The following is a 57671-nucleotide window of genomic DNA, read 5'->3' as shown; positions in this document are numbered from 1 at the left end:
CCTCGGGGCCGACCTTGGACTTCACGTCGCTGATGACGGACAGGACGCCGGCGAAGGCGCCGAAGGCGCAGAGCACCGAGAGGATGAGCAGGATCACGCCGCGGCGCTGACGGGAGTTCATGGGCCGTACAACCTCACCGGGGATATCGATCGGGCGGGGGGTTCGGGGCGCGGGAGGGGCGGGCGGGAACGGGGTCCGGGGCGGGGTCAGCCGCCGGGACCGGCGGGAAGGGCGTTGCGGCGGGGGACGTCGGGGGCGGCGGGGGCCTGTTCGAGTTCGTACGGCCCGCTGTGCCGGCCGCCCTGTCTCCCCCGCGTGCCGTCGCGGACGCCGGTCCGGCCGTTCTGCTCCGTCGCGGGCGGCAGGGCCCGGCGGGCGCCCCGGTGGCGCAGTTCCTCGGCGGGCGGCCCGGCGGAGCAGAACACGCACCGGTCGCCGATGACGTCGATGCCGCACCAGTGGCAGGTGCTCTGCCGCACCGACGTCACGAGCTGGTAGAGGACCGACAGGTCGGGCAGGAAGGCGCAGAACTCGGTGACGCGTCCCGTCCCCCACCAGGCCGCGGAGTCGGCCGGGAGGGGGGTCTCCCGCATTCCCAGCACGTTCCAGGAGGGCGCGAGGGTGCCCGTGACCCAGTCGGCCGGCTGCTGTCCCCTGGCGACCAGCATCCAGGTGCCGAAGTCCGGCCCGCCGAGCGCCGCGTCGGTGCCGATCCGTACGAGCTGGGGCTGCGGATGGGCCAGTACGGCGAACTGGCTCCCGGGCACCCAGGACTTGGCGTGCGCCTTCAGCCCGACGGGGACCCGGTCGAGCCGGGCGACCGAGCCGAGCAGCGCGCCGGAGTGGATGTAGTGGGTGAGCAGCCGCCCCGCCGAGGCGAGGACGCCGGGGCTGAGGTCGCAGGAGGCGAGCTGCCGCAACTGGCGGACCAGTACGGACAGTCCCAGCGGCGGCAGGTCCGGCCGGAACAGGGCGATGCGGTCGCTCTCCAGGAGGGAGCGGACGGTGCGCAGCCGCCGCTCGACGGCGGGCGGGACCGCCTGCGAGCAGACGACGATGACGTGTCCGTGGTGGTCGACCAGGGTCTGGAGTTCGGCCAGCACCTGGTCGAGCGGGCGCTGTTCGACGTCCTGGAGCACGACCGCGGGCACGGTCCGTTCGTCCTGTGGCGGCAGTGCCATGTCGGCACTGGTCACGGCAATGGCAGTTGGCACGCGCGGCTCCCCGTCTCCCATGCCCGTCGGTCCACCGGTGTAACTCCGGCACACCCGGATGACTTCACTGCGTGACTTCCCGAGCACTGTATCCACGCGTCTATGACCGGAGAACAGCGTTTCTGTAGCTGTGGAACAACTTGTGATGCACAAGGTGCGTCAAAACGGGGCAGGTTGAGCATTTTCCGGCCGGGCGACGGAGGCCCCCGAGCGGCGAGCTTGGTTCGGACCTACCTCTTGACACCCTCAATTGGTCTGGACCACCTTTACCTCACCACTCTCCCCCGACTCCCCCACCGGAGGTCCCGATGGCACGCGTACGCAGACGGCTGGGCAGGCGGACGAGATTCTGGGCGGGGAGCGTCACCGCGGCGCTCGCCCTCTCCGTCACGGTGGTGGGGCAGGCGTCCGCCGCCGACGTCAACAACGCGAAGAACGCCGGCTTCGAGGCCGGGCTCGGCAACTGGACCTGTACGGCGGGCAGCGGCGCCGCCGTCTCCTCGCCGGTGCACGGCGGCGCGGCCGCGCTGAAGGCGACGCCCGCCGGGCAGGACAACGCGCGGTGCGCCCAGACGGTCGCCGTGCAGCCGAACTCCACGTACACGCTGGGCGCCTGGGTGCAGGGCGGGTACGCCTACCTGGGCGTCACGGGCACGGGCACGACGGACGTCTCGACGTGGACCCCGGACTCCTCCGCCTGGAAGCAGCTCTCGACGTCCTTCAGGACGGGCGCGTCGACGACCTCGGTGACGGTGTACACGCACGGCTGGTACGGGCAGCAGCCGTACTACGTCGACGACGTCTCGGTGTTCGGACCCGACGGGGGCGGCGGCGGTGACGGGCCCGTGGTGGTCCCGTCCGCCCCGGCCGCCCCGAGCGTGTCGGCCACGACCTCCTCCTCGGTCTCCCTCGCCTGGAACACGGTGTCCGGCGCGACGGGCTACAACGTCTACCGCGACGGTACGAAGGTGACGACGGTGACCGGCACGTCGGCGACCGTGACCGGGCTCGCCGCCTCGACGTCGTACTCCTTCCAGGTCACGGCGGTGAACTCGGCGGGCGAGTCGGCGAAGTCGGCGGCGGTGACGGGCCGCACGACGGAGCAGAGCGGGGGCCCCGGCGGCGGTGACCTCCCCGCGCACGCCGTCACCGGCTACTGGCAGAACTTCGACAACGGCGCGACCGTGCAGCGGATCTCCGACGTGCCGGACGCGTACGACATCATCGCGGTGGCCTTCGCCGACGCGACGACGGTGCCGGGCGCGGTGACGTTCAACCTGGCCTCGGCCGAGCTGAACGGCTACACCGTCGACCAGTTCAAGGCGGATGTCGCCGCCGAGCAGGCGGCCGGCAAGAAGGTGATCATCTCGGTCGGCGGCGAGAAGGGCACGGTGTCGGTCGCGGACACGGCCTCCGCGACGAACTTCGCGAACTCGGTCTATTCGCTGATGCAGACGTACGGTTTCGACGGCGTCGACATCGACCTGGAGAACGGGCTCAACCCGACGTACATGACGCAGGCCCTGCGGGCGCTGTCCGCGAAGGCGGGCCCGGACATGATCCTGACGATGGCGCCGCAGACCATCGACATGCAGTCGACGTCGGGTTCGTACTTCCAGACGGCGCTGAACGTGAAGGACATCCTGACCGTCGTCAACATGCAGTACTACAACAGCGGCTCGATGCTGGGCTGTGACGGCAAGGTCTACAGCCAGGGCTCGGTGGACTTCCTGACCGCGCTGGCCTGCATCCAGTTGCAGGGCGGCCTGGACGCGTCCCAGGTCGGCATCGGCGTACCGGCCTCGACGCGCGGCGCGGGCAGCGGTTACGTCGCTCCGGGCGTGGTGAACAACGCCCTCGACTGCCTGACGAAGCTGACGAACTGCGGTTCCTTCAAGCCGTCGAAGGCGTACCCGGCGCTGCGGGGTGCGATGACGTGGTCCACGAACTGGGACGCCACGGCGGGCAACGCGTGGTCCTCGGCGGTGGGGCCGCACGTCCACGCGCTGCCGTAGCCCTCACCGCTCCCCGGTCGGTTCCGCCCGTACAGAGATCGATGACACTTCCCCCCGAAGTGTCATCGATTTTCTGTGTGTGCCCTTCCTCCCGGCCGGATCTCGTCCACGCGGTCCATGCACGCACCACTCGTCATTGACCCGTGCATGCCATGCCGACACCATGTGCGCCACACCCGCACCACCGACCGGTCCGTCGCACTGAAACACCCCCCGGCTCCACACCCCAGGAGAATTCATGCGACTGCACATACGAGGCAGGAAGGGCACGCGCAGACACAGCGCGGCCCTCGCCGCGCTGCTCGCGCTCGCGCTGGCCGCACCCCTCACCGCCACCGTCACCGACGCCACGGCGACCGGCGCACAGGCGCAGGCGGAGTCCGCGGACGACGTACGGCAGTACGAGATCCACCAGCGGACGAACCCCGTCACCCGCACCGCCATCCAGGCGTCCGGCGTCACCGTCGACGAGGCCGACGAAGAGACCGTCGTCGTCTCCGGCCGCGCCGACCAGATCAAGAAGCTCCGCGGCCAGGGGTACGAGGTCACCCTCGTCGGCTCCGCGCCCGACCGCAGCTCCGCCGCCGACGACCTGCGGCTCTTCGACTTCCCGTCGGCCGACTCGCGCTACCACAACTACGCCGAGACGAACACGGAGATCGACCAGCGGATCGCCGCCTACCCCGGCATCATGAGCAAGCGCGTGATCGGGACGTCGTACAGCGGACGGAACATCGTCGCGATCAAGGTCAGCGACAACGTGGCCACGGACGAGTCCGAGCCCGAGGTGCTGTTCACCTTCCACCAGCACGCCCGCGAGCACCTCACCGTCGAGATGGCGCTGTACCTGCTCCGCGAACTCGGCGCCGGCTACGGCTCCGACTCCCGCGTCACGAACATGGTGAACAACCGCGAGATCTGGATCGTCCCCGACCTCAACCCGGACGGCGGCGAGTACGACATCGCCACCGGCTCGTACCGGTCGTGGCGGAAGAACCGGCAGCCCAACAGCGGCTCCTCGTACGTCGGGACGGACCTCAACCGCAACTGGGCCTACCAGTTCGGCTGCTGCGGCGGTTCCTCCGGCTCGCCGTCCTCCGAGACCTACCGCGGCACGTCCGCCGAGTCCGCCCCCGAGGTGAAGGTCGTCGCGAACTTCGTGCGCAGCCGCGTCGTCGGCGGCGAGCAGCAGATCACCGCCGGGATCGACTTCCACACATACAGCGAACTGGTCCTGTGGCCCTTCGGCTACACCTACTCCGACACCACGACCGGCATGACGGCCGACGACCGCAACGCCTTCGCCACGGTCGGCGGCAAGCTGGCGGCCAGCAACGGCTACACCGCCGAGCAGTCCAGCGACCTGTACATCACGGACGGTTCGATCGACGACTGGCTGTGGGGCAGCCAGAAGATCTTCGGCTACACCTTCGAGATGTACCCGACGTCCAGCAGTGCGGGCGGTTTCTACCCGCCCGACGAGGTGATCGAGCGCGAGACGTCCCGCAACCGCGACGCCGTGCTCCAGCTCCTGGAGAACGCCGACTGCATGTACCGGTCGATCGGCAAGGAGGCGCAGTACTGCTGAGCGGGGCTGTGCGTTTCGTATGAAACATTTCCCCCGTCCCGCCGCGTCAGGGAAGTGAGGACGGCAGGCACGGACAGGGGGACCGCATGTGGCAGCCACGACAGGGGCGCGCGGAAGGGTACGCGGAGTTCGCGTCCGCGCGGGCCGGGCAGCTGTACCGGTCCGCGTGCCTGCTGACGGCGGGCGACACACATCTGGCCGAGGATCTCGTACAGGAGACCCTCGGCCGGCTGTATGTCCGCTGGGGCCGGATGGCCCGGATCGACAACCCCGCCGGATACGCGCAGACCGTCCTCACCCGGGCGTTCCTCACCCACCAGCGCAGACGCAGCAGCGGCGAGCGGGCCACGGACGTCCTCCCGGAGCTGCCGGGCACCGGCGACGGTGACGCGCCGCTGCGGCTCACCCTGCTCGACGCGCTGTCCCGGCTGCCGCCCAAGGACCGGGCCGTCATCGTCCTGCGCTACTGGGAGGACCGCTCCGTCGAGGAGACCGCCGACGTGATGAACGTCAGCTCGGCGGCGGTGCGCACACGCTGCGTCCGGGCGCTGGGCAGACTGCGCGAGCTGCTCGGCGAGGACCTCTCGGAGTACGCCAGGCCCTGACCCCGGCGCCCGGAGCACCGCACCGTCCGGCCACCGCGCCGTCCGACCACTCACCTCTCACCTCACACCTTGCGGAAAGGGTGTTCGCCATGCCCGAGAACCAGCGTGACTCCTTCGAGGACCGGCTCGCCGACGCCCTGCGCGATGCCGGCGACGGCTTCGCGGCCGACCGGGCCGCCCTCGTCTCCGGTGGACGGGCGCGCGGGGAGCGGACCCGGGTGCGGCGCCGCGCCGGACTGGCCGGCGGGGTCGCCGGGGTCGCCCTGGTGGGGGTGGGCAGTGCGCTGCTGCTGCCGCGCGGGGGCACGGCGGAGGCCACCGGAACCGCCTCGGCCGCCTCCACCGGCACCCGGCCGGCCGCCTCCCCTTCCCCCTTCACCGGCAAGGCCATGTACTCGGCGCTGGAGGAGCTGCTCCCCGACGGGCGGCTCAGTGGCAGCGCACAGGACGACGAGCCGTACCTGAACGTCGTCTACGACGACGGTGACGGCGCCGCCGCCCTCGCCTTCGGCCTCGCCCGGACCGGTTCGGACGCCGGCCAGGTGACGGAGTGCCCGGACAAGACCTTCACCCCGTACGACGCCTGCTCCACCAGCCGGCTGCCGGACGGCTCCACGCTCCGGCTCTTCCAGGGCTACGAGTATCCGGACCGGCGCGAGGACACCCGGCTCTGGTCCGCCGACCTGGTCACGGCGGAGGGGCAGCACGTCAGCCTGTCCGAGTGGAACGCCCCGGCCGAGAAAGGCGCGGAGATCTCCCGCGAGGAGCCGCCGCTGTCCCCCGCCGAGCTGAAGGAGGTCGTCACGGCCGACGTGTGGCGCGGGATGATCGACTCCCTGCCCGGCGAGACCGACAAGCCGTCCGCCCCCGCATCGCCGGAGACCACCCCGTCCGACGCCCCCGGCGAGGGAGCCGGCGACACCCTCACCGCGCTGCTGCCGAAGGGGCTGGACGTGGTCGACCACGGCGACGACGGCTCGGGCGAGTTCGCGTACGTCATCGTCGACGACGGTCGCGGCCAGAGCCTCGTCCAGGTCAACGTGGAGCACGGCATGAACGACCCGGAGATCACCGAGCAGCTCTGGGGCGACGCCGAGACCCTGCCCGACGGCACGCTGCTCAGCACCCAGCAGGGCGCCGGGGACGACCGGGTCGCCGGGGCCGTGATGTGGACGGTCGACACCCTGCGCAAGGGCACCGACGGGTTCCGGGTGGTGATCAGCGCCTTCAACAACGGCGCCGCGCACGCCGAGCCGGAGCGCGAGACCCCCGCGCTGACCATGGACCAGCTCAAGGAGATGGCGCTGAGTGAGGAGTGGGAGAAGCTGCGGTAGAGGGATGACCGCGGGGGCAACCCGGGTGTGCCCTCGCGGTCCTTCACCCCGGCCGTACGGGCGCGTATACAGAACCGCGTAACGCCCCGTTCAGAAGGAATTTCCTTGCACGCCCGCGCTCACGATCACGATCACGACCAGGCGGCGCGGCCCCCGCGTACGCCGCTGCCGTCCACCGCCGTACGGCAGGAGGACGGGGCACGGCCCGGAGTCCTCGACCACCGGCACACCGCGGGCAACGCGGCCGTCACCGCCGCGCTGCGGCAGGGCGGGCACATGGTGCAGCGGGCCCCGGCGACCACGGCCGCCGCACCGGAGCCGTTCGTCCAGGGCAGCTTCCGGTTCACCAACCTCGACCGGACGAAGGCGCAGTACCAGGAGAAGGCGGCCCGCGTCCTCGACCTGCTCAACCGGCACAGCGCGATCAACGAGTTCGTCGGTACCCGTACCTGCCACATCACCCTGGAGAAGCGCACCGCCGACACACCCGCCGAGGTCAAGGACCGGGGCGCCGACGGTGTCTTCGTCACGCTCGCCGCCTACTACTTCGAGAAGTACGACGTCGGGTACGTCATGGGCATGCTCGCGCACGAGTTCTCGGTCCACCCGCTGGCCGACGCCCAGGGGATCGCGCAGGAGGAGAAGCATCTGCGCGGCATGCCCTGGCCCGTGCCGGGGCTGGAGGACCAGCAGCGCGGCGGCGAGATGCCGATGATGAACACGGTGGGCGCCAAGCAGCCCGATCACATCCTGGCCGTCATCCCCAGCGGGCCGCGCTACCAGATCTACCGCGACACCGCCCTGGAGATGGCCCGGCTGCTCGCCCAGGACGCCCGCACCCGCACCCCCGGGGCGAGTACCCAGGACGTCACCGATCTGCTCGACTGCTTCCTCATGGACGTCGCCTCCATCGCGGCCACCAACGACGACCGGATGCGCGCCCGGCCGCTGAAGTGGGGCAGCGGCGCGTTCCGCGCGGACATCGCGAAGGTCTACAACGCCTACAAGGAGCGGCTCTCCACCGATCTCGACGCGGAGAGCCCCCTGCGGCCGCTGCTGCCGAGGAACAAGGACGCCGACGCCGTCTACAGCGACTTCACCACCCTGATCGGCCGGGCCCTCGCCGGTGCCACCGGCGCGGACAGCATCCAGAGCTAGACCCGCCTGCGCGGGTCAGAAGAACTCCGCCCACGGCTGGTCCCAGATCTGCTTCACGCACAGGACCAGGAAGAGCAGGCCCGCGACGGCCAGCATGCCGTTGCTCAGCGCGCCGTTGCGCCACTCGCGGGGCGTGCGCGCGGAGTTGAGCAGCCAGATCAGGGTCAGGGCGAGGAACGGCATGAAGGCCGCGCCCAGCACGCCGTAGAGGATGACAAGGCGGAAGGGCTGGCCCTGGAAGAGCAGGACGATCGGCGGGAAGGTCAGCCAGAGGAGATAGCCGCGGAAGGCCCAGGAGCGTTCGCGGCGGCCCGAGGCCACGTCCTCGCCCCGGGTCTCGGTCCCGCCCCGCCGCCGGGCCACGAAGTCGGCGAACATCAGGCTGACGCCGTGCCAGACGCCGATGAGCGAGGTGAACGACGTGGCGAAGAAGCCGATCAGGAAGAACTTCGCCGTGGCCGAGCCGTACTCGTCCGCCAGGATGTCGCCGAGCTGGATCAGGCCCTTGTCACCGCTGGCGATGGCGACCTCGGCCGAGTGCAGCATCTCGGCGCCGACGAAGAGCATCGCGATGACGAAGATGCCGGTGGTGGCGTACGCGACCCGGTTGTCCAGCCGCATGACCTTCATCCAGCCGGTGTCCGTCCAGCCCTTGGCGTTGACCCAGTAGCCGTACGCGGCCAGCGTGATCGTGCCGCCGACGCCGCCGATCAGGCCGAGGGTGTTGAGGACGGAGTCCTTCTCGTCGGGCAGCACCGGGAGGAGGCCCGCGAAGGCGTCGCCCAGGTTGGGGGCGACCCGGATCGCCAGGTACACCGTCACCACGAACATGACGCCCACCAGGACCGTCATGACCTTCTCGAACACGGCGTACTTGTTGAACCAGACGAAGACGAGGCCGGCCACGCCGCAGGCGACGCCCCACCATTCGAGGTCCATCACGTCGGGGAAGAGCGCCTGGAGCGGCAGGGCGCTGGACGACATCGCCGCCGCGCCGTAGACGAAGCCCCAGATCACCGCGTAGACGGCGAAGAACCACGTGGTCCAGGGGCCGAGGCTCGCCCAGCCGTCGAAGAGGGTGCGGCCGGTGGACAGGTGCCACCGGCCCGCCGCCTCGGCCAGGGAGATCTTGACCAGGCAGCCGATGACGGCCGCCCAGAGCAGGGTGTAACCGAAGTTGGCGCCCGCGATCAGCGTGGCCACCAGGTCGCCGGCGCCGACCCCGGTCGCCGCCACGACGATGCCGGGGCCGATGTGGCGCCAACTGGACTTGCGGGTGGTGCCGGTGTCACTGAGGTTGCCCGTGAGGTCCGCCATGAGGGTCAAGAAAGCCCACGGCGGGCGGGGCGGCAAGAGGGCGTGCGCGGATCTTTACGCCATGTGCCTACTTGGCGTCGCCGGCCTTCTCCTCCGGCTCCGCCGTCTCCTCCTCCGGCTCCGCCGTCTTGTCCTCCGGCTCCGCCGTCTTCTCCTCGGTGTCGCCGTCCTCGAAGTACGCGTCCAGCACCGCGTCCAGTTCGGACTCCCACTCCGCGAACCGGCCGCGGGAGACCGCCTCGACCTCGACGTAGTACCAGCGGCGGTCGTGCGTGTGCACCGTGACGGTGAACCGCTTGCCGAAGCGCGCCGTCTCCGTCTCGACCGCGCCGATCTCGTCCCAGCGGAACTCGCACGCCTGGTCGTCCAGGGCGAGGCGGACGCCGCTGTGGTCGGCGACGACCTTGGCGCGCCGGTCGGCCGCCTCGAAGACGGGGCCGTCCTCCGGGGCCTCAGGGGCCTCCTCGGAAGCGTCCGCGGCGGCCTCCTCCGGGGATGCCTCGGCGCCGGACGCGCCGGGTGCCGGGGGCGGCTCCTCGTCGGCGTCCACAAAGCCGGGCTCCGCCTCCGCCGCCGGCTTCACGTCCTCCTTCTCGCCGGACCCGGGCGACGTGAGCCCGGGGATGAAGGCCGGGTCGAATCCGGCGCCTTCCAGGGGCTGGCTGCTCGATCCAATGCGCTGCTCCACGCGGGCAGTATGGTCGACGATCCTGTGCGGAGGACAGCCGGGCCCGGCATCGTTACCCCGACGATGCCGGGACGGACAGGCTTCTCAGACAAACAGACTCAGTACGGCCGCCACCGCGAACCCGCCGAGCGACAGCACGCTCTCCAGCACGGTCCACGACTTGAGCGTGTCCCGCTCGCTGATGCCGAAGTACTTGGCCACCATCCAGAAGCCGCCGTCGTTGACGTGCGAGGCGAAGATGGAGCCCGCCGAGATGGCCATGATGACCAGGGCGAGGAACGCCTGGGAGTGGTCGCCGTCGGCGAGCAGCGGGGTGACGATGCCCGCCGTCGTGACGATCGCCACGGTCGCCGAGCCCTGCGCCACCCGGAGCACGACCGAGATCAGGTAGGACAGCACGATCACCGGCAGGCCGATGCCGTTGAACGTGTCGGAGAGGGCCTGGGCGACGCCGCTGCCCTTGAGGACGGCGCCGAAGACGCCGCCCGCGCCGACCACCAGCAGGATGTTGCCGACCGGCTTGAGCGAGGACGTCGAGACCGACTCCAGGGACTTGCGGGACCAGCCGCGCCGGACGCCGAGCAGGTAGTAGGCGAGGAAGAGGGCGATGGTGAGGGCGACGAACGGGTTGCCGAAGAACTCGATCACCGAGCGGCCGGTGGAGGGGTCCAGGGCGATCGAGGAGAACGTCGCGGCGAGGATGAGGACCAGCGGGGTGCCGATGATGCCGAGGACCGTGCCGAGCGGCACCGGGTCCTCGCGCGGCGTGACACCGGCGGAGCGCTGCTCGGCGAGGACGGCCTCCTTGGCCTCCTCGGCGGCCTCGACCATGTCCTGGGGGACGGCGACGAAGAGGCGGCGGCCGATCCAGGCGGAGTAGGCCCAGGCGGCCAGCACGGCGGGGATGCCGCAGACGACGCCCATGAGGATGACCCAGCCGAGGTCGACGTGGAGGAGACCGGCGGCGGCGACCGGGCCGGGGTGCGGCGGCAGGAACGCGTGGGTCATGGAGAGCCCGGCCAGCAGCGGCAGACAGTAGAGCAGGACCGACTTGCCGCTCCGCTTGGCGGCGGCGTAGACGATCGGCGCGAGGACGAAGATGCCCACGTCGAAGAAGACCGGGATGCCGAAGATGAGGCCGGTGAGGCCCATGGCGAGGGGCGCGCGCTTCTCGCCGAAGAGGGACAGCAGCCGGGAGGCGAGCACCTGCGCGCCGCCGCTGACTTCGAGGATCGCGCCGAGCATGGTGCCCAGGCCGATGATGATGGCGACGTGTCCGAGGATGCCGCCCATGCCGGACTCGATGGTGGAGACGGCGTCGGACTTCTGGACGGTGCCGAAGAGTTCGGTGACCGACAGGCCGGCGAGCAGGCCGACGGCTATGGAGACGGCGAGCAGCGCGACAAACGGCTGGAGCCGGACCTTGATGATCAGGAAGAGCAGGAGGGCGATGCCGATCGCGGCGACGGTGAGCAGACCGGCCGTGCCGTCGATCAGGAGGAGCAGGCCGCCGGTGTGGGGCGGGGCTTCGGACATAGGGGGGTCCTCTGGTTTTTCTGGGGGAGTGCATACGGCTTTCGGGCAGGGAGCATCGCGGCACGGCGCTCCGGGCGGGGAGCGCCGTGCCGTGCGCGGAGAAGCGGGAGATACGGAGAGGGACGGTCAGCCCAGTACGGCGAGCGCGTCGATCTCGATGAGGAGGCCGGCGGGCAGGCCCACGTAGACGGTGGTGCGCGCGGCCGGGGGCTGGGTGAGGCCCTGTACCTCGAAGTACTCGTTGTAGATGGCGTTCATCTCGGCGAAGTGGTCGACGTCGGTGAGGTAGACGCGGATCATCATCGCGTCGTCCCAGCTCGCACCGCCCTCTTCGAGGATCGCCTGCACGTTGGCGAGGGTCTGCAGGGTCTGCTCACGCAGGGTGGGGCCGGCCGGGGTGGGGGCCTTGCCGTCCTCGTGCGGGAGGAAGCCGACCTGGCCGGCGACCTGGAGGATGTTGCCCTTGCGTACGCCGTGGCTGAACCTGGCCGGGGGCACGGTGTGGGTCTTGGGGGTGAGCGCGGTCTTCTCGGTCATGTGGTGACTTCCTTGACTGGGGTCCTGCCGGAGTACTCGCCGCTGATGGCGTCCGCCGTACGGCGCACCAGCGGGAGCAGGGTGAGGAGTTCGTCGGCGGTGACGACGACGTTCGGCGCGGAGACCGACATCGCGGCGACCACCCGGCCGCCGGCGTCCCTGACGGGTGCGGCGACGCAGTTGATGGACTCCTCGTGGCCGCCGAGGTCGGTGGCCCAGCCCTGTTCGCGCACCTTGGCCAGTTCCTTGAGGAAGGCGTCGGCGCCGGGTGTCGAACGGGCCGTGTACAGGGGGTAGTCGAGTTTCTCGGCGACGGCGCGGCGCTCGCTCTCGGGGAGGTCCGCGAGGAGCAGTTTGGCGACGGCCGCGACGGTGATGGCGACGGGTTTGCCGATCCGCGAGTACATGCGGACCGGGTAGCGGCTCTCCACCTTGTCGATGTAGAGGACCTCGTCCTCCTCGTAGACGGCGAGGTGGACGGTGTGGCCGCAGTTCTCGTTGAGGCGTACGAGGTGGGGGTGGGCGATCTCGCGGACGTCCAGGTTCTCCATCGCCTCCTGGGCGAGGGCGATGAGCCGGGCGCCGAGGCGGTAGCGCTGGTCGGACTGGCGGTAGACGAAGCCGTGTTCGTGGAGGGTGCGCAGCAGGCGCAGGGCCGTGGACTTGTGGACGCCGAGGGCGTCGGCGACCCGGCCGAGGTCGGCGGGGCCCTCGGCGAGCAGCGGCAGGATGCTGAGCGCGCGGTCGACGGTCTGGCTCATGGGGTGCGTACCTCCTCGTCGGCCCCTCGGACGTCCTGTGTCCAGCCGGGGCCGAGTCGCAGTCTCCCCCACGCGGCGTCGTCGAGGGCGGCGAGGCGGTCGGCGTGGTGCCGGGCGGGCGGTGCGGCGAGGTCGCCGGGGATGGTGAGGGCGGCGGCGGCCGCGAGGTGGCCGTGGCGGAGCCGGTCGCGGAGCGGGAGTCCGCGCAGGGTGGCGGAGAGGAACCCGGCGGCGAAGGCGTCACCGGCGCCGACGGCGGCGACGACGTCGACGCGGGGGGCGGGTTCGCGGGTGGCGTGCGGTCCGTGGAAGGCGGTGGCGCCGGCGGCGCCCTGCTTGACGACGAGCAGTTCGGGTTCGGGCAGGGCCGCCCGGACGGCGTCGGGACCGTCCAGGCCCCATGCCTCGTCGTCGCCGACGAAGACGATGTCCGCCCGGCGTGCCAGTTCCAGCAGTACCCGGGGGCCGTCGGCCGGGTCACGCCACAGGCCGGGCCGGTGGTTGACGTCGAAGGAGATCAGCGGGCGGCCGGGGCGGGGCGCGGTCAGGTGCCGCAGGAGTTCCAGGCAGTCGGCGGAGAGCGCGGCCGTGATGCCGGAGAGGTGCAGGACGCGTCCGGCGTCCACCGCCGCCAGGTCCACCGTCCCCGTGGACATCGCGGACGCGGCGGAGCCTGCGCGGTAGTACGCCACCTCGTGGGCGTCGGTGGCGCGGTCCCCGGCGGTGCGGAAGTACACGCCGGTCGGCCGGGCGGGGTCCCGGCGTACGGCACCGGTGTCGACGCCGTAGCCGCCGATGGTCTCCACCAGGTGGTCGCCGAAGCCGTCGGTGCCGACGCGGCTGACCCAGCGGACGGTGTGTCCGGCGGCGGCGAGCGCGCAGGCGACGTTGGACTCGGCGCCGCCGATGGCCCGGTCGAAGGAGGGGACGTCGGCGAGGCGGCCGGGGCGGGAGGGCAGGAAGGTGACCATGGACTCGCCGAGGGTGACGACGTCCACGACGTCGGGGGTGGTGGCAAGAGATCCGTCGGCGGTCACGATGAGGTGGGCTCCTGTTCCTCTCGCGGGCGGCGGCTTTTCGTTGACCCCGCGTTCGCCGAGATGTTAGACAGCAGTGAGCGACATACGCAACGGCTGTTGCAGAGAATGCAACATGCCTGACCAGGGAGGCTCCATGGCCCTCGACACCGGTATCGAAGCCCTCGCCCAGCTGGCCGAGGACCCTGTCGACCACCGTTTCAAGGGCCTCCCGCCGGACGCGTACGGACTGACCGTCGCCGAACTGGCCGGTCAGCGCCGCAACCTCTTCACCGGCGGCTTCACCACCCCCGTACTGGCCCTGTCCGCCGAGCGCCTCGCGCACAACCTCGCGCTGATGGAGACGTACTCGGCGCGGCACGGACTGGCCTTCGCGCCGCACGGCAAGACCTCGATGGCCCCGCGGCTCTTCCACCGGCAGATCGAGCACGGCGCGTGGGGCATCACCCTGGCCGTCCCGCACCAGGTGCGGGTCGCCCGCGCCTTCGGCATCCGGCGGATCTTCCTCGCCAACGAACTCGTCGACGCCGCCGCCCTGCGCTGGATCGCCGCCGAGCAGGCCGCCGACCCGGAGTTCCGTCTGATCACCTACGTCGACTCGGTGCGCGGCGCGGAGCTGATGGACGCGGCGCTGACGGAGGCGGGCGCCACCCGGCCGCTGGACGTCGTCGTGGAGCTGGCGGCGGGCGAGGGCGCCCGGACCGGCGTACGCACCGAGGCGGAGTGCGCGGCGGTCGCCGACGCGGTCGCCGCCGCCGGGTCGCTGCGGCTGGTGGGCGTCGCCGGCTACGAGGGCGAGGTGCCGGACGCCGACCCGGAGAAGGTGCGCGCGTGGCTGCGCCGCCTGGTCGCCCTCGCGGCCGGCTTCGACAAGGCCGGCCGGTTCGCGGGCATCGACGACATCGTGGTCAGCGCGGGCGGCAGCGCCTGGTTCGACGCGGTCGCCGACGTCTTCGCGGAGCTCCCCGGCCTCTCCCTCCCCGTGCTCAAGCTGCTGCGCTCGGGGGCGTACGTCTCGCACGACGACGGCCACTACCGCGAGATCACCCCGTTCAACCGGGTCCCCGAGGAGGGCGCCCTGGAGCCGGCGTTCCGCCTGTGGAGCCAGGTCGTCTCCCGGCCCTCCCCCGAGCAGGCGTTCACCAACGCGGGCAAGCGCGACGCCGCCTACGACCTCCACCTCCCCTTCGCGCAGGCGGTGCGCGGCGCGGACGGCGCCGAGCGCCCGGCCACGGGGATCGAGGTGACCGGCCTCTCCGACCAGCATGCCTGGCTGCGCACGGCCCCCGGGGCGGAGCTGGAGGTCGGCGACTGGGTCGGCATGGGCCTGTCCCACCCCTGCACGTCGTTCGACAAGTGGCAGCTGATCCCGGTCGCCGAGGCGGACGGCACGGTCGTCGACTACATCCGTACGTTCTTCTAGAGAGGGCCTCGCGAAGATGGAAGAGCTGGTCATCCGGGACGCGGAGGTCGTGGACGGCTCCGGTGGTCCCTCCTACCGGGCGGACGTCGTGGTCGACGGCGGCCGGATCGTGTCGATCGTCAAGGAGGCCGCGGGGGCCGGCTGCCAGCGGCCCACCGCCCGGCGCGGACTCGACGCCGAAGGGCTGGTCCTCTCCCCCGGCTTCATCGACATGCACGCCCACAGCGATCTGGCGCTGCTGCGCGACCCCGACCACAGCGCGAAGGCCGCGCAGGGCGTGACCCTGGAGGTCATCGGCCAGGACGGACTGTCGTACGCGCCGGTCGACGACCGCACGCTCGCCGAGGTGCGCGGCGCCATCGCCGGGTGGAACGGCCCCGGCGACGACATCGACTTCGACTGGCGCTCGGTCGGCGAGTACCTGGACCGCCTCGACCGGGGTATCGCGGTCAACGCCGCGTACCTGATCCCGCAGGGCACGGTCCGGGCGCTCGCCGTCGGCTGGGAGGACCGGGAGGCGACCGACGCCGAGCTGGCGCACATGCGGCGGCTGGTCGCCGAGGGGCTCCAGCAGGGCGCGGTGGGCCTGTCGTCGGGGCTGACTTACACACCGGGCATGTACGCGAAAGACGCCGAGCTGACCGAGCTGTGCCGGGTGGTGGCCGAGTACGGCGGCTACTACTGCCCGCACCACCGCTCGTACGGGGCGGGCGCCCTGGCGGCGTACCAGGAGATGGTGGAGCTGACCCGGGAGGCGGGCTGCCCGCTGCACCTGGCGCACGCCACCATGAACTTCGGCGTCAACAAGGGCCGGGCGCCCGAGCTGCTGACGCTGCTGGACGAGGCGCTCGCGTCCGGCGCCGACATCACGCTCGACACCTACCCCTACACCCCCGGCTGCACGACGCTCGTGGCGATGCTGCCGAGCTGGGCGAGCGAGGGCGGCCCGGAGCGCGTCCTGGAGCGGCTGGCGGACGACGCCACCGCCGAGCGCGTCCGGCACCACCTGGAGGTGACCGGCTCCGACGGCTGCCACGGCGTGCCCATGGAGTGGGACACGATCGAGATCTCCGGCGTCAACGACCCGGCGCTGACGGAGTACGTCGGCCGCACGGTCGCCGAGTCGGCGCGGCTGCGCGGCGAGACCCCGTGGACGACGGCCCGCCGGCTGCTCCTCGCCGACCGCCTCGCGCCGACCATCCTCCAGCACGTCGGCCACGAGGAGAACGTCCGCGCGATCATGCGCCACCGGGTGCACACCGGCGGCTCGGACGGCATCCTCCAGGGCGCCAAGCCCCACCCGCGCGCCTACGGCACCTTCCCGCACTACCTCGGCCACTACGTCCGCGAGCTGGGCGTGCTCTCCCTGGAGGAGTGCGTGGCCCACCTCACGTCCCGGCCTGCGGCCCGGCTGCGGCTGCCCGACCGGGGCCTGGTCCGCGAGGGCCACCGGGCCGACCTGGTCCTCTTCGACCCGGCGACGGTGGCGGCGGGCTCGACCTTCGACACCCCGCGCCGCCTGCCCACGGGCATCCCGCACGTCCTGGTCGACGGCCGCTTCGTGATCGAGGACGGCCGCCGGACGGACGTGCTGGCGGGGCGGTCGGTGCGCAGGACGCCGGTACCGAACGGGGCAAAACGCTCGTCCCACGTGGTGGAGAACACGGCCCATGGGTCGTGACCGGGCCGTAAGCTCACCGTCATGCAGGTGATCCAGTCGACCAAGCTCGCCAACGTCGGTTACGAGATCCGGGGCCCGGTCCTCGAGGAGGCGATGCGGCTGGAAGCGGCCGGTCACCGCATCCTGAAGCTGAACACCGGCAACCCAGCCGCCTTCGGCTTCGAGTGCCCGCCCGAGATTCTGGAGGACATCCTCCGCAACGTCTCGACGGCGCACGGCTACGGCGACGCCAAGGGGCTGCTGGCCGCGCGCCGCGCGGTCGTCATGCACAACCAGACCCTGGGCATCGAGACCGACGTCGAGCACGTCTTCATCGGCAACGGCGTCTCCGAGCTGATCGTGATGGCGATGCAGGGGCTGCTGGACGACGGCGACGAGGTCCTCGTCCCGGCGCCGGACTACCCGCTGTGGACGGCGGCCGTCTCGCTCTCCGGCGGCACGGCCGTGCACTACCGCTGCGACGAGCAGGCCGACTGGATGCCGGACCTCGCCGACATCGAGCGGAAGGTCACCGACCGCACCAAGGCGATCGTCATCATCAACCCGAACAACCCCACGGGCGCGGTGTACGACGAGGAGCTGCTGCGGGGGCTGACGGACATCGCCCGCCGCCACAACCTGCTGGTCTGCTCGGACGAGATCTACGACAAGATCCTCTACGACGACGCCACGCACGTCCCGACCGCGTCGGTCGCCCCGGACCTGCTGACGCTCACCTTCAACGGCATGTCGAAGGCGTACCGGGTGGCCGGGTACCGGGTCGGCTGGATGTCGGTCTCCGGTCCGCGCGCGCACGCCGAGTCCTACATCGAGGGCCTGACGATCCTGGCGAACATGCGGCTGTGCGCCAACATGCCGGGCCAGCACGGGGTGGTCGCCGCGCTCAGCGGGCGGCAGACCATCACGGACCTGGTGCTGCCGGGCGGACGGCTGCGCGAGCAGCGCGACACGGCGTACGAGCTGCTGACGCGGATTCCGGGCGTGACGTGTGTGAAGCCGAAGGGGGCGCTGTACCTGTTCCCGCGCCTGGACCCCAAGGTCTTCAAGATCAAGGACGACCGGCAGATGGTCCTCGACCTGCTCCGCCAGGAGAAGATCATGGTCGTCCACGGCACGGGCTTCAACTGGCCGGAGCCGGACCACTTCCGGGTGGTGACGCTGCCGTCGGTGGTGGACCTGCGGGACGCGGTGGGCCGCATCGGCCACTTCCTGGAGGGCTACGGCCAGCACTGACCCCTGGCTCGCCACCTTTTCCCGAAGCGACTCAACTTTAGAATGAATCCAATGTAGGATGCTTTCCTGGAAGCAGTTCAGGAGGCCATCCATGTACGAACCGATCCGTACCAAGTCGGTCCACAGCACGGTGGCCGACGGTCCGAATCCGGACTACCCGCACCGTTCCCGCGAGGAGGAGCTGGACATCCAGCTCGCGGGCCATCTCGCCGCCCTGCTCGCGGTCACGGACGAACTGCGGGCCCTCGCCCCCGGCGAGGACCTGGACACGGCGGCCGAGCGGCTCGCCGGTCAGGTGGCCCGGCTGCGGGACGGCCACGCGCCGGCCCGTGTCCCGCTGACCGCGGCCCAGGACACACCGCACCTCGCCGCCCTGCACCGCCGGGCCCACACCCTCGCGGGCCGGGCCCTGGTCGTGGCGGCGTCCCGCGCGGACACGGCGGCGGCGATCCTCACCGCCGAGCGCATGGACGCCCACGCGGCGGCCCTGGAGCCCCGCGAACTCGCCGCCCACTGAGCCCCCGGGCTCTCCCGCACGGCCCCGGTCCGCGCGCACCCGCAGCGACGCGCGGACCGGGCGCCACGAACGAGCGCCCCGTATGGGGCGCGGGGCTGTGACATACGCGGCTCCGCGGCGTGGGCGCGACGAGCCACGACGCGCCCGCACTCCACCACCCCTTGACCAAAGTCATAGGGGCACCCCCCACGTCGATCAACAACACACCGATGGGCCGGCCCCCGCACGCCGTTGTGCGGAGAGCCGGCCCGTTCACGGTCCCCCTCCGCCCCGGGACATCGAGCTACTGAAGCGGAAGGGCACCCCCTTCACGTCCGGCCTTCGTGACGACACCGCGGATCAGAGCGGGTCGGACCGTCCGCGAAACTCAGCAGGCGCTCACCCCAGGCGCCGCACCAGCGCCCGGTACTCCTCCCACAGCTCCTTCGGCGTGTGCTCGCCGAAGGTGTCCAGGTGCTCGGGGACCAGCGCCGCCTCCTCCCGCCAGACCTCGTTGTCGACGGTCAGCAGGAAGTCCAGATCGGCGTCGGACAGGTCCAGCCCCTCCGTGTCCAGCGCGCCCTTGGCCGGCAGCACGCCGATCGGCGTCTCGACGCCCTCGGCCCTGCCCTCCAGCCGCTCGACGATCCACTTCAGGACCCGCCCGTTCTCACCGAAGCCGGGCCAGACGAACCGGCCGTCGTCGTCCTTGCGGAACCAGTTGACGTAGTAGATCTTCGGCAGCTTCGCCTGGTCCTTGCCCTTGGCGACGTCCACCCAGTGGCCCATGTAGTCGCCCATGTTGTAGCCGCAGAACGGCAGCATCGCGAACGGGTCGCGGCGCAGTTCGCCGACCTTGCCCTCGGCGGCGGCGGTCTTCTCGGAGGCCACGTTGGCGCCGAGGAAGACGCCGTGGTTCCAGTCGAAGGACTCGGTGACCAGGGGCACGGCGGTGGCACGCCGGCCGCCGAAGAGGATCGCGGAGATCGGCACGCCCCTCGGGTCCTCCCACTCGGGCGCGATGATCGGGCACTGCGCGGCGGGGGTGGTGAAGCGGGCGTTGGGGTGGGCCGCCGGGGTGCCCGAGTCGGGCGTCCAGTCGTTGCCCTTCCAGTCCGTGAGGTGGGCCGGGGTCTCCTCGGTCATCCCCTCCCACCACACGTCTCCGTCGTCGGTGAGGGCGACGTTGGTGAAGACGGAGTTGCCCCACAGCGTCTTCATCGCGTTGGCGTTGGTGTGCTCGCCGGTGCCGGGCGCGACGCCGAAGAACCCGGCCTCGGGGTTGATCGCGTACAGCCGCCCGTCCTCGCCGAACCGCATCCAGGCGATGTCGTCGCCGATCGTCTCGACGGTCCAGCCGGGGATCGTCGGCTCCAGCATGGCCAGGTTCGTCTTGCCGCAGGCGGAGGGGAAGGCGGCGGCGACGTACTTCGACGCACCGCGCGGCGGCGTCAGCTTCAGGATCAGCATGTGCTCGGCGAGCCAGCCCTCGTCACGGGCCATCACGGAGGCGATGCGCAGGGCGTAGCACTTCTTGCCGAGCAGGGCGTTGCCGCCGTAGCCGGAGCCGTAGGACCAGATCTCGCGGTCCTCGGGGAAGTGCGAGATGTACTTGGTGCTGTTGCACGGCCAGGGGACGTCCGCCTGCCCCGGCTCCAGCGGGGCGCCGAGGGTGTGCACGGCCTTGACGAAGAACCCGGAGTCGCCCAGTTCGTCGAGGACCGGCCGGCCCATGCGGGTCATCGTCCGCATCGAGACGGCGACGTACGCCGAGTCGGTGATCTCGACGCCGAGAGCGGACAGCGGGGAGCCGAGCGGTCCCATGCAGAACGGGACGACGTACATGGTCCGGCCGCGCATCGACCCGCGGAACAGGCCGTTCTCCCCGGTGAAGGTCTCCCGCATCTCCGCGGGGTCCTTCCAGTGGTTGGTGGGACCGGCGTCCTCCTCCTTCGCGGAGCAGATGAACGTCCGGTCCTCCACGCGGGCGACGTCGGTGGGGTCGGAGGCGGCGTAGTAGGAATTCGGCCGCTTGATCGGGTCGAGCCCGCGGAAGGTGCCCTTCGCCACCAGTTCCTCGCAGAGCCGCTCGTACTCGGCCTCGGATCCGTCGCACCAGACCACGCTGTCCGGCTGGGTCAGTTCGGCGATCTCGTGCACCCACGAGATCAGCTCCTGGTGCCTGGTGGGGACGGGGATAGCCGCGATGTCGAGCGCCACGATTGCTCCTTCGAGGGGGATGTGGTGATGGAGGCCCCGTGGGGGCTGCGACCCGGACGCTTGCCCCGCGACCACCCTGGGCGCTCATCCGGTGCCGACCGCACTCATTTGATCATCCGATGCCTCCGCCCATCTGTCCAGAGGGCCGCACACCTGAGCGGCGTGAGGATCGCCACGCACCTCGGCGTATCTCCGCGTACCTCTCTGTTTCTTTGCGCACACATTGAGTGCTCCTGGCTCTCCTTTTACCTGACGGGCCGTCCGGCCGCGCGTGAGATCATGGCCTGAAGCAGTGATGCGCGAGGCTGTACTGACGCGTAACTTACGGTTCCGTAGGTACGATGCCGCGCATGACTGCGTCCGCCTCCGACGCGCACACGGACTCCCCGGCCGCCGGCCGCGGCCCCGTGGCGCTCAACCTGCCGCATCCGGTCAAGCCCAAGCTCCGCGGTTGGCTGCATCTCGGGATGTTCCCGGCCGTGCTCATCGCGGGTCTCGTGCTCACCGCCCTCGCCGACTCCTCCCGGGGCCGGCTCGCCTGCGGGATCTACGTCCTGACGGCGTGCCTGCTGTTCGGGGTCAGCGCCCTGTACCACCGGGGCAACTGGAGTCCGCGCATGGACGGTGTCCTGCGCCGCCTCGACCACGCCAACATCTTCCTGATCATCGCGGGCACGTACACCCCGCTCACCATGCTGTTGCTGCCGGAGGCCAAGGGCCAGTGGCTGCTGTGGGGCGTCTGGGGCGCCGCCGCGGCGGGCATCGCCTTCCGCGTCTTCTGGGTCGGCGCCCCGCGCTGGCTGTACACGCCCTGCTACATCGCCATGGGCTGGGCGGCCGTCTTCTACCTGCCGGACTTCATGCACACCGGCGGCATCGCGGTCCTCGTCCTGGTGATCGTGGGCGGCGTGCTCTACAGCGTCGGCGGCGTCGTCTACGGCATCAAGCGCCCGAACCCGTCACCCCGCTGGTTCGGCTTCCACGAGGTCTTCCACTCCTTCACGCTGGCCGCGTTCATCGCCCACTACGTGGGGATCTCCCTGGTGGCGTACCAGCACGCGTGACGATCGCAGGGCGTGCCATGCTGACCGGGTGAACGGCACTGAGATCACCGTCGAGTTCGCCCCCGAGCTGCACGTCTTCGTCCCCCGGGCGCGCCGGGACGGCACCGTCCCGGCCCCCGTCGACGGCGTCTCCACGCTGGGCCACGTCGTGGAGTCCCTCGGCGTCCCGCTGACCGAGGTCGGCACCCTGCTCGTGGACGGCGGCACGGTGGCGCCGGCGCACCTCCCGGTGCCGGGCGAGTCGGTGACCGTCCGCCCCGTGGCCCGCCCCCAGCGGGTGCCGGGCGCCCCGCTCCGCTTCCTCCTCGACGTCCACCTCGGCACGCTCGCCCGCCGTCTGCGGCTGCTCGGCGTGGACGCCGCCTACGAGTCCACCGACATCGGCGACCCCGCGCTCGCCGCCCGGTCGGCCGCCGAACGCCGCGTCCTGCTCAGCCGCGACCGCGGCCTGCTGCGCCGCCGCGAGCTCTGGTCCGGCGCGTACGTCTACAGCACGCGCCCCGACGACCAGCTCACCGACGTCCTGGACCGCTTCGCCCCCGCCCTGTCCCCCTGGACCCGCTGCACGGCCTGCAACGGCCTTCTGCGCGCGGCCACCAAGGAGGAGGTCGCGGACCGCCTGGAGAGCGGCACGCAGCAGACGTACGACGTCTTCGCCCAGTGCGAGGAGTGCGGCCGCGCCTACTGGCGCGGCGCCCACCACGAACAACTGGAAGCGATCGTGCGCAAACACACCGACGCCCGCTGAAGCGCCCCGTAAGGGGCGCGGGGCTGTGACATGTGCGGCTCCGCCGCGCGGGCGCGCTCAGCCCCCACGCACCCGTCACCGAAGCGCGGAGCCTCGGTCGTCAACGCTCCGTACGAAAACACACCGACGCCCGCCGAAAGCGCCCCCTAAGGGGCGCGGGGAACGGCGCGCTCAACCCCCACGCACCCGTCACCGAAGCGCGGACCGCAGCTCCTCCACCTCGGTGGTCGGCGCCTGGCAGGCGAAGTCCCGGCAGACGTACGCCGCAGCCGCGCCCCCCACCAGCGGCCGGTCCGCCAGCAGCGGGAACTCGTCACTCCCCGCCTCCCCGACGGCGACGGCCACCCCCGGCGCCGTACCGAGCAGCGCCGCCCGGTGCAGCCGCAGCGTGGCCTCGTCGCCCGCGGGTCCGACCACCGCGACCTCCCGCGGCCCGTCGAGGTACGCCTCCGCCACCGCCAGCCCCCACCCCACGAACCGCGGCACGCGCGGCCCCAGCGCCTTCACCACGCCGAGCGCCCGCTCCGCCGCCTCCCGGTGCGGCGCGGACCCGGTGTGCGCGGCGTACGTCAGCAGCGCCCCCGCCGCCGCCGTCCACCCGGACGGCGTCGCGTTGTCCGTGGGGTCCTGGGGCCGGCGGATCAGCCGCTCGGCGTCCGCCGCCGTGTCGTACAGCGTCCCGTCCGTCCCGCTGAACCGGGTGAGCACGTGGTCGAGGAGGAGCCCCGCGAAGTCGAGCCAGACGCCCTCCCCGGTGACGGAGGCGAGCGCGAGGAAACCCTCGGCGACGTCCGCGTAGTCCTCCAGCACGCCCGCGTTGCCACCGGCACGTCCGTCCTTGCTGGTGCGGGTGAGCCGGCCCTGGTCGTCGAGGTGCAGCCGGACCAGCAGGTCGGCCGCGGCGACGGCGGCGTCGACCAGGTCGGGCCGGTCGAAGTACGCGCCGGTCTCGGCGAGCGCGGCGATCGCGAGGCCGTTCCAGGCGGCGACGACCTTGTCGTCCCGGCCGGGCGCGGGCCGCTCCGCGCGCGCCGCGAGCAGCCGGTCCCGTACGGACAGGACGCGCTCGGCGTCGAACACGCCCTCGTGCTGCGGGAGCTGGAGCACCGAGGTGCCGTGCTCGAAGGTGCCTTCCTCGGTCACGCCGTAGTACTGGGCGGCCAGCCGCGCGTCGTCCTCACCGAGGACCTCGGCGAGCTGCGCGGGCGTCCAGGCGTAGTAGGCGCCCTCGACGTGCCTGCCGGTGCCGTCGTCGCTGTCGGCGTCGAGCGCGGAGGCGAATCCGCCCTCGGCGGTGCGCAGGTCGCGGACGAGGAAGTCGGCGGTCTCCAGGGCGGTCCGACGCGCGAGGTCGGAGCCGGTGGAACGCCACAGGTCCGCGTAGACCCGGCACAGCAGCGCGTTGTCGTACAGCATCTTCTCGAAGTGGGGCACGATCCACTCGCGGTCCACCGAGTACCGCGCGAACCCCCCGCCCAGCTGGTCGTAGATCCCGCCCCGGGCCATCCGCTCGCAGGTGTCCCGCGCCATCTCCAGGGCGCCCTCGGCGCCGGTGCGGGCGTGGTGGCGCAGCAGGAACTCGATCACCATCGACGGCGGGAACTTCGGGGCCCCGCCGAACCCGCCGCGCTGCGGGTCGTACTCCCGGGTCAGCCCGAGCAGCGCCTGCCCCAGCTCGGCCTCGCCGGGGGCCTGCGCGTCGCCGTAGGAGATCTCCCGTCCGGCGAGGTCCTGGACGATCTTCCCGGCGACCTCGGTGACCTCGCCGCGCCGGTCGGTCCACGCCTGGTGGACGCCGGCCAGGACCTGCCGGAAGGAGGGCATGCCCTGGCGGGGCGCGGGCGGGAAGTACGTACCGAAGTAGAACGGTTCGGCGTCCGGCGTGAGGAACACCGTCATCGGCCAGCCGCCCTGCCCGGTCGCCGCCTGCACGGCCTCCATGTACACGGCGTCGACGTCGGGCCGCTCCTCGCGGTCCACCTTGACGCTGACGAAGTGCGAGTTGAGGAAGTCGGCGGTGGCTCGGTCCTCGAAGGACTCGTGGGCCATGACGTGGCACCAGTGGCAGCTGGAGTACCCGACGCTGAGCAGCACCGGCACGTCCCGGCGCCGGGCCTCCTCGAACGCCCCGTCCGACCAGGGCCACCAGTCGACGGGGTTGTCGGCGTGCTGGAGCAGGTAGGGGGAGGTCTCGCGGGCCAGTCGGTTCGCCATGGGGTCCATCCTGCCCCAGTACCCGCGCCGCGCCGGACGGCACACCGCCGGGCCTCCGCGCAGTGCCTCCGCCCAGTGCCTCTCCGCAGGGCCTCTCCGCAGGGCGTTCACACCCTCGCGCATTTGACCGCTCGTCAACCGGGGAAGGACCCGTAGATGGGCCGGGGCGCGCAGACGCGACCGGCGCCGTCGGAGGGGGACGGGAGATGCGCGACAGTCATCGGGCGGAGGCCGAACGGCTGCTGGTACGGGCCGTGGAGGAAGAGGTGCGGCGCACCGGCGGCCGCACCGACGGAGCTGTGCTGCTGTCCCGGGCGCGCGGCGCCCTCGACTCGATGGCGCGCACGTCGGCGGAGGAGTACGACGCCTACACCCGGGCCCTGGACGAGGCCGAGGCCGGGCAGCTCACCTTCCGCCAGCGCTACGCCCGCGAGGGCGCCGGCACCCCGCTCCTTGTGGCCGGGGTCGCGGCGGTCGCGGCGGTCGTCGCCGACGTGGCGCTGGGCACCGGCACGGGCACCGCGGTCGGCGCGGGCCTGGCGGTCGGCGTGGTCGGCGCGGCGGCGACGGTGGTGAAGGTCGTCGGCTCGCACCTGCCGGCCGCGCACCACCGGGCGGGCGCCGTGGCCCAGCCGGGCGGGCCCGAGCAGCTGCGGCTGCAGTGGCTGACGGCGCTGGAGGTACGGGGCATCCGCCCCTTCCTCGACCAGCAGCGGGTCCTCGCCGCGTCCACCGGTCCGTCGAAGGCCGGGCCCCGGCTGCGCGGCGCCGACAAGAGCGCGGCGGCCCGGGGGCGGACGGTGCTGGAGCAGTCGTTCGGCCAGCTCCCGGTGGCGGAGGGCGCGTTCGCGGGCCGGCGGCAGGAGACGGCGCGGCTGCGGCAGTGGGTGCAGTCGGCCCGCGCGAGCACGGAGACCAAGCCGACGGTCGTGGTGCTGCACGGGGCGCCCGGCAGCGGCCGTACGACGCTCGCCGTGCGCGCCGCCCACGACCTGCGGGACCACTTCCGCGGCGCCTGCGTCGTCGATCTGCGCGGCGACACCCCCGAGGAGGCGCCGCTGCCCACGCGGGACGCCCTGCTGCATCTGCTGAACCGGCTGGGCGCGCCCCGCGAGCAGTTGCTGTTCCGGGAGCGGACGTCGGCGGACCAGCAGGTCAGGCGGTTGAGGGAGCTGTACCACCAGCATCTGACGGGCGTACCGGTCCTGGTCGTCCTCGATGACGCCGCCGATGTGGAGCAGGTGCGCGCCCTGGTGCCCGAGCGGTCCGACAGCCTGGTGCTGGTCACCGCCCGGCAGCCGCTGGAGCTGCCCGCGGACCTGCCCGCGCGGGTGCACCACCTGCCGGTGGAGCCCCTCGACGCGGCGGGCGCGGAGGAGCTGCTGCGGGCCGCCGCCGAGGACACCGACGGGCCCTACGACGCCGAATCCGCCGACCGCGTCCGGGACCTGTGCGGCGGGCTGCCGCTGGCGCTGCGGATCGCGGGCTCCGCGCTCGGTCCGCGCTCGCCGCGCGCCCTCGCCGCCGATCTCGGCGCCTACGGTCCCGTGGAACCGGTCGAGCGGGCGCTCTGGCTGCGCTACACCGACCAGCAGGAGCCCGCGCGCCGGCTGCTGCGCCGGCTCGCGCTGGCCGGGCGCACCTCGCTGGGCGCCGCCGCCGCTGCCGCGCTGCTGGCCACGGGCGAGGCGGAGGCGACCCGTCAGCTCACCGCACTGTCCCGGGCGGGACTCCTGGACCACGTACGGGGCAGCCGGTACCGCCTGCACGACGTGGTGCGCGGCTTCGCCCAGGCCCGCCTCGCCGACGAGGAGGAACCGGCCGAGCGGACCGCCGCGCAGGAACGGCTGATCGCCAACTACGGCGAACTGGCCGACTCGGTGCTGCGCCTGGTCGACGGCAACATGTCGACGCGCTCGGACCGGTTCGGGCCGCACGGCTTCACCTCCCTGGACGAGGCGCTGCGCTGGCTGGACGACGAGTCGAGCTTCATCACGGCCACGCTCCGGCACGCCGAGGGCGTCGACCAGGGCGCGGTCCTGAACCTGCTGGGCGCGCTCTGCGACTACTGCCTGCTCCGCGGCGACCTCTACCGGCTGGGCGAGATCAACGAACTGGCGCAGGCCGTCGACCAGGGCCTGCTGCTCCGCTCGGTGCAGTGGCGCACCGGCATCGCCGCCCGTCAGCTCGGCGAACTCGACAAGGCCCGCACCACCCTGGCCTCCGTCGTCGACCTCTACCTGGAGGCCCAGCACGACGCGGGCGCGGCCCGCGCGCTGACCTCGCTCGGCATCACCCTGCACCACCAGGGCAACCTGACCGGCGCGGCGGCCAAGCTCCACGAGGCGCTCGGCCTCCAGGCCGCGCCCGACCTCGCCACGGACCGCGCGTGGACGCTGCACGCACTGGCGGCGGTCCAGCGCGACCGGGCCCGGCTCGCCGAGGCGTGGGACCTGCTCGGGGAGTCCCTGGTCCTGCACCGCGCGGGCGAGTCCGTACACGGTCAGGCGTGGGCGCACTTCCAACTCGGCCAGCTCCATCTGCGCCGGGGCGACGTCCCCCGCGCGGAGGCCGACCTGCGGGCCGCCCTCGGTCTCTACGGCCGTACGCAGGACGCCCGCGGCGAGGCATGGGCGCTGACCCAGCTGGCGCGGGCCCGGCTGGTCGCGGGCGACGCGTCCCCGGCCGTGGACGAACTGCGCGGCGCGGTCGCCCGGCACCGGGACAACGAGGACGCGCGCGGCGAGGCCTGGACCCTGTACTACCTGGGCCAGGCCCTGGAGGAGACCGGCGACCTGGACCGCGCCGTCCGCGAGCTGGAGCGCTCCCGCACGATGTTCTCCCGGATGCGCGACGTCTACGGCCTGGCCTGTGCCCGGCACCACTCGGCCCGCGTCACTCGCGACCAGCGCGCCGCGCAGACCGGCTCGCTGCGCAACTCCGGCTTCGCCCGCCAGCTCCTCGTCGACGCCCGCGCCGACTTCCAGCGCATCGGCGTCGCCCACGGCGAGGCGTGGACCTGCCTGGAGCTGGCGGTGGTGGACGCGGGCAACGGCCGGACCTCGCAGGCCCTCGCCCTGTGCGACGAGGCGGCGGCCCTGTTCGCCTCCTACGGCGACCGCCGCGGCGAGGACTGGGCCCGCTTCCTGCGCTGCACGCTCCTGCCCTACGCCGCACCCGGCGGCGTGGAGGTCGGCACGGCGGTCGCCCAGGAGGAGCTGGCCCAGCTCTCCCGCACCGGCCACCCCAGCCGCGACGAACGCCTCGACGAGGTCCTGAACACCTTCCACCTCCTCCTGGAACGCGGCATCCACCTCGACGCGGGCTGGCAGGCATGGCGCCTGGGAATGGTCCCCGACCGGCACGCGCGGGAGGTGATGGGGGTGGAAGTGGAACTGAAACAGGCGTGACGACGAGGCAGCCACCGAGGGGCTGCTGTCCGGGGAGCTGGACGGCAACGGCTTCGCGGGAGCCCACTCCGGCCGTCTGCGGCCGGAGTCGGCCCACCTGCCGCTGTCACCGGCCGCACACTCCAGGTGACGCCCCGCGGAGGACGGCCCGCGGGTCAGCCCCGCGGGTCATGCCCCTGGGGTCACGCCCCGGAGCCGGCCCGTCCGTCGCCGGAAGTGCCGGAGGCGGACGGCTCCGCCTCGCCGCTCTCCTTGAAGTCGACCTTGCCCATGTGCCGGTTCATCGACTTCATCAGGAACCACACGGCGACGGCCATCACCGCGAAGACGACGAAGCCGAGGACACCGGGGGTGACCTTGTCCTCGTCCACCTCGGCGAGGGTGACGAGATGCGTCATTGCCAGGCTTGCGCTTACGCTCATGTCAGGCATTGTCCCGGATGCCCGCGAAGAGGTCGTCCTCGGGGAGGGAAGTGTCGACGAGGGACTTCGCCAGCTCGTACTCCTCCGTGGGCCAGACCTCCTTCTGCAGGTCCATCGGCACCCGGAACCAGCCGCCGTCGGGATCGATCTGCGTGGCGTGCGCGATCAGCGCCTTGTCGCGGACCTCGAAGAAGTCCGCGCACGGGACGTGCGTGGTGAGCGTGCGCTCCACCCGCTCGATCTCGGACCAGCGCTTCAGCCAGTCCCCGTAGGGCGACTCCAGGCCGCGCTCCAGCATCGCGTTGTGCAGCGCCTCGGTGCGCTGACGGTTGAAGCCCTGGTTGTAGTAGACCTTCAGCGGCTGGTACGCCGCGCCGTACTCGCTCTCCGGGTACTTCTCGGTGTCCGTCGCCCCCTCGAACGCCACCATCGTGATCTTGTGGGTCATGATGTGGTCGGGGTGCGGGTAGCCGCCGTTCTCGTCATAGGTGGTGATCACCTGGGGACGGAAGGCGCGGATCTTCCTCACCAGCTCGCCGGCCGCCTTGTCGACGTCCTCCAGAGCGAAGCAGCCCTCGGGCAGCGGCGGCAGCGGGTCGCCCTCGGGCAGCCCCGAGTCGACGAAACCGAGCCATTCCTGCTCGACCCCCAGGATCTCGCGTGCCTCGTCCATCTCCTTCCTGCGCACCTCGTGGATGTTCTCCTCGATGTACGGGTCCCCCTGGAGCTTGGGGTTGAGGATGGAGCCGCGTTCCCCTCCCGTGCAGGTCACCACGAGCACGTCCACCCCCTCGGACACGTACTTCGCCATGGTGGCCGCGCCCTTGCTCGACTCGTCGTCGGGGTGGGCGTGGACGGCCATCAGTCGCAGCTGGTCAGTCAAGACTCGATCCTCGGTTAAGTCGGCGCCCCGTGTCGGTCGGCGCGTTCGGCGGCTTCTATAGTGACCGAATCGGGAGGCGAATAATTCCGGGGTCCTGCTCCGGTGCTCCTTTCGGGACATCCGTTCCGTTCCGGCCGAGAGGACGATCATGAGTACGGCGACGACGCGCCCGCCCGAGAGCCGCTACGGCCGCTCCTCGGACGCGCAGGCCGACCGCACGCTCAAGCTCGTCGGCACGGTCCTCGGTGTCCTGCTCCTCGCACTGCTCGGCTGGTACGGCTACCACTACGTCGCGCAGAACGAGATCAGCGGCGAAGTGATCAGCTTCGAGACCGGCGAGGAGTCGGTCAAGGTCCACCTGGAGGTCCACAAGGACTCCGGCGTGAACGGCTACTGCACCGTGCGCTCGCAGTCCGAGGACGGCGCCGAGGTCGGCCGGGCCGACTTCCGCTTCTCCGGCGACGGGACCCGCTTCGACGAGGTCGTCACGCTGCGCACCAAGGACCGCGGCACGACTGCGGAGCTGCTCGGCTGTCACGCCGGCTGACGTCCACCTGGATCCGCCGCTATTGACCTGCGGCGATGCGACTCCGGTGGCTTATGTCCTCCTTCTTTGGCCTCTCAATTGTTAGGCTCGTGGTTTCGCCCTTCCGTGAAGGAACATGTTTCTGGGTAGGGCGATGTTTTGTATCCCCAGTACCGACGAGGAGCACCTGTGACCCAGACCAGCGAGAACGTCACCTGGCTGACCCAGGAGGCGTACAACAAGCTCAAGGAGGAGCTTGACTACCTTACTGGTCCTGCGCGCACGGAGATCTCTGCCAAGATCGCCGCGGCGCGCGAGGAGGGGGACCTGCGCGAGAACGGCGGGTACCACGCGGCCAAGGAGGAGCAGGGCAAGCAGGAGCTCCGCGTGCGCCAGCTGACCCAGCTCCTGGAGACCGCCAAGGTGGGTGAGGCTCCCGCGGCGAACGGTGCCGTGGCGCCCGGCATGGTCGTGACGATCGCCTTCGACGGTGATGAGGACGACACCCTGACGTTCCTGCTCGCCTCCCGCGAGTACGCGAGCGCCGACATCGAGACCTACTCGCCGCAGTCCCCGCTGGGTTCGGGCGTGACCGGCCACAAGGTGGGTGAGGACGCGGAGTACGAGCTGCCGAACGGCAAGAAGGCCTCCGTGCGCATCATCAAGGCCCAGCCCTACAACGGCTGATCCGGCCTCGCGCGGCTGGCCCTGCCCGGCTCCGACGCTCTCGACGGGCCCCCGGCGTCCCTGTGACGCCGGGGGCTCCGTCATGCGGTGGCCGAGCGGTACTTCCGCACCGCCAGCGTCCTGAATATGAGGACGATCAGCACCGAGTAGATCAGTGACGCCCAGACGGGGTGCTGCATGGGCCAGGCGTCCGAGGTCGACACCCCGGGGTTGCCGAACAGCTCACGGCAGGCCTGGACGGTGGCGCTGAAGGGGTTCCAGTCGGCGACGTGCCGCAGCCAGGGCGTCATCTGGCTGGAGTCCACGAACGCGTTGGAGACGAAGGTGACCGGGAAGAGCCAGATCAGCCCGCCCGAGGTGGCCGCCTCGGGGGTGCGGACGGAGAGGCCGATCACGGCACCTATCCAGGTGAAGGCGTAGCCGGTCAGCAGGAGCAGACCGAAGGCGGCGAGCACCTCGCCCACGGAGGTGTGGGTGCGCCAGCCGACCAGGAGGGCGACCATGGCCAGCACGAACAGGGTGAGCGCGGTCTGCACGAGGTCGGCCAGGGTCCGCCCGGTGAGCACGGCGCCGCGCGCCATGGGCAGGGAGCGGAAGCGGTCGATGAGTCCCTTGTGCATGTCGTCGGCTATCCCCGCGCCGGCCCCCGCCGTGGCGAAGGTGACGGTCTGCGCGAAGATGCCGGCCATCAGGAACTCTTTGTAGACGTCGGCGTCGGTGCTGGTGCCGATCTTCATCGAGCCGCCGAAGACGTAGGTGAAGAGGATCACGAACATCACCGGCTGGATGAGCCCGAAGAGGACCATCTCGGGAATCCGCGTCATGCGGATCAGGTTCCGGCGGCCGACGACGAGGGAGTCGCGGACGGACTGGACGAAGCGGTTGCGGGGCGGTTCGATGCGGACGGAGTCGGTGACGGCGCTCACTGGACGGCCTCCTTGCCGGTCTCGCTGCCGGTGGCCCCGCCGGTCTTCCCGTCGGTTCCCTTGTCGGCGCTCCCGGTCTCGGCCACATGGCCCGTGAGGGAGAGGAAGACGTCGTCGAGGGTGGGGCGGCGGAGGCCGATGTCGTCTATCTCGATGCCTCGGGCGTCCAGTTCACGGATGATCTCGGAGAGCAGCTTCGCGCCTCCGGTGACGGGGACGGTGAGCTTGCGCATGTGGTCCTCGACCGTGGTGTCGCCCTTGCCGAAGCCGCGCAGGAGGTCGGCGACGGTCGGGATGTGCTCGCGCTCGTGCACCACGACCTCGACGCGCTCGCCGCCGGTGCGTGCCTTCAGCTGGTCGGAGGTGCCCTGGGCGATCACCCGGCCGTGGTCGACCACCGCGATGTCGTGGGCGAGGTGGTCGGCCTCCTCCAGGTACTGGGTGGTGAGGAGCAGGGTCGTGCCGCCGGAGACCAGTTGCTTGATGACCTCCCACAGCTGCTGGCGGTTGCGGGGGTCGAGGCCGGTGGTCGGCTCGTCCATGAACATCACGGGTGGCGAGACGACGAGGGCAGCGGCGAGGTCGAGCCTGCGGCGCATGCCCCCGGAGTAGGTCTTGGCGGGGCGGTCGGCGGCGTCGGTGAGGTGGAACTGCTCCAGCAGCTCGGCGGCGCGGGCCTTCGCCGGCTTGGCCCGCATCTGGTAGAGCTGACCGACCATCTGGAGGTTCTCCCGGCCGGTCAGGTATTCGTCGACCGCGGCGAACTGACCGGAGAGGCCGATGGAACGGCGGACGTCGTCCGGCCGCTCCAGTACGTCGAGGCCGGCGACGACCGCCCGGCCGCTGTCGGGCCGCAGCAGGGTCGTCAGGCAGCGGACGGCTGTGGTCTTGCCCGCGCCGTTCGGCCCGAGCAGGCCCAGGACCGTGCCCTCGGGGACATCGAGGTCGACGCCGTCCAGAGCCCTTACGTCACCGAAGGTCTTCACCAGACCTTCGGCATAGATGGCGCCAGGCATATGAGTCTCCACGTCGTCGGGGAACAGGAAGCCTTGGTGTCACGGGAAACAGTAACGCGATGTATCGCGTCTCACAATGCACTTACTCGAACGAGTGAATGGCATGGTCCCTGCGGCCCGACCGTGTATCCCGCGTGACGGCGGAGCCCTCACATCATGACCGTGTAGCCCGCGTCCCTCAGGGCGCGGCCGACCTCGGCGCAGTGCTCGGGACCCTTCGTCTCCAGGTGCAGCTCCACCTCCGCCTCCGTGAGCCCGAGCCGGGGGTCGGTCCGCACGTGGCTCACGTCCAGGACATTGGCGTCGACCGCTGACAACACCCCGAGCAGCGTGGCGAGGGCGCCCGGCCGGTCCGTGAGCCGCAGCCGAACGGCCAGGTAGCGGCCCTGCGCGGCCATGCCGTGCCGCAACAGGCCCTGCATCAGCACCGGGTCGACGTTGCCGCCGGACAGCACCGCCACGACCGGACCCTCGAAGGCCCCCGGCTCCGCCAGCAGCGCGGCGACCGGGCTCGCCCCGGCCGGCTCCACGACCAGTTTGGCCCGTTCCAGGCAGAGCAGCAGCGCCGTGGAGAGCTGGTCCTCGGTGACCGTGCGGACCTCGTCGACCAGGTCGCCGACGATCCCGAACGGCACGTCGCCGGGCCGGCCCACCCGGATGCCGTCGGCCATCGTCGCCGGGCGCTCGACGGCGACCGGGCGGCCGGCCGCCAGCGACAACGGGTAGGCCGCCGCGCCCTCCGCCTGCACGCCCACGATCCGCACCTCCGGGCGCAGCGCCTTCACCGCGACCGCGATACCGGCCGCCAGCCCGCCGCCGCCCATGCCCACCACGACCGTGCGCACCTCGGGGCACTGCTCCAGGATCTCCAGCCCGACAGTGCCCTGGCCGGCGATGACGTCCGGGTGGTCGAAGGGGTGGATGAACACCGCCCCGGTCTCCTCCGCGTACCGCTGCGCGGCGGCCAGCGTCTCGTCGACGACCTGGCCGTGCAGGCGCACCTCGGCACCGTAGTCCTGGGTCGCGCTGATCTTCGGCAGCGGTGCGCCCTTGGGCATGAACACGGTCGAGGCCACGCCGAGCAGGGAGGACGCCAGGGCGACGCCCTGCGCGTGGTTGCCGGCGCTCGCGGCGACCACACCGGCGGCACGCTCCTCCGGCAGCAGCCCGGCGATCCGCACGTAGGCGCCGCGCAGTTTGAACGAGCCCGTGCGCTGGAGGTTCTCGCACTTGAAGTGGACCGGTGCGCCGACCAGCGCGGAGAGGTGCCTGCTGCCTTCCATGGCGGTCGTGCGCGCCACACCCGAGAGCATCTTCTGGGCCCCGCGCACGTCGTCGAGGGTGACGGGCCACGAGAGGTCGGCCGTGCTGTAGCTCATGACACCAGCATCGCAGTTCACGGCCGGGAGCGAACTCTGTGACCAGTGTCCGAGACCGGCTTTGCGCAGCGCCCGTACGCCCTGGGCCCAGGCCGCGTACCCTGTCCCCCAACCAGCAGCCCTTCACGAAGTGAGCCCCCGGCCATGCCCACAACACCTGAAATGTCGATGGACATGACGACCGCCGGTGACCCCGGTCTTCTCGACACGTTGCAGCACGAGGTGGCGGTGTTCGCCCGTCGTGCCGAACAGACCCGGCTCGGCGGTGTCGGGCAGGTGCGCAACACCATGGACCGCGCCGCCTACCTGCTGCTCAACCGCCTCGACAACGAGGGACCGATGGGCGTCAAGGCGCTCGCCGCGAGCATGGGGATCGACTCCTCGACGGTCACCCGGCAGGTCGCCCCGCTCGTCGACACCGGACTCGTCAAGCGCACCTCGCACCCCGAGGACGGCCGGGCGGTCGTCCTCCAGCTGTCCCCGCGCGGGGTGTCCCGACTGGACGAAGTACGGTCCTCGCGCCGCCAGCTGATGGCCGAACTGACCCAGGAGTGGACGCCGGAGGAGCGCGAGGCGTTCTGCGCGCTCCTCACGCGCTTCAATGGCGCGCTGTCCGCCCGTATGGCCCCTCAGGGGTCGACGAACGCGGGGGAAGCGCCGGCCTCCTGAAACAGGTGCTCCCGGCTCAGGCACTCCCGGCTCTTGACCGGCGGACCGCCGCTGTCCTCAGATGAGACCGGCAGGGTCGCCCTCACGCGGGAGGCGCGGTGCGCGAACGGCATGCGTCGCAGGGTGTCCGCCGGGCCCGGGAGTTCGAGGCGTTCGTCGCGGGTGCGGCAGGACGGCTGCTGCATGCCGCCACGCTGCTCACGGCCGAGGCGGTGGACTCCAATCCGCACGCGCGGCACCTGCTGACCCTCTCCCTCGCCCACACCTACGCCCGCTGGGACCGGCTGCGCGGTGAGGACCCCTACGACCGGGCCCGTCAGTACCTGGCGACGCGGTTCGCCCGCGAGGCCTGGCACCGCTACCGGGGCCCCGGCCGGGTCAGGGCGCATCCGGCGGGGCCGCTCGCCCGGCTGACGCCGCAGGAGCGCCTGATCCTCGTCCTGCGGCTGTACGAGGGGGTCGCCGAGGAGCAGACCGCGGCCCTGCTGGGCCTTCCCCCGGAACGGGTCCGCACGATCTGCGACCGGGCGACGGCGACACTCCTGCACGCTCCGCCGCCCCGGCCGCGGAGCGAGGGGTCCTCCCGGATGGAGGCGGTGCGATGAGCCACGCGCGCGTGCGACCGGATGAGCGGGGTCTCACGGCGGGCCGCCCCGGTGGGAGGGGGCGGGCGTGAACCGGGCGGAGCGGGAGGCCGCCGTGCGTCGGGTCATGGAGCGGTCGGCGCCGCGGGTGCCGCCCGGTCTGTGTGCCGACGCCGTACGGCGCGGTGGGCGCGTCCTGCGCCGCCGGACCCTCGCCCGGCGCCTGGTGTGGCTGCTGCTGCTCACCGCCGCCGTGGCCTTCGCCGTGTGGGCGCTGACGGTGCAGCCGTGGGTGGAGCCGCCGTCGAAGACGACTCCTCCCCTGTCCGACTGGTGAGCGTCCGGGGCGCGGGGGCGCCCGCGGACCGGTGGACGCCCACGGAGCGGTGGGCGCCCGGGGAGCGGTGGGCGCCCGGGGACCGCCGGTGTCAGCCGAGGGCCTGCTTGAGGTCCTCCAGCAGGTCGTCGACGTTCTCGATGCCCACCGACAGGCGGACCAGGTCGCCCGGTACCTCCAGGGCCGAACCGGCCGCCGAGGCGTGCGTCATCCGGCCGGGGTGCTCGATGAGCGACTCGACGCCGCCGAGTGACTCGCCGAGCGTGAAGACCTTCGCGCGGTCGCAGACCGCGACGGCCGCCTGCTCGCCGCCCTCCACGCGGAAGGAGACCATGCCGCCGAACGCCTTCATCTGCTTGGCGGCGGTCTCGTGCCCGGGGTGGTCGGGCAGGCCCGGGTACAGGACGCTGTTCACGCGCGCGTGCCGGCTGAGCATGTCGGCGACCTTGGTGGCGTTCTCGCTGTGCCGGTCCATGCGCACCGCGAGGGTCTTGGTGCCGCGCAGCACCAGCCAGGAGTCGAAGGGCCCGGCGACCGCGCCCATCGCGTTCTGGTGGAAGGCCAGTTCCTCGCCCAGCTCCGGGTCGCTGACGATCAGTGCGCCGCCGACGACGTCGGAGTGGCCGCCCATGTACTTGGTGAGGGAGTGCACGACGACGTCCGCGCCGAGGGCCAGCGGCTGCTGGAGGTAGGGCGTGGCGAAGGTGTTGTCGACGACGAGCCGGGCGCCGGCGTCCCGGGCGACCTGCGCGACGGCGGCGATGTCGGTGATGCCGAGCAGCGGGTTGGAGGGCGTCTCGACCCAGACCGCCTTGGTACGCGGGGTGAGCGCGGCCCGTACGGCGGCCGGGTCGGAGCTGTCGGCGACCGACCACTCCACGCCCCACCGGGCGGCGACCTTGGCGAAGAGGCGGAACGTGCCGCCGTACGCGTCGTTGGGGATCACCACGTGGTCGCCGGGGCGGAGCAGCGTACGGAGCAGGCAGTCCTCGGCGGCCAGTCCGGAGGCGAAGGCGAGGCCGCGGCGGCCGCCCTCCAGCGCGGCGAGGTTCTGCTCCAGCGCGGTCCGGGTCGGGTTGGCGCTGCGGCTGTACTCGTAGCCGCCGCGCAGGCCGCCGACGCCGTCCTGCTTGTAGGTCGACACCTGGTAGATCGGCGGGACGACCGCGCCCGTCAGGGGGTCGGCGGTGTTGCCCGCGTGGATCGCGAGGGTCTCGAAGTGCTGGCTGAAGTGCTCGTCGCTCATGGGCACCGAGCGTAGTCCGCCGGGACGGGTTCGTGAGGGCGGACGCCGGGAGGTTTTTCCACAGGTCCGGGGGCGGGGCCGTCCGAATTTTCCACAGGCCCGGCGGGTGGGGCCGACGGGGTTTTCCACAGGCCGCGGGACAGGTTGGCCAATTGTCGGCGCGGTCTGGTTCGCTTGAGCCATGGAAATTCTCTGGGTCCTGCTGGCACTGGTCCTGCTCGGCTTCGTGCTGCTCCCCGTCCTCCGGCGCCGGCGCGGCATGATCGAGCAGGTGCCGCCGGGTCATCCCGACGCCGCGGACCCCGCCCATTACGGCTTCGCCCTGGAGGAGGAGCTGGACATCCGGATGCCCGGTCCTGACCAGGACCTGCTCGACGTCCTCGACCTGGTGCAGCGCACGGGGGACTACCGGGCGGCTCGGCAGCTCCTCGCCGGGACGGAGGCGGAGGGCGAGCGGCGCTGGCAGCGGGTGCAGGCGTTCGCGGGCGCCGCGGCGCTGGAGCTGCAGCAGCGGCCCGGCGGGGTGGGCGAGACGCCGGGCGGCCAGTGGCTGCGGGTGTGGCGCGCGGAGAACCCGAAGGACGTGGGCGGCGCGGCGGTGCACGCGGAGTTCCTGGTGCAGCAGGCGTGGCGGACGTCGAGCCCCGGCACGGACGAGTTCCGGATCATCATGGAGGAGGCGAGGGCGGCGTGCGGCGAGGCGGCGCTGCTGGCTCCCGGCGATCCGATCCCGTACATCGTGGAGCTGTCGGTGGCGCGCGGGCTGGCCTATCCGCGCTCGGAGTTCGAGCAGCTGTGGCTGAAGATCCTGGACCGGGCGCCGGCGCACATGGGCGCGCACCTGGCGGCCCTGCACTACTGGTGCGAGAAGTGGCACGGCTCCCGTGAGCTGGCGTACTCGTTCGCGGAGGCCGCGGCGGCCCGTGCGCCGCGGGGGTCGCTGCTGTCGGCGATGCCATTGTTCGCGGTGTTCGAGCACCTGCCCGAGGTGAACCTGGTCGGCAGTTTCTGGCAGAGCGAGGTCGTCACCAAGGCGGTCCACGGTGCGCTGCACGCGGTGCACGGTGTGCGTCCCGACGATCCGATGTCGGCGCACGTCCGCCATCTGCTGCTGTTCTTCCTGGTCCGCGGTGAGCGCTGGGCCGAGGCGATGAACCAGCTGGTGCACGTGGACGGGCATGTCGGTGCCCTGCCGTGGACGCTGTCCGCCGATCCGGCGGCGGAGTTCGCGATATACCGGGCGCTGGCGGTGGCGGGGTACGAGGCGAACGGGGGCAGCCCGGCGACGCTGCCGCACTGAGACAGCGGGGCCGGGCCCGCTGTGGACGGGCCCGGCCTCACTCGCCAGGGCTGATCAGCCCGCGCTCGTCGCGCGGGCGCTCACGGTCAGCTCTGCGCGCGGGCGGGCAGGCGCCATCCCGGACGCGGGAAGTGGCAGGTGTAGCCCTCCGGGTAGCGCAGCAGGTAGTCCTGGTGCTCGGGCTCGGCCTCCCAGAAGGGGCCGACCGGCTCCACCTCGGTGACGACCTTGCCCGGCCACAGGCCGGAGGCGTCCACGTCGGCGATGGTGTCCTCGGCGATCCGCTTCTGCTCGTCGTCGACGTAGTAGATCGCCGAGCGGTAGCTGAGGCCGATGTCGTTGCCCTGGCGGTTCTGGGTGCTCGGGTCGTGGATCTGGAAGAAGAACTCCAGGATCGCCCGGTAGTCGGTCTCCGCGGGGTCGAAGAGGATCTCGATGGCCTCCGCGTGCGTGCCGTGGTTGCGGTACGTCGCGTTCGGCACGTCGCCCCCGGTGTAGCCGACCCGGGTCTCCTTCACGCCGGGGAGCCGGCGGATCAGGTCCTGCATCCCCCAGAAGCATCCGCCCGCCAGTACGGCCCTCTGCGTCTGCCCAGCCATCACGGCCTCCCATGTTTCGTCGGTTCGCTGCCCCTGTAACGCGCGAGGTCGCCCCACCATTCCACTCCCGCCTGGGGTGGGTACGCGGCGGGGAGTCGATGAGTACCCGTACTCATGATCCGGCCCGTGCCGGTGGGCCACGCTGGGCGCACCGGCACGGAGCCGCCCCACAGGACCGACCGCCCGGCCCGACCCAGCAGGAGGATTCGTCATGCCGCGTTCTTCGCTCCCCCGCCGTTTACTCGCCCTGGCCACGGGCAACCGGCCGGCCCGGATCTATCTGGCGGTCGTCGCCGTCTCCGCCGTGGCGGTGCACTTCCTTCCGGACGGGTTCCTCGTCCTCGACCCGATGATCCTCACCGCGCCGCTCTCCTTCCTGGCCATGGTGCTGCCCTTCGGGCCCGGTAGCGGGGGGAGCACGGCGGCCGCCGGGTTGACGGCCGGGGTGCTGTGGACGGTGTGGCTGGGGCTGTGCGCCCTGGTGAACGCGGCGGCGGTGGGGGCGATCGCCACCAGGTCACCGGCCGCCGAGCGGATACCCTCCCCCGCCCCCTCCGCGACCGGGCGTCGACTCAAGGACCTGCTCTCCCCCGCCTTCGACAACTGGGCGGCGCGCGGCTATCTCGCGCTGGTCGGCGCGGCACTCGGGTTCTTCCTGTGGGCTGTGTACCTGTCGCCGGACCCGGGGTTCGCCGCGATCTGGCCGGTCATGGCCACGGCGCCGCTCGGTTTCCTCGCGCTGGTGGTGTCAATACCGGCGGAGTTCTCCGCGGTCGCCTGGCTGAGCCCGCCGCTCTTCTCCGTCGTGGTGGCGCTGGCCGGGCTGGTCAACGCCGTGCTGCTGGGCAGGCTCACCCACCGGCTCGGTACAGCGGCGCGCCCCGCCTCCTGAGGTCGGTCAAGGAGAGCGGGGCACGCCGGGCCGCGATCAGATCGTCGCCGTGTCGATCACGAAGCGGTACCGCACGTCGCTCGCCAGGACCCGCTCGTACGCCGTGTTGATCTCGGACGCGGCGATCAGTTCGATCTCCGCGCCGATCCCGTGCTCCGCGCAGAAGTCCAGCATCTCCTGGGTCTCGGCGATGCCGCCGATCATCGAACCGGCGAGGGTCTTGCCGCCGCCGAGGAGCGAGAAGAGGTTGAGGGCGATCGGCTCCTCGGGGGCGCCGACGTTCGCGAGGGTGCCGTGGGCCTTGAGCAGGCTCAGGTACGCGCCGAAGTCGAGGGGCGCGGAGACCGTGGAGAGGATCAGGTCGAAGCTGCCGGCCAGTTCGGTGAAGGTGGCCGGGTCACCGGTGGCGTAGTAGTGGTCGGCGCCCAGCTTCAGGCCGTCGTCCTTCTTGCGCAGGGACTGCGACAGGACGGTCACCTCGGCGCCGAGGGCGTGCGCGATCTTGACGGCCATGTGACCGAGACCGCCGAGGCCGACGACGGCGACCTTCTTGCCGGGGCCGACGCCGAACCGCTTGAGCGGGGAGTACGTGGTGATGCCGGCGCAGAGCAGCGGGGCGGCGACGTCGAGCGACAGGCCGTCGGGGATGCGGACGGTGAACGCCTCGTCGACGACGACCTTCTGGGAGTAGCCGCCGTAGGTGATCTCTCCGTCGTGGCCGACGGCGCCGTACGTGCCGATGTTGCCGCGCACGCAGTACTGCTCCTGACCCGCGAGGCAGTGCTCGCACTCGCGGCAGGAGTCGACCATGCAGCCGACGCCGACGCGGTCGCCGACCTTGAACTTCGTGACGGCCGGGCCGACCTCGGAGACCACGCCGGCGATCTCGTGGCCGGGGACCATCGGGAAGATGGCCTCGCCCCAGCCCTCGCGGACCTGGTGGATGTCGGAATGGCAGATGCCGGCGAACTGGATGTCGATCAGGACGTCGTGGTCACGGACGTCCCGCCGTTCGATCGTGGTGCGCTCCAGCGGGGCCTTGGCGGCGGGAGCGGCGTACGCGGCGACAGAGGTCATGCCGTGAAATCTCCGGAATCTTCGTGAGGACAGTCACGCACCGGCCCTTTTCTGCCAGCGCACCGTCCCACCCTGCACCCGGCGCCGGACTCCGCCCAGACCACGCCTTTTCGTATGTCCGGCGTGCGTACCACTGGCGGGGACAGGCTCCTGGGCGTACGACCAGGAATACTGGACGGTATGGACATTCAGCCCGATCCCGTACCGCAGGCGGCGACCGAGACCGGCGGGGGCCTCGACCGGCGTGCCGAGCTGAGCGAGTTCCTGCGCACGCGGCGGGCACGGCTGAAGCCGGAGGACGTGGGGATGCCGGCGTACGGGCGGCACCGGCGGGTGCCGGGGCTGCGGCGCGAGGAGCTGGCACAGCTGGCCGGGGTGTCCGTGGCGTACTACACGCGGCTTGAGCAGGGCAATGGCCGGAACGTGTCGGCGGAGGTGCTGGACTCGATCGCCCGCGCGCTGCGGCTGTCGGACGCCGAGCACGCGCACCTGACGCACCTGGCGAAGCCGAAGCAGCAGCGGCGCAAGCAGGCGGCTCCGGTGGCGCAGCAGGTGCGCGGCGCGCTGCGGCACCTGCTGGAGTCGGTCGACTCGGTCCCGGCGTACATCACGGGCAGGCGTACGGACGTACTGGCCTGGAACGGGATGGCCGCCGCGCTCTTCGGGGACTGGGGGCGGCTGCCGGCCCGGGAGCGGAACTGGGCGCGGCTGGTGTTCCTGCGGCCCGACTACCGCGAGCTGTTCACGGAGTGGGACCAGAAGGCGGCGGACATCGTCGGCTATCTGCGGATGGACGCCGGGTGCCACGCGGACGACCCGGAGCTGGCGGCGCTGGTCGGGGAGCTGTCGGTGAAGAGCGAGGAGTTCCGGCGGCTGTGGGCCGCGCACGACGTCAAGGAGAAGAGCCACGGCGTCAAGCCGATGCGGCATCCGCTCGTCGGTGAGCTGACGTTGTCCTTCGAGACGTTCCGGCTCGTCGACGACGCGGACCAGTCTCTGATCACTTACCACGCGGAACCGGGTTCGCCGTCGGCGGACGCGCTGCGGCTGCTGGCGAGCTGGAACGCGGAGGCACCGGCCGTACGGCCGTGACAGGCCGGTGTGACATCACGGCCGTACGGGCCGGCAGTGGCAGTACGGGCCAGCAGTGGCGGTACGGGCCGGCAGTGGCGGTACGGCCGTGACGGGCCGGTGTGGCTATTTCGAACAATTGTCGGGCGTAGTGCTCCCGTGACGGCTACGCTCGCGCGCATGCTGCTTCGCGGAATGTTACGAATGATCTTGATATTCGCTGTGGCACTCACGGGGGTGACGGGGGCCGGTGCGGTGGCGCGGGCCGAGACGGGACATCAGCGGTTGCTGTACTTCAACCACGCCTACGGCGTCTTCGACCGGGAGACCGCCGACGCGATCGAGAACTCCGCGTACCTCCGGGAGTTCGCGAACTTCACCGTACGGACCACCACGGGGGCCGACGGGCAGACCTGGACCGGCCGCTATCTGATGGGCCGCGAGACGTACGTGGAACTGTTCGGGGTGGGCGACCTGCCCGGCCAGGACGGCACCCTCGGCTCCGGCGGGCTCGGCGTCTCCACCGAGCGGAGCGGTGACCTCGACACGGTGTCCGAGCGGCTGACGGCCCTCGGCACGACGCCGATCCCGTTCCTCCAGACCCGCGACTTCGGCGACGGCGTCCCGGTGCCGTGGTTCGACGCGCTGCTCACCACCGAGACGTACGACGCGTTCGGCGCGTGGGCGATGGAGTACCGGCCGGAGTACTTCGCCGACCCGCGCGGCAACACCGAGCCGGCGTCCGGGCCGGGTGACGTCGGCCGGGAGCGGTACCTGTCCGACGACTACGCCGGCCACCTGATGCGGGACGTGACGGGCGTCCGCCTCGCCGTCACCGAGGGGGACCTCGCCGACACGTTGCCGCTGCTGCGCGCGGGCGGTTTCGACCTCCGGTCACCGGAGGGTGGTGGCGTCGTCGCCAAGGACGGCATGACGACCCTCCGCTTCGACGTCGTCCCCCGCGAGGAGGCGGGCCTGCGCCATCTCTCCTTCTCCCTCAACCACTCGGTGACCGAGCGGCACGTGGAGCAACTCGGCAACTCCACGCTGGTCGTCGGGCCGGGAGCCGGCGCCGAGTGGAGCTTCGACGCGGCCCAGCCCTGACCTGGCCCTGACCTAGCCCTGGCCCATCCCTCACCAACCCGCCCCGGGACCGGTCCCGCGACCGGTCCCGGACGGCTCCCTACCGCGTACGGGCGAACAACGGGGAAGCCGCCGCGCGGGAACCCGCCGCCGTGCCAGCGTTCAACTCCGCGATCGACGGAGGCACTCGATGGCACGCGCCGCACGGCGGCAGACCCGACTCCGACACACCCGGCTCCGACAGACCAGACTCCGGCGGACTCAGCTCCGGCGGGACCGGCTCCGGCTGGCCCGGCGACGCAACGCACCGGCCCGGGTACGGGCACGCGTCCGCGAGGAGGCGGAGGCGGCAGAGGCGGCGGCCCAGGGCCGATGGAGCCACATCGTCACGGTGACAGCCACCGGGCTGGCCGCGTTCGCGGCGATCGGAGGGCTGTGGGCCCAGGCGGTCGCCGCCTACTGGGGACAGCAGCTGTCCCGGCAGCAGCTCGAACAGGCGGAGGAGGGACAGGCCGCGCAGTTCAACGCCTGGGGCGAGGCGCGCCACGGCCGTTGGAGGATCCGCCTCGTCAACAGGTCGTCCGACGTCATCAGCAGCGTCGACGTCTATCTGCGCCTGGCGGGCGAGAAGGCGCCGCGGTACATCAAGTTCCCCGTCGGTGGCCTTCCCCCGTGCGGTGACCTCTCCTATCCGGTGCCCGAGCTGCGCTACCGGACGTTCGACGAGGTCCGGGCGGCCGACGGGACGTTCCGGAAGCTCGGCCCGGAGCACCGGCTGCCGGACGGGTGGAACATCTCGGCCCACTTCACGGACGGCGACGGGAACCGCTGGTCCCGGTCGCCCACCCAGCTGAGGCAGGTGTCGTCGGGAACGCGCGCGCCCGACGAGGACCTCGTGGTCGGTGTCGTCCTCGAACCGCGTGCGGGGCACCCCGTGAAACGGGCGGAGGGCTGCGAACACTGACTCCCTCCGCCCGGCCCGCAAGAGCGGGGTCCGCCGGAGAGGATGCCTCCGGCGGGCCCGGCGTACGGAGCTAGTGGATCACTTGCCGCGGTACGCGTTGTAGACCGAGATCGTCGACGTGTTGCCCTTCTTGTCGGTGATCTTGGCGCGGAGGGAGACGCCCTTGCCCTTCGCGGGGTTCTTGATGCTGATCTTGCCCTTGGTGACGGTCGTCTTCTTCCAGTTCTTGCCGTTGTCGTACGACGTCCAGACCGTCAGGGACTTCAGGTTCTTGCCCTTGGCGGCGCCCTCGACGGTGACCGGGATGCCGGCCTTCTGGCCGGCCGTCTTACGGCCGTCCAGCGTCACGGTCGCGTCGAAGCGGACCGTGGAGACCGGCAGCAGCGAGAGGGTGGAGGTCTTCTTGGAGCGGAAGGTCCACGTCGCGTCGGTCCGGCTGGAGGTGTCGACGACCTTGGCCGAGCGCTTCACCGACGTCGTCAGCTTGTACGCCGCGTCCCCGGACGGGACCTTGAACTCCTCGTCGCCGAGCAGCGGGTCCTTGTGGGAGCCGACCTTGGTGCCGTTGCGGTACAGGGTCGTCGAGACCGAGGAGAACAGCGACGAACCGACGTGGCGCTTGCCGTCGGCGACCAGCGGCAGGACTCCGCCGATGTAGTTGCCGTCGCGGTAGACGCCGTAGTCCGAGTTGACGTACGGGGCGAAGACGGCCGCGTTGAACGTCGTCGAGTAGCTCTTGCCCTTCGTGTACGTCTTGGGCGTGCTCGTGTAGGAGGCCTCGGAGATCGGCCAGCCGTCGGCGTCCACGCCGCCGGACTGGTCGAAGAACGTGGTCCACTTGACGCCGGAGTCGGTCGACAGGTGCAGGGTGCGGGTGCCGGGCAGGGGCTGCTCGACGCTGATCGAGGAACCGCCCGAGCTGACGGGCAGCTCGCCCAGCGCGGTGACCGAGCCCTTCTTGCCCTTGGCGGTGGCGCCCAGGCCGACCTTCACCGTGGCCAGGTCGGCGGCCTTGTACTGCTTGCTGTACCCGGTGGCGAGCTGCTTGACCGAGCCGCCGGCGACGGTGTCGTACTCCTCCTTGGCGCCCTTGGTCCAGTGCGTGTCCCACTGCTGGGCCAGCGAACCGTCGGTGACCTGGGGACCGAGGTGCTTGGTGCGGAAGCCGTCGTAGGAGTCCAGCCACCAGCCGAAGCCGTAGCCGCTGTCGGGGGTGTCGATGTAGAAGTCCGCGGTGACGGACTCCGGCTTCGCCGCCTTGTCCGGGACGGTGATGTCCACGGGCTTGGCGGTACGGGCGTCCAGCGTGACCGTGGTGTCCTTGCTGATGTCCAGCTTGGGCTGGGCCAGCCAGTCCGCGCCCTGGTACGTCTCCGGGTCGTCGCCCACGTACAGCGACGAGTTGAGGACGTAGCCGCCCTTGGGCACGCGCAGGGTGACGGTGCCGTCGGCCTCGTACGGCTGGTACCACTTGTCCGTGGCGAGGCCGGAGACGCCGGCCAGGTCGGTCTGGTAGTTGGCGGACGGCTGGCCGTCCCGGCCGATGGCCTTCAGCGTGAGGTCGTAGGACTCCACCTCGCGCAGGACCGCGGCGGCCGTGCGCACGCTCTGGCCGCCGCCGGTCGCCGTCACGTACGCCGAGTACGCGCCGTCGACCGTGCCGCCGAGGCGGGTGTCGGCGGTGAAGCCGACGGAGGCGGTGCCGCCCGCGGGGACGGTGACCGTGGAGGCGTCCAGGGTGAAGAAGCCGGCCGGGGCCGCCTTGCCCTTGGGGTCGGTGGCGGTCGACGTCAGCTTCAGGGTGACGTCCTCGGTACCGGTGTTGCGGTACGTGAGCTGCTCGGTCTCCGGCTTGTCGTCGGTGTGCGGCCACTGCTGCACACCGAAGTTGACCGAGGACGGCTCGGCGAGCACGGTCTGCGCGATGGCCTTGTCGACCTGGACGCGGCCCGTGCCCTGCTGGAACGGCGTGTAGGCGCCGCCCTTGGCGGAGCCGGTGAGGGCGCTCTTCAGCTCGGTGTACGTCCACTCCGGGTGCTGCTGCTTCAGGATCGCGGCGGCGCCCGCGACGTGCGGGGTCGCCATCGACGTACCGGAGATGGTGACGTAGCCGGCCGGCTTCTCGCCGACCTCCTGGGCGATGACGCTGCCCGGCGCGGAGGCCGCGGTGATGTCGACGCCGGGGGCGGTGACGTCCGGCTTGATCTGGCCGTCGAGGCCGGGACCGGTGCTGGAGAAGTCCGCCAGGGCGTCCTTGCCGTCCACGGCGCCGACGGTGAGGGCCGCGGCGGCGCTGCCCGGGGAGCCGATCGTCTGGTCGCCCCACTCGCCCTCGTTGCCGGCGGCGATGGCGAAGAGGATGCCCTTCTCGGCGGAGAGCTTGTTGACCTCCGCCTCCAGGGGGTCGATCTCCGGGGTGTCGCCGCCGCCGAGGCTGAGGTTGACGATGTCGGCGCCCTGCTCGGCCGCCCACTCCATGCCGGCCAGGATGCCGGAGTCGTCGCCGTAGCCGTCGTCGCTGAGGACCTTGCCGTTGAGCAGCTGGGCGCCCGGGGCGACGCCCTTGTACTTCGCGCCCGCCTTGGCGCCCGTGCCCGCCGCGATGGAGGCGACGTGGGTGCCGTGGCCGTACTTGTCGCCCGCGTCGGCGGAGGTGGAGAAGTTCTTCTCGGCGACGACCTGGCCCTTGAGGTCGGCGTGGGTGGCGTCGACACCGGTGTCCAGGACGGCGATCTTCACGCCCTTGCCGTCGTACCCGGCCTTCCACGCCGTGGGGGCGCCGATCTGCGGGACGGAGGTGTCGAGGCTCGCCTTGCGGACGCCGTCGAGCCAGACGTGGGCGATGCCGGAGGCGGTCTTCTCGCCGTCGGTCACCGCCTTCCACAGGTCGGTGGTGTCCTCGTGCGGGGTCTGCACGGCGTCGGCGTTGAGCGCCTTGAGCGCGCGGCGCAGCGTGCCCGTGCCGCGGACGTCGGACTTGGTGGCGGCGGCACCGCCCTTGTAGCCGACGATGACCTTCAGGCCGTTCTTCTGCGACTTGCGGGTCGCGGCCTTGTTCAGTTCGGTGACGTCGAACAGGCGCCGGTCGAGCTTGCCGGACGCGACCAGGCGGGCGGCGTCGGCGGGGATGACGAGGACGTGCCCGTCGGCCCGGCGGATCTGCACGGGTATGTGCTCACGGCCCTTGGCGCGCTCCAGGCCGGTGACCCGGCCCTTGGCGTCCACGGCGACCCGGTCGCCGGTGATGAGGGTGACGTGACGGGTGGCGCCGGACGGGGCCGGCACGGCGTCGGCCGCTCCCGTCCGGTCCGCCGCGCCGGCCGGGGCGGCCAGCCCGGCGGCGAGGGCCACGGCGGTCGCCACGGCGACCGTGGCCGCGCGCCCGCTCTTCAGATGTCTGCGCAAGGTTCCCCCTAGCGGAAGGTCCGGGCGAACGGCTTGAGTTCACCCGTCCGGGGGGAGGTCTCGCGCACCTGTGCGCACCCCCCGGGCCTCGCAGTATGCCGGGGGCGTGATCACCCGCTCAACGGATGAGAGGAAGGTAAGAGAACCGCCGGAATACTGTTACGCGGCCGCCGGAACACCGTTACCGGACCGATGGGTTGCCGGGGGCAACCCATCGGCCCTACGGCCGTCGGGCGGGCCACGGGCCTCACGCCTCGGCGTTCTCCCGGACGGTGATCTTGCCCTTGCGGATCGTCGCCAGGCGCGGGGCCTTCTTCGCGATCGAGGAGTCGTGGGTGACCATGACGAAGGTCAGCCCCAGCTCCTTCCACATCCGTTCGAGCACCTCCATGATCTCGTCGCGCATCGACTCGTCGAGGTTTCCGGTGGGTTCGTCGGCGAGCAGCACCTTCGGCTGCTTCACCAGCGCGCGGGCGATGGCGACGCGCTGCTGCTGGCCGCCGGACATCTCGCTGGGCAGGTGTCCGAGCCGCTCGCCGAGGCCGACGGAGGCGAGCGCCTCGGCGGCCCGCTCGCGCCGTTCCTTGGTCTTGACGCCGAGCGGTACGAGGGCGGTCTCGACGTTCTCCTGCGCGGTCAGCGTCGGGATCAGGTTGAACGACTGGAAGACGATGCCGATCGTCTCGCTGCGCACCTTGGTCAGCCGGGCCTCGGAGAGCGTGGCCAGATCGGTGCCGTCGAGGACGATCTCGCCGGAGGTGGGGCGGTCGAGGGCGCCCAGCATCTGCAGCAGCGTGGACTTGCCGCCGCCGGTGGGGCCCTGGATGACGAGCCGGTCGCCGTCGGCGATGGTGAGGTCGATGCCGTCGAGGGCGTTGACGGTGGCCTTGCCGCGCGTGTAGCGCTTGGTGACGCCTCTGAGTTCGTACATGGTCCGACTCCTGGAAAAACGTGAAGGGGATGGGGCCCGCGCCCCGGATACCGGGAGGCCGGGCCCCGTGGGCTCGGGAGGCCGGGCCCCGTGGGCCGACGCGGCGCTCGCTACTCCACGCGGCGCAGCGCGTCCGCCGGGCGGAGCCGCGAGGCGCGCCAGCCGCCGAAGCCGCCGGCGATGAGCCCGCCGGCCACGGCGAGGAGGACGGCCAGGGCGATGGTGGTGAGGCTGACCGGCGCGGTGAGCGCGACTTCGAGGGTCTTGGACGCGGTCTGCCGGCCGGGGCCGCCGCCCATGCCGCCACCGCCGCCGGGGCCGCCCATGCCGCCGCCACCGCCGCCCGTGCTGCCGATCGAGGCTTCCAGGCTGGGGCTGACCGCCGTGACGAGGTAGGCGCCGGCCAGGCCGAGCGCGATGCCGAGGACGCCGCCGACCAGGCCGTTGACGACGGCCTCGCCGACCACCTGGCGGGTGACCCGGCCGGACTTCCAGCCGAGCGCCTTCAGGGTGCCGAACTCGCGCACGCGGCGGGAGACGGCCGAGGAGGTGAGCAGACCGGCGACCACGAAGGCGGCGATCAGGACGATGATGGAGAGCCACTTGCCGACGCTGGTGGCGAGGGAGGAGGCGGTGGACAGCGAACCGGAGACGGTGTCGGCGAGGTCGGCGGAGGTGGTGACCGTCGTACCCGAGATGTTCTTCTGGATGGCCGACTTGACGCTGTCGATCTGCTGGGAGTCGGAGGCCTGGACGTAGATCGTGGTGACCTTGTTCTTGGCGTCACCGAGGGTCTGGGCCTGCTTCAGCGGGATGTAGACGTTGGCCGCGGAGTCCCCGCTGTCGGCGGTGGCGATGCCGATGACCTTGAACTTCGTGTCGCTGACGGTGAGGGTGGAGCCCTTCTTCAGCTCCTTCTCCTTGGCGTACGCCGAGTCGACGACGGCGACCTTCGCGTCCGTCTCGGAGGTCTTGAAGGTACGGCCGCTGGTGATCTTCGAGGAGGTCAGCGGGCCGAGCGTGGTCTTGGTGACGTCGGTGCCGTAGACGGAGTAGCTGTTGACGTCGAAGTTGGCGCCGCCGCCCTGGACCTCACCGCTCTGGGAGTCCTGGCCACCGCCGCCGGGACCGCCCAGGCCCCCTTCCTGGCCCTGGCCCTGGCTCTCGCCGCCCTGCTGGAACTGACCCCGCGTGAACTGGCCGCTGACCTTCATGACTTGCAGGCTGAGGCCGCCCACCGCGTCGGCGACGCCGCTCTGGCCGGCGACCTTCTCGACGGTCGAGCCGGCCAGCGACTGGAAGCCCTGCACCATCACGCGGTCGCTGGACTGCTCCTCGTCGGAGTCGCTGTCCTGCGCGTCGAACTCGAAGCGGGGGCGCTCCTGCCCGTCCGAGCCCGACCCGGACCCGGAGGGTGCCTCGGCGGCCTTGGTGACGGTCATGTCGGTGCCCAGGCCGTACAGCGACTCCAGCACCTTGTCCTGGGCCTTGCCCATTCCGGAGGAGACGGAGTTGACCACGATGACGAGGGCGATGCCCAGCGCGAGACCGGAGGCGACGACGAGGGCCGCCTTTCTACGGCGGCGCAGCTCGCGCCTCAGGTAGGTGAAGAACATGGCCGCAAAGTAGGGACGGTCCGTGATGGCGACATAAGCCGCGCATAAGAGAACCATGAGAAGGCTGAGAGATGCCGATGTGTGACACAGAAACGCGTGACACAGAAGCGCGCGACACGAAGGCGCGTGACACAGAAGGAGCCGCCGTCCGCCCCGAGGGCGAACGGCGGCTGCCGGGAAGCGGTGTGCGGGGGCGTCAGATCGCCGAGCCCGCCTTCCACTCGGACCAGTCCATGTTCCAGCCGTTGAGGCCGTTGTCCGGCGCGATGGTGTCGTCGCCGGTGTTCTGGACCACGATCACGTCACCGATGATGGAGTGCTCGTACATCCAGTAGCCGGCGGTCCCGCTGTCGTTCGCGCCCTTGGTGTCGGACAGGCCCACGCAGCCGTGGCTGGTGTTCTGGCTGCCGAAGATGGACTTGTCGCCCCAGTAGTTGCCGTGGATGAAGGTGCCGGAGGTGCTCAGGCGCATGGCGTGGGGCACGTCCTTGATGTCGTACTCGCCCTTGCCGTCGTCGTCGGTGAAGCCGACCGTCGAGCCGTCCATCCGGGTCTCCTTGTACTTCTCGGAGATCACCATCTGGCCTTCGTAGGTCTTGTTGTCCGGGGAGCCGGCCGAGATCGGGATGGTCTTGATGGTCTTGCCGTCCTGCGTGACCTTCATCTGCTTGGTCTTCGCGTCGACGTAGGAGACCTGGTTGCGGCCGATCTTGAAGGTGACCGTCTTCTGCTGGACGCCGTAGACGCCGTCGGCGCCCTCGACGCCGTCGAGGGCCAGCTTCAGGGTGACGGTCGAGCCTTCCTTCCAGTAGTCGTCGGGGCGGCAGTCCATGCGCTGGGTGGAGAACCAGTGGCAGGCGACCTCCTGGCCACCGTCGGTGTTGACCGTGATGCCCTTCTGGACGGCGGCCTTGTCGGTGATCTCCTTGTCGAAGTTGATCGACACGGGCATGCCGACACCGACCGTGGAGCCGTCCTCCGGCGTGAAGCTGCCGATGAAGCTGTTGTCCGGGGAGACGGTGGTGAACGAGGCGTTCTCGTGGGCGGCGCGGCCGTCGGAGTCCTCGGCGGTCGCGGTCACCTTGTAGGTGGTGGCGCGCTCCAGCTGCGCGTTCGGCTTCCAGCTCGTCTTGTCGGCGGATATCTCGCCGTCGACCGCGGTGCCGTCCGAGGTGGTCATCTCGACCTCGGTGAGCGTGCCCTTGGCCACGGTCACGGCCGCCGAGTTGTTGATGGAGGCGTTGGACGAGCCGTTCTTCGGCGTGATCTTGATCTGGGCCTCGGAGGTCTTCTCGGCCGCCGCCTTGTCGACCTGGGCCGAGGAGTCGCCGCCACCCCCGCCGGAGGTGTCGTCACCGCCGGAACACGCCGAGAGCACCAGCACCCCGCCGAGCAGAGCGGACGCGGCCACGAGGCCCTTGCGCCGCTTACTGTTCGTCATCACACGCTTCTCCATCGCTACCGATTCCGGAAACCCCGAGATTCCCCGTCAACCTGTTCAACGCTACGACCGGTTCGTCCCGTTCCACATAGCCCCCAGGTGTGGGCCACACCACGTCCGACGGGCGGACTGCCTGGTGCCGGTGTCGGTCAGTGCGTCGGGTGAGACGACAGAACCCCGGGCGGCGGTTGCCGCCCGGGGTCACGGTTTCCCCAAAGCGCGTCAGCCGACCTTCACTTCCGCGTCGTCTTCGTCCCCCGCGCCGTCCGCACGGCCGTAGTCGTCGCCGTCTACGGCGCCATCATCCTCGTCCAGGTCCCACTCGGGCGAACCGGGGTCGTAGTCGATCCGCTCGCTGCTCCAGGACGCCTGCTGGAGTTCGACCCCGGGCACCTCACTGACCAGGTCGAACGGGTCGACGAGGTAGGCCAGCGCCTCGGCCGTGTCCCCGGAGACGGCCGCCTCGGCGCCGTCCCGCTCGGCCTCGGGCAGCCCGGCGTCCGCGGCGATCCGGCGCAGCGCGGCGCGGGTGACCGCCTCGCCGTCCTCGACCTCCAGGACGACATCCACGCGAATCCGTACATACCGTGATGTCTCTACTGTGCTCATGCCCGGAGCGTACGGCCGCGAGGTCCCGTGACTTTCCTGTGACCCGCGCCTTTCACTAACATCGCCCCACACGGCCAATTCGCCAGCGCCACAAGGGGATCGATATTCCGTGTCATCCGCTCGCCGTTCGTTGCTGACCGCCGCCGCGGCAGGCTCCCTGCTGTGTGCCCTGTGGTTCGTCCCGTCCGCCAACGCGACCCAGGACATTCCGGCGAGAAACACCCCGTCCACCGGCCCGTCGAGCCCGTCTCCGCAGGTCACCGAGGAGGCGAGGATGGCCTCGGTGGACGCCGAGGCGGTCGGGTCCGGCACCCGGCTGGCCGACACGGGCAGCTTCGACAGCACTCCGTACGTCATCGGCGGCACCGCCTGCCTGGGTCTTGGCGCGGGCTTCGTGGTGTACTCCGTCCGCCGCGAACGCCTCGGATTCTGACGCCTTTTCCTTCTCTTGACCGACTTGACGAAGATTTGACGCGGGCTCAGGGCGTGCCGCGTCACATCAGCGGTCCGGTGACCGTCTCCGCCGCCGCGACCAGCCGGCCGTCCCGGACGAACGCCTCCGCCGCGGCCAGGTCCGGTGCCAGGAACCGGTCCGGCCCCGCGCCCTCGACGCCCGCCTCGCGGACCGCCGCCAGGACCGCCCGCGAGGCGGGCGCCGGGAGCAGTCCCTCGCGCAGTTCCAGCGCGCGGGCGGCCGCGTACAGCTCGACGGCGAGCACCCGGGTGAGGTGGTCGACCGCCGTACGCAGCTTGCGCGCCGCGGACCAGCCCATCGAGACGTGGTCCTCCTGCATCGCGGAGGACGGGATCGAGTCCGCGGAGGCCGGTACGGCGAGCCGCTTCATCTCGCTGACCAGGGCGGCCTGCGTGTACTGGGCGATCATCAGCCCCGAGTCCACGCCGGGGTCGTCGGCGAGGAACGGCGGCAGACCGTGGCTGCGGTTCTTGTCCAGCAGCCGGTCGGTGCGCCGCTCGGCGATCGAGCCGAGGTCGGCGGCGGCGATGGCGAGGAAGTCGAGGACGTAGGCGACCGGCGCGCCGTGGAAGTTCCCGTTGGACTCGACCCTCCCGTCGGGCAGCACGACCGGGTTGTCCACCGCCGCCGCCAGCTCGCGGTCGGCGACCAGCCGGGCGTGGGCGAGGGTGTCCCGGCCGGCGCCCGCGACCTGCGGGGCGCACCGCACCGAGTAGGCGTCCTGGACGCGCGGCGCGTCGTCCTGGTGGTGACCGGTCAGCCCGGAGCCCTTCAGCACGGCGAGCATGTTCGCGGCGCTGGCGGCCTGCCCGGGGTGCGGGCGGACGTCGTGCAGCTCGGGCGCGAGCACCCGGTCGGTGCCGAGCAGCGCCTCCAGGGTCAGCGCGGCGGTGATGTCCACGCTGGTGAAGAGGCGGTCGAGGTCGGCGAGGGCCATGACCAGCATGCCGAGCATGCCGTCGGTGCCGTTGAGGAGGGCGAGGCCCTCCTTCTCGCGCAGTTCGACGGGGCGGATGCCGTGCTCGGCGAGGAGTTCACCGGCGGGGCGCACCGTCCCGTCCGGCCCCTCGGCGTCGCCCTCCCCCAGCAGCGCCAGGGCGCAGTGCGAGAGCGGCGCGAGGTCGCCGGAGCAGCCGAGGGAGCCGTACTCGTGCACGACGGGGGTGATTCCGGCGTTGAGCACGTCGGCCATGGTGCGGGCGACCTCGGGACGGACGCCGGTCCGCCCGGAGCAGACCGTCTTCAGCCGCAGGAACATCAGCGCCCGTACGACCTCCCGCTCCACCCGGGGGCCCATCCCGGCGGCGTGCGAGCGGACGATGTTGCGCTGCAGCCGGGCGCGCAGGTCGGGGCTGATGTGCCGGGTCGCCAGAGCGCCGAAGCCGGTGCTCACGCCGTACACGGGGTCCGGCTTGGCGGCCAGCGCGTCGACGATCTCGCGGGCGGCGGCCAGAGCCGCCAGCGCCTCGTCGGACAGCTCGACCCGGGCGCCGCCGCGCGCCACGGCGAGAACGTCACGAGCGGTGACCCCGGTGGTCCCCACCACCACAGTGTGCATATTCATATTCAGGAGCGTACGAGGTGAATCTACCGGTGTCACTACCGGGGAGCCGGTGCACCCCTTACCGATCCGCCGCTACGGGGCGTGCATGCCCCGGAACCGGCGCCGCTCCCCGTCCCCCTTCCGCGGCGGCTCGTCCGCGAGCCGTACGACGGGGTCGTCGGCCCCCTCGCGGCCCGCGACCACCGGCCGGCCGGCCCGCGACGCCTTGGCCCGGTACTGCGCCGCGTCGGCGAGCCGGAACAGCCTGCGGGCCGAGCCGACCGGCCCGATCGGGTCGCCGGTGGAGGCCACCCCGCAGGCGACCCCGTCGCCCAGCGCCAGCTCGGCGGCGCGGCGGCACAGCTCCTCGGCGGCCCCGACCACGGTGTCGGCCTCCGGTCCGACCGCGAGCAGGCAGAACTCGTCACCGCCGAGCCGCGCCGCGAGCGCGCCGGGCAGCATCGCGCCGCACAGCGACAGCACCGAGCCGAACCGTTCCAGGAGCCGGTCGCCGACCGCGTGCCCGTGGGTGTCGTTGACCCGCTTGAGTCCGTTCAGGTCGCAGACGACGAGGCTGACGACGACACCCTCCCGGCGGTGCCGCTCCACGGCCTCGTCGAGCAGGGCGTCGACGGCCCGGCGGTTGGCCAGACCGGTCAGCGCGTCGGTGTACGCCAGGCGCCGCACCTCTTCGAGCCGCTCGGTCTGGGCGATGCCGGCGGCGACGACGGAGGCCAGGACGGTGGCGAAGTCGGCGTCGGCCCGCGCGAAGACGGGCTCGCCCACGGGGCGCGCCACGTACAGCTCGCCCCAGGCGCGGCCGTGCAGCACGATCGGGGCGACGACGCAGCAGCCGCGGCCCCGGCGGCGCAGGGCGGCGACGCGCTGGTGGACGTAGCCGGGGCGGCCGGCCGCCGTGCCCTCGGCCGTCTCGACCCAGGCGTCCGGCTCGCCGCCGCCCGCCCAGCGCTCGTGCAGGAACTCGGTGATCTCCGCGAACTGGTGCACCGGGTAGGACTCGTCGTCCGGGAACTCCTCCTCGTCCGGGGCGCGCAGCCCCACGTTGACGAGCACACGGAGGCGGCCCAGTTCCCGCTCCCAGACCGACAGGGCGGCGAAGCTGCCGCCGAGTGCGCGGCAGCCGCCGAGCGCGGCCGCGCGCCAGGCGTCGCGCAGGCCGTGAGCGGCGGCCATGCCCTGCGCCAGCGCGACTACTGCCGCCAGGCGGCTGTCCTCTCCCATTCGGCCAGGCTAGGTACATATGGGGGATATGGTGACATTTGCGGGGTCCATCGGCCTGAACGGCCTCGTCCTCGAACGCCGGACGGGCCGACAGCGAACCGGCACGGAAGACCAGCACGCCAGGACCGGCTGAAGAACTACTCCCCGGGCCAGTCCGGCTTCCGCTTCTCGTTGAAGGCCGCCACGCCCTCCGCGCGGTCCGCCGAGAAGGCCACCGTGTGCCAGGCCGCGTCCTCGACCTCCAGGCCGGCCCTGAGGTCCAGACCGTGGCCGAGGCGCAGCGCGCGCTTGGCGGCGCGCAGGCCGACCGGGGAGTTGCCCGCGATGCGGGCGGCCAGGGCGAGGGCCTCCTCCCGGTCCCGGCCCGCGTCCACGAGCCGGTCGACCAGGCCCAGCTCATGGGCCTCGGCGGCCTCGACCCGGCGGGCCGAGAAGATCAGCTCGGCGGCGCGGGCCGCACCCACCCGGCGGGGCAGCAGCTGGGTGCCGCCGCCGCCCGGGATCACCCCGACGGAGACCTCGGGCAGGCCGACCACGGCCGTGCGGTCGGCCACGATCACGTCGCAGGAGAGCGCCAGCTCGAAGCCGCCGCCCAGCGCGAAGCCGTGCACGGCCGCGACCGTCGGCACCGGCAGCTCCAGTACGCCCGTGTAGGCGCCGCGGCTGACCGGCCGCTGGCGGAGCATGTCGGCGTCCGTGAAGGAGTTGCGCTCCTTGAGGTCCGCGCCGACGCAGAACGCCCGCTCGCTGGACGAGGTCACCACCACGACCCGTACGTCCCGGTCCTCGCCCAGTGCCGCCGAGGCCGCGACGACGGAGCGGGCCATGCCGATCGAGACGGCGTTCATGGCCTTCGGCCGGTCGAGGACGAGTTCCGCGACGTGCCCGTCCTCGTGGCGCCGGACCCGGACGAACTCCCCGTAGCGCTCCTCGCTCATGCCACCCCTCCTGTTGACGACTGTTAACGCCGGTTAACGAGCCTGACCGCATCGATCATCGCAGGCGGGGCCGGGCGCGGGAAGGAGCCGGTTCAGGAGTGCTCGCCCCGGCGGGTCAGCAGCCACGGTTCGACGACGCCGAGACCGCGGACCGGGCGCTGCCACATCGGCTGGAGCGCGAAGCGGTAGACCGGCGGTTCCTCGCCCTCCTTCTCCGCGGCGGCGGCCTCCTCCGCCGCGACCGCCTCGGAGGCGGGGGCGTCCCCGGTGCGGATCAGCTCCTCCGCGAAGGCGGTGTCGACGAGGACGGCGTCCCGGGGAGCTATCGAGGTGAGCCGGGAGGCGAGGTTGACGGTGGTGCCGAAGACATCGCCCATCCGGGTGGTGACGGTGCCGAAGGCCATGCCGACGCGCAGCTCCGGCATGGTCTCGTCGTTGGCGAGGGTCTCGATCAGCCGCAGGGCGATCTCGGCGGCCGTGCCCGCGTCGTCGGCCGCGTACAGGACCTCGTCGCCGAGCGTCTTGACCAGGCGTCCGCCGCGGGCGGCGATCAGGTCGGCGGCGGTGGTCTCGAACGCCTCGACCAGCTCACCGAGCTCCTCCTCCTCCATCCGGCGGGTCAGCCGGGTGAACCCGACCAGGTCGGCGAAGCCGACGGCGAGGCGCCGGTCGACCATCTCGTCGTCGTCGCCGGTCTGGACGACCCGGCCGGCCGAGGCGGCGAGCTGGCGCCGCCAGACGTAGACGAGGAACTCCTCCAGCTCGGGCAGGAGCAGCTCGACGATCGGGTACGTCACCTCGGTCCGGGTCATCCCGGGCTCGGGGGGTTCGGTCAGCCCCTCCAGGAAGGAGTCGATCTGCCACTCGGCCAACCGGGCGGTGGTCTGCCCGGTGGACCGGGCGACCTGCACCGCCATGGCCTCGCTGAGCAGCCCGGCCTCGACCAGTCCAGCGAGGCGCCGCAGGGCCAGTACGTCGGCCTCGGTCAGCGCCTTGGCCTGGCCGATGTCGGCGAAGCCCATGGCACGCCAGAAGCGCTCCGCGAGATCCATCGGGACCCCGGCGCTGCGGGCGGCCTGGAAGGGGGTGTAGCGGCGCTCGGCGCCCAGGATGAGCTGTTCCAGCCGGACGGCGAGCGGGTCGTCGCCGGATTCGGCGGGATGGTCCACCTCGCCGTCCCCGTCCGTGCCGGAGCCCGTGTCGTCGACGGTCACGCCTGCTGCCTTCCGATCTGCCGCGGTCAGGTATCGACCGGCCCCAACTTTACGACAGCTGTGGGCCAGCTCACTCCGGGAAGCGCGCACCCGCCGGCACCGCCCGCCCGCTCCGGTACCCTCCCCCGCCGCAGGCCATCCGGGTCCCGCCGCGCCGACGACCGCCCGGCTGCCCGGCCGCCCGCCCGGTGGGCCGGTGGGCCGCCCGGTGGGCCGGTGGGCCGGTGGGCCGCCCGGTGGGCCGGTGGGCCGGTGGGCCGCCCGGTGGGCCGGGGGGCCGGTGGGCCGCCCGGTAGGCCGGGAGGCCGGTGGGCCG

50 protein-coding genes (1 of these 50 running past the window's edge) are annotated in these 57671 nt (G+C 71.8%); 23 read left to right on the top strand and 27 right to left on the bottom strand.

Annotation, left to right across the window (positions count from 1 at the left end; all coding sequences use genetic code 11):
• Both cpaB and UW392_RS59810 read right to left on the bottom strand, forming a co-directional pair.
• A protein-coding gene (gene cpaB / locus UW392_RS59815; protein ID WP_320783907.1) for a Flp pilus assembly protein CpaB crosses the window boundary here: on the bottom strand, positions 1-121 show its start. It extends 587 nt beyond the left edge of the window; the window shows 121 of its 708 coding nt (coding positions 1-121); the start codon lies at positions 119-121; its stop codon lies beyond the left edge, outside the window.
• Between the two features lie 86 nt (positions 122-207).
• Complete coding sequence (locus UW392_RS59810) at positions 208-1236, bottom strand: hypothetical protein (RefSeq protein WP_320783906.1); 1029 nt, start codon at positions 1234-1236, stop codon at positions 208-210.
• A 287-nt stretch (positions 1237-1523) separates the two neighbouring features.
• Between UW392_RS59810 and UW392_RS59805 the strand changes: the two genes are divergently transcribed.
• From UW392_RS59805 to UW392_RS59785, 5 genes are all read left to right on the top strand, one after another.
• Complete coding sequence (locus UW392_RS59805) at positions 1524-3230, top strand: glycoside hydrolase family 18 protein (protein ID WP_320783905.1); 1707 nt, start codon at positions 1524-1526, stop codon at positions 3228-3230.
• Between the two features lie 238 nt (positions 3231-3468).
• Positions 3469-4818: a M14 family metallopeptidase gene (locus UW392_RS59800; RefSeq protein ID WP_320783904.1), complete on the top strand. Its 1350-nt coding sequence runs from the start codon at positions 3469-3471 to the stop codon at positions 4816-4818.
• An 86-nt stretch (positions 4819-4904) separates the two neighbouring features.
• The gene (locus UW392_RS59795; protein WP_320783903.1) at positions 4905-5423 is read left to right on the top strand and encodes a SigE family RNA polymerase sigma factor; all 519 of its coding nucleotides are present in this window, start codon (positions 4905-4907) and stop codon (positions 5421-5423) included.
• A gap of 89 nt (positions 5424-5512) precedes the next feature.
• Positions 5513-6757: a hypothetical protein gene (locus UW392_RS59790; RefSeq protein WP_320783902.1), complete on the top strand. Its 1245-nt coding sequence runs from the start codon at positions 5513-5515 to the stop codon at positions 6755-6757.
• Between the two features lie 105 nt (positions 6758-6862).
• Positions 6863-7915 (top strand): hypothetical protein, encoded by a 1053-nt coding sequence (locus UW392_RS59785; protein ID WP_320783901.1) that lies wholly within the window; start codon positions 6863-6865, stop codon positions 7913-7915.
• A 15-nt stretch (positions 7916-7930) separates the two neighbouring features.
• On the opposite strand, the gene UW392_RS59780 is transcribed toward UW392_RS59785, so the two are convergent.
• The 6 genes from UW392_RS59780 to UW392_RS59755 all read right to left on the bottom strand — a co-directional run bounded on the left by UW392_RS59780 (position 7931) and on the right by UW392_RS59755 (position 13791).
• Entirely contained in the window at positions 7931-9232 is a 1302-nt protein-coding gene (locus tag UW392_RS59780; RefSeq protein ID WP_320783900.1) for an Nramp family divalent metal transporter, read from the bottom strand.
• A 67-nt stretch (positions 9233-9299) separates the two neighbouring features.
• Positions 9300-9920 (bottom strand): hypothetical protein, encoded by a 621-nt coding sequence (locus UW392_RS59775; protein ID WP_320783899.1) that lies wholly within the window; start codon positions 9918-9920, stop codon positions 9300-9302.
• Between the two features lie 84 nt (positions 9921-10004).
• Complete coding sequence (locus UW392_RS59770) at positions 10005-11456, bottom strand: gluconate:H+ symporter (protein ID WP_320783898.1); 1452 nt, start codon at positions 11454-11456, stop codon at positions 10005-10007.
• A 126-nt stretch (positions 11457-11582) separates the two neighbouring features.
• The gene (locus tag UW392_RS59765) at positions 11583-11993 is read right to left on the bottom strand and encodes a RidA family protein (protein WP_320783897.1); all 411 of its coding nucleotides are present in this window, start codon (positions 11991-11993) and stop codon (positions 11583-11585) included.
• Positions 11990-12754, bottom strand: a complete 765-nt coding sequence (locus tag UW392_RS59760) for an IclR family transcriptional regulator (RefSeq protein ID WP_320783896.1) — start codon at positions 12752-12754, stop codon at positions 11990-11992. The genes UW392_RS59765 and UW392_RS59760 overlap by 4 nt, the downstream gene beginning before the upstream one ends.
• A complete protein-coding gene (locus UW392_RS59755) occupies positions 12751-13791 on the bottom strand; it encodes a sugar kinase (protein WP_320783895.1) in 1041 nt (346 codons plus the stop codon). The genes UW392_RS59760 and UW392_RS59755 overlap by 4 nt, the downstream gene beginning before the upstream one ends.
• A gap of 136 nt (positions 13792-13927) precedes the next feature.
• On the opposite strand from UW392_RS59755, the gene UW392_RS59750 reads away from it, so the two are divergent.
• The 4 genes from UW392_RS59750 (at position 13928) to UW392_RS59735 (ending at position 18645) form a co-directional block, all read left to right on the top strand.
• Positions 13928-15214 (top strand): alanine racemase, encoded by a 1287-nt coding sequence (locus tag UW392_RS59750; RefSeq protein WP_320783944.1) that lies wholly within the window; start codon positions 13928-13930, stop codon positions 15212-15214.
• A gap of 16 nt (positions 15215-15230) precedes the next feature.
• Positions 15231-16895, top strand: a complete 1665-nt coding sequence (locus UW392_RS59745; protein ID WP_320783894.1) for a D-aminoacylase — start codon at positions 15231-15233, stop codon at positions 16893-16895.
• A gap of 21 nt (positions 16896-16916) precedes the next feature.
• Positions 16917-18128: a pyridoxal phosphate-dependent aminotransferase gene (locus UW392_RS59740; RefSeq protein ID WP_320783893.1), complete on the top strand. Its 1212-nt coding sequence runs from the start codon at positions 16917-16919 to the stop codon at positions 18126-18128.
• A gap of 91 nt (positions 18129-18219) precedes the next feature.
• The gene (locus tag UW392_RS59735) at positions 18220-18645 is read left to right on the top strand and encodes a hypothetical protein (protein ID WP_320783892.1); all 426 of its coding nucleotides are present in this window, start codon (positions 18220-18222) and stop codon (positions 18643-18645) included.
• A gap of 378 nt (positions 18646-19023) precedes the next feature.
• On the opposite strand, the gene UW392_RS59730 is transcribed toward UW392_RS59735, so the two are convergent.
• A complete protein-coding gene (locus UW392_RS59730) occupies positions 19024-20844 on the bottom strand; it encodes a phosphoenolpyruvate carboxykinase (GTP) (RefSeq protein ID WP_320783891.1) in 1821 nt (606 codons plus the stop codon).
• 350 nt (positions 20845-21194) lie between these two features.
• On the opposite strand from UW392_RS59730, the gene trhA reads away from it, so the two are divergent.
• Both trhA and UW392_RS59720 read left to right on the top strand, forming a co-directional pair.
• On the top strand, positions 21195-21908 hold the full coding sequence (gene trhA, locus UW392_RS59725; protein ID WP_320783890.1) for a PAQR family membrane homeostasis protein TrhA: 714 nt from the start codon (positions 21195-21197) through the stop codon (positions 21906-21908).
• Positions 21909-21936: 28 nt separating this feature from the next.
• Complete coding sequence (locus UW392_RS59720) at positions 21937-22656, top strand: Mut7-C RNAse domain-containing protein (RefSeq protein ID WP_320783889.1); 720 nt, start codon at positions 21937-21939, stop codon at positions 22654-22656.
• A gap of 189 nt (positions 22657-22845) precedes the next feature.
• On the opposite strand, the gene UW392_RS59715 is transcribed toward UW392_RS59720, so the two are convergent.
• Positions 22846-24870, bottom strand: a complete 2025-nt coding sequence (locus tag UW392_RS59715; RefSeq protein WP_320783888.1) for a thioredoxin domain-containing protein — start codon at positions 24868-24870, stop codon at positions 22846-22848.
• A 206-nt stretch (positions 24871-25076) separates the two neighbouring features.
• Between UW392_RS59715 and UW392_RS59710 the strand changes: the two genes are divergently transcribed.
• Positions 25077-28280 carry a tetratricopeptide repeat protein gene (locus UW392_RS59710; RefSeq protein ID WP_320783887.1) on the top strand — a complete coding sequence of 1068 codons (3204 nt, stop codon included), beginning with the start codon at positions 25077-25079 and terminating at the stop codon, positions 28278-28280.
• A gap of 182 nt (positions 28281-28462) precedes the next feature.
• Here UW392_RS59710 and UW392_RS59705 read toward each other — a convergent pair whose 3' ends face one another.
• Together UW392_RS59705 and mca are read right to left on the bottom strand one after the other, a co-directional pair.
• Positions 28463-28711: a hypothetical protein gene (locus UW392_RS59705; protein WP_320783886.1), complete on the bottom strand. Its 249-nt coding sequence runs from the start codon at positions 28709-28711 to the stop codon at positions 28463-28465.
• Positions 28704-29564: a mycothiol conjugate amidase Mca gene (mca, locus tag UW392_RS59700; RefSeq protein ID WP_320783943.1), complete on the bottom strand. Its 861-nt coding sequence runs from the start codon at positions 29562-29564 to the stop codon at positions 28704-28706. The genes UW392_RS59705 and mca overlap by 8 nt, the downstream gene beginning before the upstream one ends.
• A gap of 169 nt (positions 29565-29733) precedes the next feature.
• On the opposite strand from mca, the gene UW392_RS59695 reads away from it, so the two are divergent.
• Complete coding sequence (locus UW392_RS59695) at positions 29734-30132, top strand: DUF4307 domain-containing protein (RefSeq protein ID WP_320783885.1); 399 nt, start codon at positions 29734-29736, stop codon at positions 30130-30132.
• A 168-nt stretch (positions 30133-30300) separates the two neighbouring features.
• Positions 30301-30798 (top strand): transcription elongation factor GreA, encoded by a 498-nt coding sequence (gene greA / locus UW392_RS59690; protein ID WP_320783884.1) that lies wholly within the window; start codon positions 30301-30303, stop codon positions 30796-30798.
• A gap of 80 nt (positions 30799-30878) precedes the next feature.
• Here the strand turns inward: greA and UW392_RS59685 are convergent, their stop codons facing one another.
• From UW392_RS59685 to ilvA, 3 genes are all read right to left on the bottom strand, one after another.
• A complete protein-coding gene (locus tag UW392_RS59685; RefSeq protein WP_320783883.1) occupies positions 30879-31724 on the bottom strand; it encodes an ABC transporter permease in 846 nt (281 codons plus the stop codon).
• The gene (locus UW392_RS59680) at positions 31721-32740 is read right to left on the bottom strand and encodes an ATP-binding cassette domain-containing protein (protein WP_320783882.1); all 1020 of its coding nucleotides are present in this window, start codon (positions 32738-32740) and stop codon (positions 31721-31723) included. The genes UW392_RS59685 and UW392_RS59680 overlap by 4 nt, the downstream gene beginning before the upstream one ends.
• Before the next feature lie 149 nt (positions 32741-32889).
• Entirely contained in the window at positions 32890-34119 is a 1230-nt protein-coding gene (gene ilvA / locus UW392_RS59675) for a threonine ammonia-lyase (protein WP_320783881.1), read from the bottom strand.
• Between the two features lie 168 nt (positions 34120-34287).
• On the opposite strand from ilvA, the gene UW392_RS59670 reads away from it, so the two are divergent.
• The 3 genes from UW392_RS59670 to UW392_RS59660 all read left to right on the top strand — a co-directional run bounded on the left by UW392_RS59670 (position 34288) and on the right by UW392_RS59660 (position 35709).
• On the top strand, positions 34288-34788 hold the full coding sequence (locus UW392_RS59670) for a MarR family transcriptional regulator (protein WP_320783942.1): 501 nt from the start codon (positions 34288-34290) through the stop codon (positions 34786-34788).
• 98 nt (positions 34789-34886) lie between these two features.
• Complete coding sequence (locus tag UW392_RS59665; RefSeq protein WP_320783880.1) at positions 34887-35393, top strand: sigma factor-like helix-turn-helix DNA-binding protein; 507 nt, start codon at positions 34887-34889, stop codon at positions 35391-35393.
• Between the two features lie 67 nt (positions 35394-35460).
• Entirely contained in the window at positions 35461-35709 is a 249-nt protein-coding gene (locus tag UW392_RS59660) for a hypothetical protein (protein ID WP_320783879.1), read from the top strand.
• Positions 35710-35800: 91 nt separating this feature from the next.
• On the opposite strand, the gene UW392_RS59655 is transcribed toward UW392_RS59660, so the two are convergent.
• Positions 35801-36955, bottom strand: a complete 1155-nt coding sequence (locus UW392_RS59655; RefSeq protein ID WP_320783878.1) for a cystathionine gamma-synthase — start codon at positions 36953-36955, stop codon at positions 35801-35803.
• Between the two features lie 181 nt (positions 36956-37136).
• Between UW392_RS59655 and UW392_RS59650 the strand changes: the two genes are divergently transcribed.
• A complete protein-coding gene (locus UW392_RS59650; protein WP_320783877.1) occupies positions 37137-38255 on the top strand; it encodes a hypothetical protein in 1119 nt (372 codons plus the stop codon).
• Positions 38256-38341: 86 nt separating this feature from the next.
• Here UW392_RS59650 and msrA read toward each other — a convergent pair whose 3' ends face one another.
• Positions 38342-38854 (bottom strand): peptide-methionine (S)-S-oxide reductase MsrA, encoded by a 513-nt coding sequence (msrA, locus tag UW392_RS59645; RefSeq protein WP_320783876.1) that lies wholly within the window; start codon positions 38852-38854, stop codon positions 38342-38344.
• 211 nt (positions 38855-39065) lie between these two features.
• Between msrA and UW392_RS59640 the strand changes: the two genes are divergently transcribed.
• A complete protein-coding gene (locus UW392_RS59640) occupies positions 39066-39746 on the top strand; it encodes an SCO4225 family membrane protein (protein ID WP_320783875.1) in 681 nt (226 codons plus the stop codon).
• A gap of 36 nt (positions 39747-39782) precedes the next feature.
• On the opposite strand, the gene UW392_RS59635 is transcribed toward UW392_RS59640, so the two are convergent.
• Positions 39783-40823, bottom strand: a complete 1041-nt coding sequence (locus tag UW392_RS59635; protein WP_320783874.1) for an NAD(P)-dependent alcohol dehydrogenase — start codon at positions 40821-40823, stop codon at positions 39783-39785.
• Between the two features lie 180 nt (positions 40824-41003).
• Here UW392_RS59635 and UW392_RS59630 point away from each other — a divergent pair, with 180 nt between their 5' ends.
• From UW392_RS59630 to UW392_RS59620, 3 genes are all read left to right on the top strand, one after another.
• The gene (locus tag UW392_RS59630) at positions 41004-41915 is read left to right on the top strand and encodes a helix-turn-helix transcriptional regulator (protein ID WP_320783873.1); all 912 of its coding nucleotides are present in this window, start codon (positions 41004-41006) and stop codon (positions 41913-41915) included.
• A gap of 183 nt (positions 41916-42098) precedes the next feature.
• Positions 42099-42998 carry a DUF5829 family protein gene (locus UW392_RS59625; protein ID WP_320783872.1) on the top strand — a complete coding sequence of 300 codons (900 nt, stop codon included), beginning with the start codon at positions 42099-42101 and terminating at the stop codon, positions 42996-42998.
• A gap of 370 nt (positions 42999-43368) precedes the next feature.
• Entirely contained in the window at positions 43369-43941 is a 573-nt protein-coding gene (locus UW392_RS59620; RefSeq protein ID WP_320783871.1) for a hypothetical protein, read from the top strand.
• 78 nt (positions 43942-44019) lie between these two features.
• Here UW392_RS59620 and UW392_RS59615 read toward each other — a convergent pair whose 3' ends face one another.
• From UW392_RS59615 to UW392_RS59595, 5 genes are all read right to left on the bottom strand, one after another.
• Complete coding sequence (locus UW392_RS59615) at positions 44020-47346, bottom strand: S8 family peptidase (RefSeq protein WP_320783870.1); 3327 nt, start codon at positions 47344-47346, stop codon at positions 44020-44022.
• Between the two features lie 247 nt (positions 47347-47593).
• Positions 47594-48277, bottom strand: a complete 684-nt coding sequence (locus UW392_RS59610) for an ABC transporter ATP-binding protein (protein ID WP_320783869.1) — start codon at positions 48275-48277, stop codon at positions 47594-47596.
• Positions 48278-48387: 110 nt separating this feature from the next.
• Positions 48388-49893, bottom strand: a complete 1506-nt coding sequence (locus UW392_RS59605; RefSeq protein WP_320783868.1) for an ABC transporter permease — start codon at positions 49891-49893, stop codon at positions 48388-48390.
• Between the two features lie 196 nt (positions 49894-50089).
• A complete protein-coding gene (locus UW392_RS59600; protein WP_320783867.1) occupies positions 50090-51334 on the bottom strand; it encodes a L,D-transpeptidase in 1245 nt (414 codons plus the stop codon).
• A 222-nt stretch (positions 51335-51556) separates the two neighbouring features.
• On the bottom strand, positions 51557-51943 hold the full coding sequence (locus tag UW392_RS59595) for a hypothetical protein (protein ID WP_320783866.1): 387 nt from the start codon (positions 51941-51943) through the stop codon (positions 51557-51559).
• A gap of 109 nt (positions 51944-52052) precedes the next feature.
• On the opposite strand from UW392_RS59595, the gene UW392_RS59590 reads away from it, so the two are divergent.
• Positions 52053-52376, top strand: a complete 324-nt coding sequence (locus UW392_RS59590) for a hypothetical protein (RefSeq protein ID WP_320783865.1) — start codon at positions 52053-52055, stop codon at positions 52374-52376.
• 61 nt (positions 52377-52437) lie between these two features.
• On the opposite strand, the gene hutH is transcribed toward UW392_RS59590, so the two are convergent.
• The 4 genes from hutH to UW392_RS59570 form a co-directional block, all read right to left on the bottom strand.
• The gene (gene hutH, locus UW392_RS59585; RefSeq protein ID WP_320783941.1) at positions 52438-53976 is read right to left on the bottom strand and encodes a histidine ammonia-lyase; all 1539 of its coding nucleotides are present in this window, start codon (positions 53974-53976) and stop codon (positions 52438-52440) included.
• A gap of 78 nt (positions 53977-54054) precedes the next feature.
• A complete protein-coding gene (locus UW392_RS59580) occupies positions 54055-55203 on the bottom strand; it encodes a sensor domain-containing diguanylate cyclase (protein ID WP_320783864.1) in 1149 nt (382 codons plus the stop codon).
• Between the two features lie 137 nt (positions 55204-55340).
• A complete protein-coding gene (locus UW392_RS59575) occupies positions 55341-56141 on the bottom strand; it encodes an enoyl-CoA hydratase/isomerase family protein (RefSeq protein ID WP_320783863.1) in 801 nt (266 codons plus the stop codon).
• 92 nt (positions 56142-56233) lie between these two features.
• Positions 56234-57355 (bottom strand): adenylate/guanylate cyclase domain-containing protein, encoded by a 1122-nt coding sequence (locus UW392_RS59570; RefSeq protein ID WP_320783862.1) that lies wholly within the window; start codon positions 57353-57355, stop codon positions 56234-56236.
• Between the last annotated feature and the right edge of the window lie 316 nt (positions 57356-57671).

The sequence above is a fragment of the Streptomyces sp. CRN 30 genome, assembly GCF_034105845.1.
Note: the sequence above shows the minus strand (reverse complement) of the source record. Positions and strands in the feature narration are given on the sequence as shown.

Excerpts from the sequence above, each read along its gene's own strand:
- UW392_RS59810 (WP_320783906.1), bottom strand. The coding sequence starts at position 1,236 with ATGGGAGACGGGGAGCCGCGCGTGCCAACTGCCATTGCCGTGACCAGT.
- UW392_RS59805 (WP_320783905.1), top strand. The coding sequence starts at position 1,524 with ATGGCACGCGTACGCAGACGGCTGGGCAGGCGGACGAGATTCTGGGCG.
- UW392_RS59800 (WP_320783904.1), top strand. The coding sequence starts at position 3,469 with ATGCGACTGCACATACGAGGCAGGAAGGGCACGCGCAGACACAGCGCG.
- UW392_RS59795 (WP_320783903.1), top strand. The coding sequence starts at position 4,905 with ATGTGGCAGCCACGACAGGGGCGCGCGGAAGGGTACGCGGAGTTCGCG.
- UW392_RS59790 (WP_320783902.1), top strand. The coding sequence starts at position 5,513 with ATGCCCGAGAACCAGCGTGACTCCTTCGAGGACCGGCTCGCCGACGCC.
- UW392_RS59780 (WP_320783900.1), bottom strand. The coding sequence starts at position 9,232 with ATGGCGGACCTCACGGGCAACCTCAGTGACACCGGCACCACCCGCAAG.
- UW392_RS59770 (WP_320783898.1), bottom strand. The coding sequence starts at position 11,456 with ATGTCCGAAGCCCCGCCCCACACCGGCGGCCTGCTCCTCCTGATCGAC.
- UW392_RS59765 (WP_320783897.1), bottom strand. The coding sequence starts at position 11,993 with ATGACCGAGAAGACCGCGCTCACCCCCAAGACCCACACCGTGCCCCCG.
- UW392_RS59760 (WP_320783896.1), bottom strand. The coding sequence starts at position 12,754 with ATGAGCCAGACCGTCGACCGCGCGCTCAGCATCCTGCCGCTGCTCGCC.
- UW392_RS59750 (WP_320783944.1), top strand. The coding sequence starts at position 13,928 with ATGGCCCTCGACACCGGTATCGAAGCCCTCGCCCAGCTGGCCGAGGAC.
- UW392_RS59745 (WP_320783894.1), top strand. The coding sequence starts at position 15,231 with ATGGAAGAGCTGGTCATCCGGGACGCGGAGGTCGTGGACGGCTCCGGT.
- UW392_RS59740 (WP_320783893.1), top strand. The coding sequence starts at position 16,917 with ATGCAGGTGATCCAGTCGACCAAGCTCGCCAACGTCGGTTACGAGATC.
- UW392_RS59735 (WP_320783892.1), top strand. The coding sequence starts at position 18,220 with ATGTACGAACCGATCCGTACCAAGTCGGTCCACAGCACGGTGGCCGAC.
- trhA (WP_320783890.1), top strand. The coding sequence starts at position 21,195 with ATGACTGCGTCCGCCTCCGACGCGCACACGGACTCCCCGGCCGCCGGC.
- UW392_RS59715 (WP_320783888.1), bottom strand. The coding sequence starts at position 24,870 with ATGGCGAACCGACTGGCCCGCGAGACCTCCCCCTACCTGCTCCAGCAC.
- UW392_RS59710 (WP_320783887.1), top strand. The coding sequence starts at position 25,077 with ATGCGCGACAGTCATCGGGCGGAGGCCGAACGGCTGCTGGTACGGGCC.
- UW392_RS59705 (WP_320783886.1), bottom strand. The coding sequence starts at position 28,711 with ATGCCTGACATGAGCGTAAGCGCAAGCCTGGCAATGACGCATCTCGTC.
- mca (WP_320783943.1), bottom strand. The coding sequence starts at position 29,564 with ATGGCCGTCCACGCCCACCCCGACGACGAGTCGAGCAAGGGCGCGGCC.
- UW392_RS59695 (WP_320783885.1), top strand. The coding sequence starts at position 29,734 with ATGAGTACGGCGACGACGCGCCCGCCCGAGAGCCGCTACGGCCGCTCC.
- UW392_RS59680 (WP_320783882.1), bottom strand. The coding sequence starts at position 32,740 with ATGCCTGGCGCCATCTATGCCGAAGGTCTGGTGAAGACCTTCGGTGAC.
- ilvA (WP_320783881.1), bottom strand. The coding sequence starts at position 34,119 with ATGAGCTACAGCACGGCCGACCTCTCGTGGCCCGTCACCCTCGACGAC.
- UW392_RS59670 (WP_320783942.1), top strand. The coding sequence starts at position 34,288 with ATGGACATGACGACCGCCGGTGACCCCGGTCTTCTCGACACGTTGCAG.
- UW392_RS59655 (WP_320783878.1), bottom strand. The coding sequence starts at position 36,955 with ATGAGCGACGAGCACTTCAGCCAGCACTTCGAGACCCTCGCGATCCAC.
- UW392_RS59650 (WP_320783877.1), top strand. The coding sequence starts at position 37,137 with ATGGAAATTCTCTGGGTCCTGCTGGCACTGGTCCTGCTCGGCTTCGTG.
- msrA (WP_320783876.1), bottom strand. The coding sequence starts at position 38,854 with ATGGCTGGGCAGACGCAGAGGGCCGTACTGGCGGGCGGATGCTTCTGG.
- UW392_RS59640 (WP_320783875.1), top strand. The coding sequence starts at position 39,066 with ATGCCGCGTTCTTCGCTCCCCCGCCGTTTACTCGCCCTGGCCACGGGC.
- UW392_RS59635 (WP_320783874.1), bottom strand. The coding sequence starts at position 40,823 with ATGACCTCTGTCGCCGCGTACGCCGCTCCCGCCGCCAAGGCCCCGCTG.
- UW392_RS59630 (WP_320783873.1), top strand. The coding sequence starts at position 41,004 with ATGGACATTCAGCCCGATCCCGTACCGCAGGCGGCGACCGAGACCGGC.
- UW392_RS59625 (WP_320783872.1), top strand. The coding sequence starts at position 42,099 with ATGATCTTGATATTCGCTGTGGCACTCACGGGGGTGACGGGGGCCGGT.
- UW392_RS59610 (WP_320783869.1), bottom strand. The coding sequence starts at position 48,277 with ATGTACGAACTCAGAGGCGTCACCAAGCGCTACACGCGCGGCAAGGCC.
- UW392_RS59605 (WP_320783868.1), bottom strand. The coding sequence starts at position 49,893 with ATGTTCTTCACCTACCTGAGGCGCGAGCTGCGCCGCCGTAGAAAGGCG.
- UW392_RS59600 (WP_320783867.1), bottom strand. The coding sequence starts at position 51,334 with ATGACGAACAGTAAGCGGCGCAAGGGCCTCGTGGCCGCGTCCGCTCTG.
- UW392_RS59595 (WP_320783866.1), bottom strand. The coding sequence starts at position 51,943 with ATGAGCACAGTAGAGACATCACGGTATGTACGGATTCGCGTGGATGTC.
- hutH (WP_320783941.1), bottom strand. The coding sequence starts at position 53,976 with ATGCACACTGTGGTGGTGGGGACCACCGGGGTCACCGCTCGTGACGTT.
- UW392_RS59580 (WP_320783864.1), bottom strand. The coding sequence starts at position 55,203 with ATGGGAGAGGACAGCCGCCTGGCGGCAGTAGTCGCGCTGGCGCAGGGC.
- UW392_RS59575 (WP_320783863.1), bottom strand. The coding sequence starts at position 56,141 with ATGAGCGAGGAGCGCTACGGGGAGTTCGTCCGGGTCCGGCGCCACGAG.